Annotated in this window: 36 protein-coding genes, 3 tRNA genes and 1 riboswitch (1 of these 40 cut by a window edge); of the genes, 17 read left to right on the top strand and 22 right to left on the bottom strand. The window is 62.1% G+C overall.

The features are described 5' to 3' along the window. Positions 1-661: 661 nt before the first annotated feature. From lpdA to FHS64_RS04495, 5 genes are all read right to left on the bottom strand, one after another. The gene (gene lpdA, locus FHS64_RS04515) at positions 662-2062 is read right to left on the bottom strand and encodes a dihydrolipoyl dehydrogenase (protein ID WP_167176138.1); all 1401 of its coding nucleotides are present in this window, start codon (positions 2060-2062) and stop codon (positions 662-664) included. A gap of 198 nt (positions 2063-2260) precedes the next feature. Further along, positions 2261-5089: a TonB-dependent receptor gene (locus tag FHS64_RS04510; protein ID WP_167176136.1), complete on the bottom strand. Its 2829-nt coding sequence runs from the start codon at positions 5087-5089 to the stop codon at positions 2261-2263. Between the two features lie 255 nt (positions 5090-5344). After that, positions 5345-5419, bottom strand: a tRNA-Gly gene (locus tag FHS64_RS04505). A gap of 183 nt (positions 5420-5602) precedes the next feature. Further along, positions 5603-5677, bottom strand: a tRNA-Gly gene (locus tag FHS64_RS04500). 121 nt (positions 5678-5798) lie between these two features. After that, positions 5799-6581 carry an SDR family oxidoreductase gene (locus FHS64_RS04495; RefSeq protein WP_167176134.1) on the bottom strand — a complete coding sequence of 261 codons (783 nt, stop codon included), beginning with the start codon at positions 6579-6581 and terminating at the stop codon, positions 5799-5801. Positions 6582-6637: 56 nt separating this feature from the next. Between FHS64_RS04495 and FHS64_RS04490 the strand changes: the two genes are divergently transcribed. Then, a complete protein-coding gene (locus FHS64_RS04490; RefSeq protein WP_167176132.1) occupies positions 6638-7078 on the top strand; it encodes a YkvA family protein in 441 nt (146 codons plus the stop codon). On the opposite strand, the gene FHS64_RS04485 is transcribed toward FHS64_RS04490, so the two are convergent. Then, positions 7079-8080, bottom strand: coding sequence for an NADPH:quinone oxidoreductase family protein (locus tag FHS64_RS04485; RefSeq protein ID WP_167176130.1), 1002 nt, complete (start codon positions 8078-8080; stop codon positions 7079-7081). 109 nt (positions 8081-8189) lie between these two features. Between FHS64_RS04485 and FHS64_RS04480 the strand changes: the two genes are divergently transcribed. Both FHS64_RS04480 and FHS64_RS04475 read left to right on the top strand, forming a co-directional pair. After that, on the top strand, positions 8190-9065 hold the full coding sequence (locus FHS64_RS04480; RefSeq protein WP_167176128.1) for an isoaspartyl peptidase/L-asparaginase family protein: 876 nt from the start codon (positions 8190-8192) through the stop codon (positions 9063-9065). Between the two features lie 100 nt (positions 9066-9165). Then, a complete protein-coding gene (locus FHS64_RS04475) occupies positions 9166-12018 on the top strand; it encodes a M16 family metallopeptidase (RefSeq protein ID WP_167176126.1) in 2853 nt (950 codons plus the stop codon). 3 nt (positions 12019-12021) lie between these two features. Here the strand turns inward: FHS64_RS04475 and FHS64_RS04470 are convergent, their stop codons facing one another. The 3 genes from FHS64_RS04470 to rlmN all read right to left on the bottom strand — a co-directional run bounded on the left by FHS64_RS04470 (position 12022) and on the right by rlmN (position 14621). Next, a complete protein-coding gene (locus FHS64_RS04470) occupies positions 12022-12849 on the bottom strand; it encodes a S1 family peptidase (RefSeq protein ID WP_167176124.1) in 828 nt (275 codons plus the stop codon). Between the two features lie 4 nt (positions 12850-12853). Beyond that, entirely contained in the window at positions 12854-13297 is a 444-nt protein-coding gene (locus FHS64_RS04465; RefSeq protein ID WP_167176122.1) for a DUF350 domain-containing protein, read from the bottom strand. A gap of 154 nt (positions 13298-13451) precedes the next feature. Further along, positions 13452-14621 (bottom strand): dual-specificity RNA methyltransferase RlmN, encoded by a 1170-nt coding sequence (rlmN, locus tag FHS64_RS04460; protein ID WP_167176120.1) that lies wholly within the window; start codon positions 14619-14621, stop codon positions 13452-13454. Positions 14622-14749: 128 nt separating this feature from the next. After that, a riboswitch (yybP-ykoY riboswitch) is annotated at positions 14750-14916 on the top strand. A gap of 11 nt (positions 14917-14927) precedes the next feature. Here rlmN and FHS64_RS04455 point away from each other — a divergent pair. Both FHS64_RS04455 and FHS64_RS04450 read left to right on the top strand, forming a co-directional pair. Then, positions 14928-15515, top strand: a complete 588-nt coding sequence (locus tag FHS64_RS04455; RefSeq protein WP_167176118.1) for a manganese efflux pump MntP — start codon at positions 14928-14930, stop codon at positions 15513-15515. Positions 15516-15550: 35 nt separating this feature from the next. Further along, positions 15551-15772 (top strand): hypothetical protein, encoded by a 222-nt coding sequence (locus FHS64_RS04450; RefSeq protein ID WP_167176116.1) that lies wholly within the window; start codon positions 15551-15553, stop codon positions 15770-15772. 42 nt (positions 15773-15814) lie between these two features. On the opposite strand, the gene FHS64_RS04445 is transcribed toward FHS64_RS04450, so the two are convergent. Beyond that, a tRNA-Met gene (locus FHS64_RS04445) sits at positions 15815-15891 on the bottom strand. Positions 15892-16111: 220 nt separating this feature from the next. On the opposite strand from FHS64_RS04445, the gene FHS64_RS04440 reads away from it, so the two are divergent. The 3 genes from FHS64_RS04440 to FHS64_RS04430 all read left to right on the top strand — a co-directional run bounded on the left by FHS64_RS04440 (position 16112) and on the right by FHS64_RS04430 (position 21025). After that, complete coding sequence (locus tag FHS64_RS04440; RefSeq protein ID WP_167176114.1) at positions 16112-17356, top strand: PQQ-dependent sugar dehydrogenase; 1245 nt, start codon at positions 16112-16114, stop codon at positions 17354-17356. Between the two features lie 263 nt (positions 17357-17619). Next, positions 17620-18825, top strand: a complete 1206-nt coding sequence (locus FHS64_RS04435) for an acetyl-CoA C-acetyltransferase (RefSeq protein ID WP_167176112.1) — start codon at positions 17620-17622, stop codon at positions 18823-18825. 16 nt (positions 18826-18841) lie between these two features. Continuing rightward, complete coding sequence (locus tag FHS64_RS04430; RefSeq protein ID WP_167176300.1) at positions 18842-21025, top strand: 3-hydroxyacyl-CoA dehydrogenase NAD-binding domain-containing protein; 2184 nt, start codon at positions 18842-18844, stop codon at positions 21023-21025. A 190-nt stretch (positions 21026-21215) separates the two neighbouring features. Here FHS64_RS04430 and FHS64_RS04425 read toward each other — a convergent pair whose 3' ends face one another. The 3 genes from FHS64_RS04425 to FHS64_RS14350 all read right to left on the bottom strand — a co-directional run bounded on the left by FHS64_RS04425 (position 21216) and on the right by FHS64_RS14350 (position 25789). Then, positions 21216-22025 carry a TIGR02186 family protein gene (locus tag FHS64_RS04425; protein WP_167176110.1) on the bottom strand — a complete coding sequence of 270 codons (810 nt, stop codon included), beginning with the start codon at positions 22023-22025 and terminating at the stop codon, positions 21216-21218. After that, the gene (locus FHS64_RS04420) at positions 22025-22948 is read right to left on the bottom strand and encodes a TSUP family transporter (RefSeq protein ID WP_167176108.1); all 924 of its coding nucleotides are present in this window, start codon (positions 22946-22948) and stop codon (positions 22025-22027) included. The genes FHS64_RS04425 and FHS64_RS04420 overlap by 1 nt, the downstream gene beginning before the upstream one ends. Before the next feature lie 114 nt (positions 22949-23062). Then, positions 23063-25789: an SEL1-like repeat protein gene (locus FHS64_RS14350; RefSeq protein ID WP_167176106.1), complete on the bottom strand. Its 2727-nt coding sequence runs from the start codon at positions 25787-25789 to the stop codon at positions 23063-23065. Between the two features lie 202 nt (positions 25790-25991). On the opposite strand from FHS64_RS14350, the gene FHS64_RS04410 reads away from it, so the two are divergent. After that, the gene (locus tag FHS64_RS04410) at positions 25992-26207 is read left to right on the top strand and encodes a hypothetical protein (RefSeq protein ID WP_167176104.1); all 216 of its coding nucleotides are present in this window, start codon (positions 25992-25994) and stop codon (positions 26205-26207) included. 64 nt (positions 26208-26271) lie between these two features. Here FHS64_RS04410 and argF read toward each other — a convergent pair whose 3' ends face one another. The 4 genes from argF to FHS64_RS04390 form a co-directional block, all read right to left on the bottom strand. Next, positions 26272-27186 (bottom strand): ornithine carbamoyltransferase, encoded by a 915-nt coding sequence (gene argF / locus FHS64_RS04405; protein ID WP_167176102.1) that lies wholly within the window; start codon positions 27184-27186, stop codon positions 26272-26274. Between the two features lie 33 nt (positions 27187-27219). Next, complete coding sequence (locus tag FHS64_RS04400; RefSeq protein ID WP_167176298.1) at positions 27220-28395, bottom strand: aspartate aminotransferase family protein; 1176 nt, start codon at positions 28393-28395, stop codon at positions 27220-27222. 131 nt (positions 28396-28526) lie between these two features. After that, positions 28527-29459 carry a M28 family metallopeptidase gene (locus FHS64_RS04395; protein WP_167176100.1) on the bottom strand — a complete coding sequence of 311 codons (933 nt, stop codon included), beginning with the start codon at positions 29457-29459 and terminating at the stop codon, positions 28527-28529. 92 nt (positions 29460-29551) lie between these two features. Continuing rightward, on the bottom strand, positions 29552-30379 hold the full coding sequence (locus FHS64_RS04390) for an ABC transporter permease (protein ID WP_167176098.1): 828 nt from the start codon (positions 30377-30379) through the stop codon (positions 29552-29554). A 232-nt stretch (positions 30380-30611) separates the two neighbouring features. On the opposite strand from FHS64_RS04390, the gene FHS64_RS04385 reads away from it, so the two are divergent. Then, the gene (locus FHS64_RS04385) at positions 30612-31205 is read left to right on the top strand and encodes a GcrA family cell cycle regulator (RefSeq protein ID WP_167176097.1); all 594 of its coding nucleotides are present in this window, start codon (positions 30612-30614) and stop codon (positions 31203-31205) included. A gap of 67 nt (positions 31206-31272) precedes the next feature. On the opposite strand, the gene apaG is transcribed toward FHS64_RS04385, so the two are convergent. Next, positions 31273-31680 (bottom strand): Co2+/Mg2+ efflux protein ApaG, encoded by a 408-nt coding sequence (gene apaG, locus FHS64_RS04380; protein ID WP_167176095.1) that lies wholly within the window; start codon positions 31678-31680, stop codon positions 31273-31275. 104 nt (positions 31681-31784) lie between these two features. Between apaG and FHS64_RS04375 the strand changes: the two genes are divergently transcribed. Next, positions 31785-32819: a 2'-deoxycytidine 5'-triphosphate deaminase gene (locus FHS64_RS04375; RefSeq protein WP_167176093.1), complete on the top strand. Its 1035-nt coding sequence runs from the start codon at positions 31785-31787 to the stop codon at positions 32817-32819. 170 nt (positions 32820-32989) lie between these two features. Here the strand turns inward: FHS64_RS04375 and FHS64_RS04370 are convergent, their stop codons facing one another. Continuing rightward, complete coding sequence (locus tag FHS64_RS04370; protein WP_167176091.1) at positions 32990-34270, bottom strand: MFS transporter; 1281 nt, start codon at positions 34268-34270, stop codon at positions 32990-32992. A gap of 87 nt (positions 34271-34357) precedes the next feature. Between FHS64_RS04370 and dapE the strand changes: the two genes are divergently transcribed. After that, the gene (gene dapE / locus FHS64_RS04365) at positions 34358-35596 is read left to right on the top strand and encodes a succinyl-diaminopimelate desuccinylase (protein ID WP_167176089.1); all 1239 of its coding nucleotides are present in this window, start codon (positions 34358-34360) and stop codon (positions 35594-35596) included. Here the strand turns inward: dapE and FHS64_RS04360 are convergent. The 3 genes from FHS64_RS04360 to FHS64_RS04350 form a co-directional block, all read right to left on the bottom strand. After that, positions 35588-36253 carry an alpha/beta hydrolase family protein gene (locus FHS64_RS04360; protein WP_167176087.1) on the bottom strand — a complete coding sequence of 222 codons (666 nt, stop codon included), beginning with the start codon at positions 36251-36253 and terminating at the stop codon, positions 35588-35590. The two genes, dapE and FHS64_RS04360, sit on opposite strands and share 9 nt — an antisense overlap. Positions 36254-36290: 37 nt before the next feature. Beyond that, positions 36291-38390, bottom strand: coding sequence for a S9 family peptidase (locus tag FHS64_RS04355; RefSeq protein WP_167176085.1), 2100 nt, complete (start codon positions 38388-38390; stop codon positions 36291-36293). Between the two features lie 71 nt (positions 38391-38461). Next, entirely contained in the window at positions 38462-40543 is a 2082-nt protein-coding gene (locus tag FHS64_RS04350; RefSeq protein ID WP_243862720.1) for a S9 family peptidase, read from the bottom strand. Positions 40544-40645: 102 nt separating this feature from the next. Between FHS64_RS04350 and FHS64_RS04345 the strand changes: the two genes are divergently transcribed. The 5 genes in view from FHS64_RS04345 to addB are tightly spaced (at most 20 nt apart) and all read left to right on the top strand, a layout consistent with a single transcriptional unit that may run on beyond the window. After that, a complete protein-coding gene (locus tag FHS64_RS04345; protein WP_167176083.1) occupies positions 40646-41485 on the top strand; it encodes a GNAT family N-acetyltransferase in 840 nt (279 codons plus the stop codon). Further along, positions 41482-41940 carry a tRNA (adenosine(37)-N6)-threonylcarbamoyltransferase complex ATPase subunit type 1 TsaE gene (tsaE, locus tag FHS64_RS04340; protein ID WP_167176081.1) on the top strand — a complete coding sequence of 153 codons (459 nt, stop codon included), beginning with the start codon at positions 41482-41484 and terminating at the stop codon, positions 41938-41940. Before FHS64_RS04345 ends, tsaE begins: the two co-directional genes overlap by 4 nt. Beyond that, positions 41924-43024, top strand: a complete 1101-nt coding sequence (gene amgK, locus FHS64_RS04335; RefSeq protein WP_167176073.1) for an N-acetylmuramate/N-acetylglucosamine kinase AmgK — start codon at positions 41924-41926, stop codon at positions 43022-43024. The genes tsaE and amgK overlap by 17 nt, the downstream gene beginning before the upstream one ends. 20 nt (positions 43025-43044) lie before the next feature. Further along, the gene (gene murU, locus FHS64_RS04330; RefSeq protein WP_167176294.1) at positions 43045-43749 is read left to right on the top strand and encodes an N-acetylmuramate alpha-1-phosphate uridylyltransferase MurU; all 705 of its coding nucleotides are present in this window, start codon (positions 43045-43047) and stop codon (positions 43747-43749) included. Between the two features lie 20 nt (positions 43750-43769). Further along, positions 43770-45007, top strand: partial view of a double-strand break repair protein AddB gene (addB, locus tag FHS64_RS04325; RefSeq protein WP_167176071.1) — the beginning only. 1846 nt of this gene lie beyond the right edge of the window; the window shows 1238 of its 3084 coding nt (coding positions 1-1238); its start codon is at positions 43770-43772; the stop codon falls past the right edge of the window.

Raw genomic sequence — 45007 nt, 5'->3', positions numbered from 1 at the left:
GGAAGCGATCAGGGCATGAGATGATGACACTCTGCGTCTCGATGCCCGATGCGGGTAAAACCAGCTGAGCACGTTTTTACACGGCCTCGACCCATTGCTGACGTCATGGAAAGCTTCTTACTGAGGCCAATCCGAAGTTCCCTCATGATCGGCTAGTCGCGATTTCGCTCGGCGTCGGTAATATTGGGCCACAGCTTCTGGGACGAGTAGCAGTAGGACAACAACCGCTATCCCGCGCCACCACTCGGCGCTCAGCCATGGCCCCACTATCGGCAGCCGATCTTTTACGTGGAACGCATAGGCAAGTATCACACCAATGGCCAGCAAGCGCATTGCCAGCAGCAGATAGGTGATTGATCGTGGCGGTCGTGCCGCTTGGTTTAGCGCAAGCTCACGGCCCGATAACTTGTCTCCAAACAACCAGCTCAACATGTTCCCTCGCTGCATATCGGCCCCTCGCTAAGAACCATATACTATCCGGCCCGAACGTCCGCTTCCCCCCATAGCAGTCACTCATGCCAAAAATAGAAAACGGCGCGCCCCTGATGGAGCGCGCCGTTCTCGTTTTTAGCTCGTTGAACGCCCCTCAACTCGCCCGTAGGGCGGTAGGGGCATTCGAAGTGGGGCTCAAATAGCGCTCAGCGCGATAGCCCCACTTCAATTAGGCCTGCATCGTCCAGCCTTCGACGCCCATGGCGGCTTGGCGGACGGCTTCCGAGCGGGTCGGGTGCGGGTGGCAGGTGCGGGCGATGTCTTCGGAGGCACCACCGAAGGCCATGGTCATGCAGGCTTCACCGATCAGCTCGCCAGCTTGCGGGCCGAAGATGTGAACGCCCAGAACCTTGTCGGTGGCGGCGTCGGCCAGAACCTTCACGAAGCCTTCGGTCTCGTGGTTGATCTTGGCGCGGCTGTTGGCGGCGAACGGGAACTTGCCCTTCTTGTAGTTCACGCCTTCGGCTTTCAGGGCTTCTTCGGTCTTGCCGACCCATGCCACTTCCGGCGAGGTGTAGATGACCGACGGGACCAGTGTGTAATCGACGTGACCGGCCTTGCCGACCATCAGTTCGATCGCGGCAACCGCATCTTCTTCGGCCTTGTGGGCCAGCATCGGGCCGTGGGTCACGTCACCGATAACCCAGACGCCGTCGGCAACCTTGAAGTGGTCATTGGCGATGAAGCCACGCGCGTCCGGCGTAACGCCAACGGTTTCGAGGCCGAGGCCTGCGGTGAACGGACGACGGCCGATAGCCACCAGAACCACGTCACCCTTGATGGTTTCAGCCGCACCGCCAGCCGCCGGTTCCACGGTCAGCTCGACGCCGTCCTTGGAGGTCTTGGCACCGGTCACCTTGGTCGACATCTTGAACTTCAGGCCCTGCTTGGTCAGGCCGCGCTGGAAGGCGGTGGCAACCTCGGCATCCATGCCGGCACCAACCTTGTCGAGATACTCGACGACGGTGACTTCGGCACCCAGACGACGCCAGACCGAGCCCAGCTCCAGACCGATCACGCCCGCACCGATGACGACCATGTGCTTGGGAACCTTCGGCAGGAACAGAGCGCCCGACGAGTCGATGATCTTGCCGTCTTCGAAGGCGACGCCCGGCAGCGGGGTCGGCTCGGAGCCGGTAGCGATCATGATGTTCTTGGTTTCCAGAACGGTCTTGGTACCGTCGGCAGCTTCGACTTCAACCTTGCCGGTGCCGGCGATCTTGCCATAGCCGGTAACGACCGTGACCTTGTTCTTCTTCATCAGGAACTCGATGCCCTTGGTCAGGGCCTCGACGCTGTCATCCTTGGACTTGTGCATTTGGCCAAGGTTCAGCTTCGGCTTCACTTCGATGCCGATGTGGGCGAACTCGTTATTGGCCTGCTCGAACAGTTCCGACGAGTGCAGCAGTGCCTTGGTCGGCATGCAGCCCACGTTCAGGCAGGTACCGCCCAAGGTCGGGCCCTTTTCGACGATCGCGGCCTTGAGGCCCAGTTGGCCCGCACGGATGGCAGCGTTATAGCCACCGGGACCTGCACCGATGATGACGACGTCGTAGGCTGCTTCGGCCATGGGATCCTCTGAGCATTAGATGCGCCCACACACATACGGGCGCGTTGATTGGGGGCTTAGGCAGACCCAGTCACGGGGTCAACCGCTGGCACCTATATGGGCGCAGGTTTCGACCAATGCAAAGCGATGGTGTGGCGCCCACGCGGCAAAAAAGGCCGGACCTTGCAGTCCGGCCTTTGGTTTTGCCTGATCGGGCGATCAGTATTTGAAGCGCACGCCCATAAAGACGTTGAAGCCGAACTTCTCGTACTCGTAGGTCCGCTCGCGGGTGCCGTAATATTTGACGCCCGCCGAGTCCGTCAGGTTCTTGGCCTCGCCGAACACTTCGATACCGTTGCCGAAGTCATAGCTGGCGGTGAAGTCCAGCTGCTCGCGACCCTCGACCAGTAGGTCGAAGTCCGCATCATCGGCATTGATCTCTTCCAGATAGTCGCTGCGCTTGGTGTAGCTGAGACGCGCCGACAGACCTGCATTTTCATAGAAGAGGGCGAGGTTGTAGTTGTTTTCCGACTGGCCCGGCAGTTGGAAGGTGTCACGACCGCCATAGGCCTCGGCGGTTTTGATCTCGGCATCCGTATAGGTGTAGTTGGCAAACACACCGAAGTTCGACGCCCAGCCCGGCAGGAAGCTGAACTTCTGCTGCCAGTTCAGTTCGATCCCCATCAGGTGGCCTTCCGGCGCATTGATCGGGGTGGCGAACTCGGCGTCGTAAACCACGCCGTCAATCGTCACCTCTTCGCCATAGACGAGGGTGTAACGATAGTCGGACAGGTCCTTGTAGAAGGCATTGGCCGACAGGACGCCCAGACCGTCGAAATAATATTCCAGACCGAAATCCAGATTGTTCGACAGGGTCGGCTTCAGGTCCGGATTGCCGATTTCATAGCTGATGTCCGAGCCATCGGTTTCCTCGACGCGGCGCGGTACGATCTGGTTGAACTCGGGACGGTTGATCGAGCGGGTCAGGGCGAAACGACCGATCAGGTTTTCCGAGAAGCTGTGGCGCACGGTCAGGTTCGGGAAGAACTCGGTGTCGTCACGGTCCACGCGGCTGATCGAATAGACTTCGTCGCCATTGGCATCCACGACGAAGCTGGGGGCCGAGCCTTCAAACTTGGTGTTCTCGACGCGCAGACCCACGGTGACGCTGGTGGCACCGCGATCAAAGCGGGCCTGACCATAGGCCGCCAGAATGTCTTCCTGCGCCTCATAGTCGGAGACAACCGAGTCCGGCATGCGCCGGTCGGCCAGATCGCGAGCGCTGGCGAAATACTCGTCAACGAGGCCGTTATTGAACTTGTGGCCCAGCAGGTAGTCATAGTTGCGCGATTCTGAATCGCCCAGCAGATCGGCATAGGATTGCGACGGGCCGTCACCGGCGCGACGGGTACGGAAACGCTCTTCGTCGGCGGTCACATCGCGGCTGCGGAACTTGCCGCCCAGTTTCCACGTCACTTCCTGATCGCCAAAGCGCGACGGCAGTTCGAGGTTCATCTGGGCCGAGACTTCTTCCTGCTCGGTCGTGTTGGAGCGGAACGCCGTCTCGCGATAGCCGTACTGGCTGGCGTCCATGTGCTCTTGCGTCGAGAAGATCGAATAGGTCGGCTCGTAATGGTCGCCCGTGAAGTCATAGGTTACCGACGGCTTCAGCTTGGAGCGGAACAGCAGTTCGTTGCGGTTCGGATAGGACTGCTCGGTCGAGGCCCATGACAGGCTACCGTCCAGCACAGCGCCATTGCCAAAGATATGCTCGCCGCCGGCGGTCAGGGTAGTGATCTCGTTGACCTGCGTGCGGTGGCGCAACTGACGCTCGACCGTGACATTGTCGAAGGTGGCTTTGCGGCTGTTGGAACCGGCAACCATGTCGCCTTCGTCATAGGTCAGCAAAAGCTGGTTGCGGTATTCGTCGTCCTCGAACTTGGCGAACGAACCGCGCGCCCACAGACGGGTCGCATCATTGGGGCGGAACTCCAGACCGCCGGTCAGCGCCTGACGGGTGCGTTCGGTCTCATAGTCCTTGAACAGGCTTTCCTCGAGGGCGAAGATTTCCTCTCCGTCCGGCGTTTCCATCTTGGTCCAGCCGCTTTCGACATTGTCGGGGCGACGGTTGGTGCGCGAATAGGAATAGGACAGAAGCCCGCCGAACTGCTCGTTCGCACCGAACACGTTCGAGGCGGTCAGGCCGCCACGGATGTCCTCGCCGCCATAGTCATTATAGCTGGCACCACCATAGCCGCTGAGGCTGAGGCGGCGGCTGTCGAACGGCGAGCGGGTCTTGATGTTGACCGCACCGGCGATCGAGTCGGCGTCCTGCGACGGCAGCAGTGTCTTGGAGACTTCGACGTTCGAGACGATGTCCGACGGCAGGGTGTCCAGATCAACCGCGCGGGTGCCCGGATCGACCGAAGGCACCGCTACGCCATCCACCGACACCGCCGTAAAGGCCGAGGGCGCACCGCGAATATTGATATAGCGACCTTCGCCCTGATCGCGCTGGATGGCGATACCGGCGACACGCTGCAGGGATTCCGCCACGTTCGGATCGGGATAGCGACCGATAGAGTCGGCCGACAGGACGTTGATCGTTCCGTCGGCATTGCGCTGCTGGTTCAGCGAGCGGGCGACGCCTTCGGTAATCACACCGTTAACGACCACATCGGCCACCGAGGTCGCCTCGGCTGCGCCCAGCGCCAGCACCACCGAGGTCATCTGGCCCGACTGCACCCGCACGGACTGGGTGGCGGTCGGCAGGCCGATATAGCGGGCCTGCAGTACCACCTCGCCCGACACGCCGGTCATGTGGAACTCGCCTTGGGTATTGGTGACGGCGCGGCGACCCTGTGCGGTCACTTCCACGCCCGGCAGCGGTGCGCCATTGGCATCCGTCACACGGCCATAGACGCCTTCCCCAGCCGGAACAGAGGCGGCAGCCGCCACCAGACTGTCGGCATTGGCCACCTGCGGCAGCACAGCCAGACCCAAGACCAGCGGCGTCACAGCCACGCCCACGAGCAGTTGCAGTTTCATTATGCAGCATCCCCTAACGGAGCCCGTGTGGCGCTCCGGTGTTCAGGGGGCTGACTAATTGCCCGCTGCAACGGGCATATGAGAGTTTCGCGAAACAGAATCGTCGTTCTGGAAACACCTTCACGACATTTGCTCCGCATGGGGAGCAAGCGTGACAAAGCTGTCAAACAGCCGGATTTCAAAGGAAAATCTGCGTCAGATACACGAACGGGGCCTGATCTTTCGATCAGGCCCCGTTTCGGGGGTAATCCCGACTGGAGCGGGCGAGGCGATTCGAACGCCCGACCCTAACCTTGGCAAGGTTATGCTCTACCCCTGAGCTACGCCCGCATCCGATGGGCAACAGTGCTGCCCGACGTCGAGGAGGGGGTAGATACCCAAACACACGGCTCAATGCAACAGGCAAAAAGCTGAAATCATACGGTTTTTGAAAATTCGCCGATTGGCTCGAAAGTCGGGCTGAAAAACGAAAAGGCCCGCCGGTTTGGCGAGCCTTTTGATCGTTTTCCCGACTGGAGCGGGCGAGGCGATTCGAACGCCCGACCCTAACCTTGGCAAGGTTATGCTCTACCCCTGAGCTACGCCCGCATCCGTCAGGACGACTATTGCCGTCCGCGTCGAGGAGGTGGCGTTTAGCCGCCCCCTCCTCTCTCCGCAACCATTTTTTTGAAATCGCGGAATTTTCTTATGCCCGATTAGCGCGGGGCCATTAACGCGGGGCCAGACGGATTGCGCCGTCCAGACGGATGCACTCGCCATTGATGTAGGTGTTCTCGGCCAGATGCAGGGCGAGGTTGGCATAATCCTTGGGCGTGCCGAGGCGTTTCGGGAACGGGATCATCGATGCCAGCGCGTCCTGAACCTTTTGGTCCATACCCGCCATCATCGGGGTCCACATGATACCCGGCAGGATGGTGTTAACGCGCACACCGTCATTCATCAGGTCGCGGGCCACCGGCAGGGTCATGGCATAGACGCCGCCCTTGGAGGCCGAATAGGCGGCCTGACCGATCTGGCCGTCCTGAGCAGCAACCGATGCCGTATTGATGATGGCACCGCGCTCGCCGTCTTCCATCGGGTCCAGCGTGACCATGCCCGCAGCCGATTGCGACAGAACGCGGAAGGTGCCGAACAGGTTGATCGTCACGGTGCGCTCGAACTGGGCCATGTCGTGGGCGCGGATCTCGCCGGTGTCTTTCTTGCGCGACACGGTCTTCTGGCCGGTGGCGATACCGGCGCAGTTCACAGTCAGGCGCTCCTGACCGTGCGCCGAGCGGGCCTTGGCAAAACCGGCTGCGACGCTGTCGTCCGAGGTCACGTCGACCTTGCAGAACACGCCGCCGATCTCATTGGCAACGGCCTCGCCTTTTTCTTCGTTCAGATCGAAGATGGCGACCTTGACGCCCTTGGCAGCCAGAGCGCGGGCCGTGCCTTCGCCCAGCCCCGAAGCGCCACCCGTAACGACTGCTGCAATCGAACCATCGAGTTTCATCGAAACTGTTCCTATATAAAAAATGAACCCAGTGCTGAGACAGGGATTAAACGGCCATGACCGTCAAAACCAAACCGGCGTCACCGCAAGATGCCATCGACCCGCACAAGGCCCTCGTACCTGTGGTTCATAAAACGAATGAGATGCGGGTCAAACGCGATTTCTGGCCCAAGATGCGAAAGGTCGCCGCGAAAATACCTTTCGCCGATCAGGCACTGGCCGCGTGGTATGCGACACAGGACCCTGAAACCCCGTTTAGAGCCAAGGCCCTGTTGCTGGGGGCGCTGGCCTATTTCGTCATGCCGGTCGATGCCATCCCCGATGTTTTCACGGTCGTGGGCTTTAGCGACGATGCAGCGGTTCTGGCGGCGGTTCTGGCCACGCTGGGCGCGCACATCAAAGATCGCCACCGCCTCAGCGCCAAGACCATGCTGGCCCGTATGCGGGACGAGGCCTCCCCCGAGTCTCCCAACGAGGCCCCGCCGCCACAGAAGTAATCAGTCCTCGGTCACGACCACGATCTTGCCCATGGCCTGACGCTGGCTCAGCGCCTTGATGGCATCGGGCGCTTTTTCCAGCGGGAAGGTCTGGCTGATACGCGGCTTGATCTTGCCCGCCTTATACAGGTCCATCAGCTCGGCCATATTGGCCGCATGTCCTGCCGGATCGCGGGCAACCGCCGCGCCCCAGAACACCCCGACCACCGACACCGATTTCAGCAAGGTCAGGTTCAGCGGCAGGGACGGAATACCGGCGGGGAAGCCCACCACCAGATAGCGCCCGTTCCAGTCCATCGCCCGCAGCGCAGGCTCGGCATAGTCACCGCCCACCGCATCATAGACCACATCGGCACCGTCACGGCCCGTCGCCAGCTTGAACTCGCCGGCCAGCTCTTTCTGCGCCGCCTTGTCCATCGGGCCGGTCGGATAGATCAGGCCGTTATCGGCACCCAATTCCAGCGCAAACTCGACCTTGTCATTGGTCGAGGCCGCCGCCACCACGCGCGCGCCCATGGCCTTGCCCAGTTCGACCGCAGCCGCACCCACGCCGCCCGCAGCGCCCAGCACCAGCAGCGTCTCGTCCGGTTGCAGCTTCGCGCGGTCCTTGAGCGCGTAATAGGAGGTGCCATAGGTCATCACAAAGGCCGCCGCCGTTTCGAAATCCATGCCCTCGGGGATGGGAATCAGGCTGTCAGCCGGTACCGCCACGCGATCGGCCAGACCGCCCCAGCCGGGCACCGCAATCACACGGTCGCCGCGACGCACACTCTTTACGCCCTCGCCCACAGCATCGACGATGCCAGCAATCTCGGCCCCCGGAGAGAAGGGGCGCTCGGGTTTGAACTGGTATTTGTCCTCGATAATCAGAGCGTCGGGGTAGTTGATCCCGATGGCCTTGACCTCGATCACTACCTGCCCCTTGGCGGGTGTGGGGTCCATCACCTCTTCAACAACGAGGCTTTCAGGCCCACCGGCCACCTTGGACAAAACAGCGCGCATTGATACTTCTCTCCGACATCCCCTGTCGGTAAACCACCGACACAATTGCGACGCTAAAACACCTCATAGGCCGCTGCCTAGAGGGATACCGTTGTTTCAGGAGCATTCCATGGGTCGTCCGGCACTTATTCTCCACGGCGGAGCTGGCGCACGCCGCGAGCGCAACTACGATCTTGAGGTCGTGCATATGCGCGAGGTCGTCGAGGCTATGAAGGCCCGCCTCGAAGCCGGTGCCAGCGCCCTTGATGTCGCCGTCGAGACGGTTGTGATGCTGGAAGACAGCGGACTTTATGTCGCCGGTCGCGGGGCCTCGCCCAATCTGGACGGCGAGTACGAACTGGATGCCAGCATCATGGACGGCGAAACCGGCAAGGCCGGTGCGGTAGCCGCCCTGCAAGGTTTCAAGAACCCTGTCGTCGCCGCCCGTGCGGTGATGGACAAGACCCCGCACGTTATGCTGGCCGGAAACGGCGCGGCTCGCTTTGCTGCCGCTCAGGCTCTGGAGCCTGTGATCGAACCCGACCAGTGGTTCACCCGCGCAGGCAAGGGCGAGGACAACCATCCCCCCGGCACGCTGTCGCACGGTACGGTCGGTGTCTGCGTTCTGGATATCCATGGCCGTCTGGCCGCCGCTACCTCGACAGCGGGCGTGTTCGGCAAGATGCCGGGCCGTGTGGGCGACACCCCCATTCCGGCGGCGGGCACATGGGCCGATGAGAATGCGGCGGTGTCTTGCACCGGTCAGGGCGAGTATTTCATCCGCGCCGCTGCTGCCGCCCGCACCGCCATCGGTGTGGGCGCAGGTCAATCCTTGAGCGATGCTGCTGCGGCCACCATTGCCCGTATCGGCGGCATGGGCGGCGATGGCGGCCTGATCGCGCTGGACCGCAATGGCGTGATTGCCGATCCCTATAATAGTCAGGGCATGAAGCGTGCCTGGCTGGATACGGAAGGCAATATCGTGGTGCGCGTGTTCAACGACTGAACCGCACTGCGCGGGCGCGGAAACATTACAACACAGTAAGGTGCGGCTTTCGGCTTCCGGACGTTAGAAGAGATGATCTGATTTCGTTCGGGAGTGGTCCATGAAGACCCGCCATCTGTTCTGCACTGCCGTTTCGGCGCTGGCCCTTTGTGTGGCTGCCCCCGCCTTGGCCGCCCCTGTAGCGACCACGGTTGCTGTCACCCAAGCCCCGTCAACGGTCACCGTACCGCCGCTCGGCTATCAGCAGCGCACGCTGGCCAACGGCATGCAGGTCTATACCCGCAATGATCCGACCTCGGCCAATGTGGCTGTTCAGGTCTGGTATCGCGTCGGCGGCAAGGACGACCCCTCGGGCCGTTCGGGCTTTGCGCACCTGTTTGAACACCTGATGTTCAAGGCGACCGAGAACGTCCCCAACGAGACCTTCGACCGCCTGACCGAGGATGTGGGCGGCTATAACAACGCCTTCACCGCCGAGGACGTGACCGCCTATCACGAGATGGTGCCCGCCAACCATCTGGAGCGCATCCTGTTCGCCGAAGCCGACCGTATGGGGACGCTGGTGGTCGATGAAGCCAACTTCGTCTCCGAGCGCGACGTGGTGAAGGAAGAATACCGCCAGAGCGTGCTGTCCAACCCCTATGGCCGCCTGTTCGCGCTGTTTGCTCCGGCAACCTTCTTCAAGGAACACCCCTATCGTCGCGGCGTGATCGGTTCGATCGAGGAACTGGAATCGGCATCGCTGGAAGATGTGCTGCGCTTCCACCGCACCTATTACCGTCCGGACAATGCCTTCCTGATCGTGGACGGCAATTTCGATGACGCGCAACTGAACCGCTGGGTGGACCAGTATTTTGGCCCGCTAAAAAACCCGACCACCGCCATTCCGGTCCGCACCGTGACCGAGGCCAAGGTCACTACGCCGGAAGATCACACCTTCTATGCGCCGAACGTGCCACTGGAGACGGTGCTGATCGGCTGGCACACGGTTCCGGCAAACCATCCCGACGTCGCCGCCCTGTCGGTTCTGGACGGCATCCTGTCGACCGGCGAAAGCAGCCGCCTGCACCGCGCGCTGGTCTATGAAGCACAGGCCGCCAACAGCGCCTCGTCCAGCCCCGACTTCATGAAGGAAGCCGGTACACTCAGCGCCTATGCCATGATGTCGCCGGGTCACACTCTGGACGAGGGCAAGGCCCTGCTGGAACGTGAAATCGCCCGCCTGCGTGACCAGCCGGTGACCGATGCCGAACTGATCGAAGCCAAGAACGAACTGATCGCCAGCGCCCTGTCCGAGCGCGAAGGCGCACAGGGCCGTGCCGATGTTCTGGGCTGGGCCTTGATCAAGACCGGTAATGCCGCCACCGCTGACAATGCCGTGGCCAACATCCAGAAGGTCACCGCCGCCGACATCCAGCGTGTGGCGCGCCAGTACCTAACCCCACAAAGCCAGATCACCATGCGTTATCTGGCCTCGACCGACGAGCATCCAACCACGCCCCAAAGCGTGAATATGGAATCGCCGGTCAAGGTGGCCGACCTTGCCCCCATGGGCACACCGTCGGTGACCAAGCCGGAAGGCCAGCGCACCCCGATCCCGCAAGCCGGTGCCGAGGTCAGCCCCGCCACCCCCGCCATTGCCGATTTCCGTCTCGACAACGGCGTGCGCGTTCTGGTGGCCCAGAACAACCAGTTGCCGCTGGTTTCGGCCCGCCTGACCTTCAAGGCCGGTTCGGCCTATGATCCGCAGGGCAAGGCCGGTGTGGCCTCCATGACCGCCAATATGCTGACCCAGGGCACCAAACGTCTGGGTGCCCCCGAGATTGCCACCCAGATCGAACAATTGGGGGCCAATATCGGTGCCGGTGCCGGCCGCGATCAGTTCAACGTCTTTGCCAGCAGCCCCGCCAATGTGTTCGGCCAGACCATGGACCTGCTGAGCGAGATCGTGCGCCAGCCTGCCTTCTCGGCCGAGGAACTGGAACGCCAGCGCACCCAGACACTGGATGGATTGAAGGTGGCGCTCAGCCAGCCGGGTTCGCTGGCCTCTATGGCGACCACCCGCCTGAACTTCGGGGACAGTGCCTATGGCAACCTGACCACCGAACGCACGGTCACCGCCATGACCACGGACGATCTGGCCGCCTATCATGCCAACTATATCCGTCCGGATCAGGCCATTCTGACCTTCTCGGGTGACATCACCCCTGCACAGGCCCGCGAACTGGCCCAGAAGGCCTTTGGCGACTGGCGCTCGACCACCGTACCGCCTGCTGCCGCGCCAAACATTCCGGCCAGCCAGCAAGCGCCGCGTGTGGTGGTGGTAAACCTGCCGGGGGCCGGTCAGGCCGCCGTGTCGATCTCGTCGCGCAGTATTACCCGCACCGATGATGACTACTTCCCGCTGGCATTGGGTAACACCCTGCTGGGCGGCAGCTATTCGTCGCGTCTGAACAACGAAATCCGCGTCAAGCGCGGTCTGTCCTACGGGGCGCGTTCGGGCGTCGGTGCCATGGCCTATTCAGGCCTGTTCACCGCCTCGACCCAGACCAAGAACGAGTCTGCGGACGAGGTTGTCGACCTGCTGCTGGAAGAGATTGGCAAGATGAGCCAGTCCGTGGCCCCCGAGGCCGAACTGGCCCCGCGCCGCGCCATCATGATCGGCGGTTTTGGCCGTTCCATCGAAAGCGTCTCGGGTCTGGGCTCGCTGGTGGCCGAACTGGCCGCCTATGACCTGCCGCTGAGCGAACTGGCCGTCTATGCCGATCGCGTAAAGGCGGTCACGCCTGAAGAGATTCAGGCCGCCTTTGCCGACAAGCTGCCGACCGACCGCGCCAATGTCGTGGTGGTGGGTGATGCGTCGATGTTCATCGACGACCTCAAGGCCAAATATCCGAATGTCGAGATTATCGACGCTTCGGATCTGAACCTCGACAGCGCCAACCTGCGCTAGGCTTTAAGTATCCAGACAGACGACCTGCGCCACGCGCAGGTCGCGTCTGAGCTGGTCGGCGACGGCCCCGTAATTGCGGGTCGTCACCGTCTGGCCCAGCACATCCTCGTCACGTCCGCGCTCGGGCCCGACAGCGGCCACAAAGGCCCCCGGAGCCGTCGTAAAGATACGGCCACGACGCGGAGACTCGGCAATCGTTACGCCCAGCACCCGCCCGCGACGATCCAGCACCGGTGCGCCCGACAAGCCCGACAATGTACCCGTCAGACCGCGCGTGCGCCCCGCCTCGGCCCATGCCAGCACCGGCTCGTCATAGCTGTTATTGCGACCGCGCACGCGAAGGGTCTCGCGCCCGATCAGGCGGGTCGCAACCTCGCCCGGCTTGCCCTGCGGATAGCCCGGATGAAAGGCACGCTGGCCCTTATGAAGGGTTTCGTCTCCGGCCAAGGGCAAGGCAGGCGGCCCGCCATCGGTCAGCAAAAGCGCTACATCGGTCTTGGCCGCCAGACGCACATCGGCCGCCAGCGCCCTGTTCTTGTCGATGATCAGGGCCGGCTTGCGGCACCCCTCGACCACGTGGCGGGCGGTGATCCAGCGTCCGTCCTCGGCAATCGAGAAGGCCGTGCCCATTTGCGGGCGCACATCTTCATCGGATGAATCCACCACCACCGACGGATCAAACGGCGTGATCGGCCCCAGCAGGTCGCCTGAATCCATTTCCACCGCTTCAACAGGCGGCGCATCGGCCCGCTCGCCACGGTTCAGCGAAGCCACCAGAATAACCCCGATGACCGCGCTATAGATCAGCCAATCGGCTAGGGGCCAGCGCATGGGCTCAGCCCGTCAGCGAGGCGGCAATAATCAGCGAGGTGGCAATCTTGGCCCCCGCCAGCACCACAGCCGCCGACACCTCGCCGCGCTCGATGCGCTGCGGCAGGCCATTGAGCAGCAGGTCCACGACACGGAATACCAGCAGTTGCAGCACCACCGTCGCCACACCCCAGATCACGATATCACGCAACGAAGACGACACGGCCAGCGACACCGCCAGCGGAATGGCCAAACTCAACAGAACGGCGGCAAAACCGGTCGCTGCCGCCGTATTGCCCTGACGGATCAGGCGCACCTCGCGCCACGGCGTCAGGAAGGCATAGACGGTCGCGGCCACAGCCAGCAGACCGAATGTGACCACCAGATGCAGCATCATCACCGGAAAACCATTGGCAAAGGCCTGGACTTCCGGACTCGACAACACACCGTTCAGGTTCGAGGTTTCCATAGAAACGCCAACAGCCTTTCAGACACCCACGACGGGACCAACCCATGCCTTGCCCGAAAGCCCCCCGCTTCCGCAAGGACCACGCAGCCACACTCGGATCAAATCGTGAAACCCAAGGTTGCCGAGGCGGTAAAACCGCCATTGGAATACAGCCTTAGGCGGCGTCGGCCTCGGTTGTTTCCTGCTGTTCCTTGCGCAGTTCCGAGGCGCGTTTCTTTTCGCTTTCGGACTTGAGCTGGCCGCAGGCGGCGAGGATGTCGCGGCCACGCGGGGTGCGGATCGGCGAGGCATAACCGGCGCGATTCAGGATGGCGGCAAAGGTCTCGATCGCCTTCCAGTCCGAGCAGGCATAGTCGGTGCCCGGCCACGGGTTGAACGGGATCAGATTGACCTTGGCCGGAATGCCCGAGATCAGCTTGCACAGGGCGCGGGCCTCTTCGGCGCTGTCGTTGACGCCCTTCAGCATGACGTATTCGAACGTCACGCGCTTGGAATTGCCCAGACCCGGATAGGCACGGATGGCGTCCATCAGCTGTTCCAGCGGGTATTTCTTGTTCAGCGGTACAAGCTGGTCGCGCAGCGGGTCGTTGGTGGCGTGCAGGCTGATGGCCAGCATGGTGCCGGTACGCTCGCCCAGTTCCGGGATTTTCGGCACCACACCCGAGGTCGAAACCGTGATGCGGCGACGCGAAATGGCAATGCCCTCGCCATCCGAGATGATGTCGATCGCATCCGAAACATTGTCGAGATTATAGAGCGGCTCGCCCATGCCCATGAAGACGATATTGGACAGGCGGCGGTCTTCCTTGGGCGACGGCCATTCATCCAGATCGTCACGGGCCACCTGAACCTGTGCGACGATTTCCGCCGAGGTCAGGTTACGCACCAGCTTTTGCGTGCCGGTGTGGCAGAAGGTGCAGTTCAGCGTGCAGCCGACCTGTGAGGAAACACACAGTGCACCAGCGCGGCCAACGTCGGGAATATAGACCGTCTCGACCTCGATGCCCGGCCCCATGCGGATCAGCCATTTGCGCGTGCCGTCCTTGGACACCAGACGCTCGATGATCTCGGGACGGTTCAGCACAAAGGTCTCGGCCAGACGGGCGCGGGTCTCTTTGGCGATGTCGCTCATCAGCGAGAAATCGGTCACGCCATAGTGGTGAATCCAGCGCCACACCTGGGTTGCGCGCATCTTGGCCTTTTCGGGCGGACAGATTTCACCGTCGATCAGAGCCTGTCGCAGACCCTCGCGCGTCAGACCGGAAAGGTTGACGGGAGCCTTGGGGGAAGGCGTGGAACGCGTAAGGTCCAGCGTGATACTCACGGCGGGCAAATCCTGTAACCGAAAGGGGGATAAGTGCGGAAGTGTAGCACAGATAGGATCCCTTGTCGCCTTTGCGAGTCGGCATGGCCTTTGGGGGCCGCTTGATCCCCTCCGCAAAGGCCGCTAGACGCTGGGCCGTTGGGGAGTAGCTGCCGACGTCTCTCAGTCGGGTTCGTGTCAACATACTTGCCGCAAGGCATGGCACGATCAGCGGATTTATCCGCCTAGCGAGACCAGTACATCCGTGGGGGCCGCGCCGGCCTGCGCCCATGGTGTGCTGTCACGCGTCCGGCTCAGAGTGCTTGAATGTCGCCTATTGCTATCTTGATCCTGTCCCTCAGCATGTCTGCCGATGCCTTTGCCGCCGCCATTGGTCGGGGCGCGCAACAGCGGCCCGACTTTGCCCAGGCCGTGCGTTCGGGTCTGGTGTTCGGCATTATCGAAGCCCTGACCCCGCTGATCGGTTTTGGCCTCGGCATCATTGCCGCAGGACTGGTCGAGGCCATCGACCACTGGATCGCCTTTGGCCTTCTGGGTGCCGTCGGTGCCAAGATGATCTGGGAAGCCTTGAAACGCGACGAAGACGACGCAGAAATAGAAGCCCCCTCCAAAGTCGCAGGCAAGGCCGGTATGGTTGCGCTGGTGGCCACCGCTGTCGGCACCTCTATTGATGCCGGTGCGATTGGCGTCAGTCTGGCCCTGCTGGGCGAGAACATCTGGATCATCGCTGCGGCCATCGGTGCCACCACCTTTGTGCTGGCCACACTGGGCCTGCTGATCGGCAAGGTCGCGGGCACCCGACTGGGGCGTATTGTCGAACTGGTGGGCGGTGTCGCCCTCATCGTGCTGGGCAGCAAAATCCTTATGGAACATCTTGGCTATTTGCCGCACTAATACGGTAGCTGAGCCACAGCAAAAGGATACGCGCCATGACCTTCAAAGCCCTGAGCCTGTTGGGTGCCATCGCCCTGACCACTGCCGCCTGTGCCAGCACGGGCGGACAGAGCACCTATCGTCAGGATATGGCGAAGCTGGAGCAGGACTGCACCAGCCGTGGCGGCATCCTGCAACCCACAGGTGCCCTGACCGGTCGCCCCGAAACGGAATATGCGTGCCGCATCACGACGCCGACGCGCATCAACCGCGACTGAGGCGTCGCACCACTCTAAATTTTGGGCTGTTGAAATGCGAGGTGGTGGTTGGAGGCGGGATCGAACCGCCGACCTGTGGGTTATGAATCCACCGCTCTAACCATCTGAGCTACCCAACCGACCTACCGCGATCTGGCGAACCAGAACCACCGTGAGGTGATCTGCGCGGACAAACGAGTCTGCCAGCGCGAGAGCGGTGCCTATATCGCTGCATCTGTTTCTGTTCAAGGGTTTAAGTTCGTATTTTTCAAACTTCTGGCCCGCGACACAAAAAGCAGTCGAATTATCGTGTGCGTAGCCTAGTCTGGATCACAACGATCTTTGCAGCGAGGCTACGCCATGAACACTGTCACCCGCTCACTCCTGATGGTCTGCGCGACCTCGGCACTGGCCCTGACCACCGCCTGCGGTGCCACGGGACAGGCCCCTGCGGCACCTGTTGCGGGCGAACCGGTAGAAACCCGCCCGCCCAACAATCCCGATCAGCGCGCAACCCTTGAAGGCCAAACCCGCGCGCCGGGCATGACCACCCAAGGCCAGATGACCCATGCGGTTATCGCTTCAGGGCTTGAGCATCCGTGGGGTCTGGCCGCCTTGCCGGATGGTCGCTGGCTGGTAACCGAAAAACCGGGCCGCCTGCGGATCGTCAGCGACAAGGGCGAGATCGGTGCGCCGATCTCCGGCCTACCGGAAGTGGACGCCAAGGGTCAGGGCGGCTTGCTGGATGTGATCCTCAGCCCGTCCTTCGCTCAGGATCGCCTGATCTATTTCTCGTACGCCCAGCCGCGCGAAGGCGGTAACGGCACCGCCGTCAGCCGCGCCCGCCTGTCGGACGACGGCACCAAGCTGGAAAACCTGCAAACCGTGTTTCAGGTGGCCCAGACCTATGATGGCGACAAACACTATGGCTCGTCTTTGGCCTTTGGTCCTGACGGCAAGCTCTACATCACCATTGGCGAGCGCTCGGACAAACCCAAGCGCCCCGACGCACAGGACCTTGGCACCCACCACGGCAAGGTCATCCGCATCAATGCCGATGGCTCGGTGCCGCAGGACAACCCGTTTGTCGGGCGTGACGGTGCCCTGCCGCAGAACTTCACCTATGGCCACCGCAACCCGCAGGGCATTGCCATCCAGCCCGGCACCGGTGCGGTCTGGACCATCGAGCACGGCACGCGCGGCGGTGATGAACTGAACCTCATTAAGGCGGGCAATAATTATGGCTGGCCGATTGCCGCCTATGGCATCGAGTATAATGGCGAGGCCATTCCGAATGCGGTTCCCGCCGTCGAAGGCACCGTCCAGCCCGTCTATTACTGGGATCCGGTCATCGCACCGGGCGGCATGACCTTCTATACCGGCACCATGTTCCCCGAATGGAACGGCAATGCCCTGATCGGCGGTCTAGGCGGCCAGCATCTGGTGCGTCTGGTCATCGAAAATGACAAGGTCGTCGGTGAAGAGCGCCTGTTGGTCGGCCTTGGCGAGCGTATCCGCGATGTGGCCGTGGCGGCGGATGGTGCCGTCTGGGTTATCACCGACGAGGAGGACGGCAAATTGGTGCGGCTCTCGCGCAAGCCCTGAGTCTTTTCCTCATGAAAACCGAATAGCCCGCACACGCCGTAATGACATCATTGTTATTACGGCGTAGTTGGTTTATGACCTCACGCGCCTTGTTACTTGACGTTGACGTAAACGTCCGCTTTCTAGGCGACGAGTTTCAATTCCGGCGCGATGATCGGCCAAGCCGCCCACCGCGACGAACACGAGATGCCAATCCGTCCCTCATGCAGCGAGGCACCACGCGCCAAGCGATGGGGGACACTAAAAAAGAGAGACGCACCAAGATGGCCGAGGCCTATATCTACGACGCCGTGCGGACCCCCCGCGGCAAGGGCAAGAAAGACGGCAGCCTTCACGAGATCACGGCGCTGAGCCTGGCCTCGCAGGTTCTGGAAGCCCTGCGCGATCGCAACAATATCGACACCGCACTGATCGACGATGTGGTTCTGGGCGTCGTCTCGCCGATTGGCGAGCAAGGCTCGGACATCGCCCGCACGGCGGTTCTGGCCGCTGGTTACGACCAGCGCACGGCCGGTTTCCAACTGAACCGCTTCTGCGCCTCGGGCCTCGAAGCCGTCAACGTGGCAGCGGCCAAGGTCAAGTCGGGTGAAGCCGAAATGGCCATCGGCGGTGGCGTCGAAGCCATGAGCCGCGTGCCCATGGGCTCGGACGGCGGTGCATGGCCGACCGATCCGTCCTCGGCCTTCCCGTCCTATTTCGTACCGCAAGGCGTATCGGCCGATATGATCGCCTCCAAATACGGCCTGTCGCGCGATGACGTGGACGCCTATTCGGTGGAATCGCACAAGCGCGCCGCCCGTTCGTGGGAAGAGAACCGCTTTGCCAAGTCGGTCATCGCCGTAAAGGACCAGCTGGGCCTGACCCGTCTGGACCGCGACGAAACCATCCGTCCGAACACCTCGATGCAGACCCTTGCCGGTCTGAACCCGTCCTTCACCATGATGGGCGGCATGGGCTTTGATGCCGTTATCAACCAGCGCTACCCGCAGGTTGCCACGGTGAACCACGTCCACACGCCGGGTAACTCGTCGGGCATCGTGGACGGTGCGGCCGGTATTCTGGTTGGCTCCAAGGAAATGGGCGAACGTCTCGGCCTCAAGCCGCGCGCCAAGATCCTCGGCGGTGCCTCGATCGGTTCGGAACCGTCGATCATGCTGACCGGACCGGAGCCTGTGACCCGCAAGCTGCTGGGCAAGCTGGGCATGTCGGTCGCCGATATCGACCTTTATGAACTGAACGAAGCCTTTGCCGCTGTGGTGCTGCGTTACATGCAGGCGCTGGATATCCCGCACGACAAGATCAATGTCTGCGGCGGTGCCATCGCCATGGGCCACCCTCTGGGTGCCACCGGTGCCATGATCCTCGGCACCGTGCTGGACGAGCTGGAACGCTCGGACAAATCGACGGCCTTGGCCACCCTGTGCATCGGCGGCGGTATGGGTACCGCTACCGTGATCGAACGCATCTGATCTGGAGATAATGACTATGGAAAACTTCAAGATCGAGATTGATGCCGACGGCATCGCGGTTGTCGCTTTCGACGTTCCGAACCGTTCGATGAACACCCTGACGGGCGCGGTCATCAAAGAAATCCCGCTGCTGGTCGAAAAAATCCAGTCGGACGACGCCATCAAGGGCGTGGTCCTGACCTCGGGCAAGGCCACAGGCTTCTGCGCCGGTGCCGACCTTGCCGACATGGCGTCGGGCATGCTGTCGGGCGCAGGTGATCTGCAAGCCGCCTATGATGCAGGCTGGGCCCTGAACGGTGCCTTCCGCCAGCTCGAAACCTGCGGCAAGCCGGTGGCGGCGGCCATCAATGGTCTGGCACTGGGCGGTGGCCTCGAATTCACCCTCGCCTGCCACTATCGCGTTGTCGAAAACAATCCGAAGATCCAGTTGGGTCTGCCGGAAATCAAGGTCGGCCTGTTCCCCGGCGGTGGCGGCACCCAGCGCCTGACCCGTCTGATCGGTGTGCAAACCGCCCTGATGCAGATGGCCGAAGCCAAGTCGTGGCGTCCGAACGACGCCAAGAGCGCGGGCGTCGTCCACGAAGTCGTCGAAATCGGCCAGTCGGTCGAAGCGGCCAAGGCGTGGATCAAGAACGGCGGCAAGGCTGTGCAGCCATGGGACGAACCCAAGTTCAAAATCCCCGGCGGCGGCCCCTATCACCCGATGGGCGCGCAAGTCTTCATCATGGGCAATGCCATCCTGCGCAAGCAGTCCTATGGCAACTACCCTGCCGTTCTGAACATGATGAAGGCCGTCTATGAAGGCATTCAGGTGCCGATCGAGGCCGGTCTGCGCATCGAGACGCGGTACTTCATCAAGACCCTGATGACGCCGCAGGCCCAGGCCATGATCCGCTCGCTGTTCCTGTCCAAGCAGGAACTGGACAAGGGTGCCGTGCGTCCCGCCGGTATTCCGAAGTCGGACCCGAAAAAGGTCACCGTCATCGGCGCAGGCATGATGGGTGCGGGCATTGCCTATGTCCAAGCCATGGCCGGTATCGAGACCATCCTGATCGACCAGACGCAGGAAGCCGCCGACAAGGGCAAGCAATACGCCGTTGATCTGGTGCAAAAGCGTGTCTCGCGCGGTCACATGACACAGGACAAGGCTGACGGCATCCTTAGCCTGATCACGCCCACTACCGACTATGACCAGATCAAGGGCTCCGACCTTGTGATCGAGGCCGTGTTCGAAAACCGCGAGATCAAGGCCACCGTCACCAAGAATGCCGAGGCTCAACTGGCCAAGGGTGCGATCTTCGGCTCCAACACCTCGACCCTGCCGATCACCGGCCTTGCCGAAGCCTCGGTGCGCCCTGAAGACTTCATCGGCATCCACTTCTTCTCGCCTGTCGACAAGATGATGCTGGTCGAGATCATCATGGCCGAGAAGACCAGCGACGAGGCTCTGGCCAAGGCGCTGGACTATGTCCTGAAGATCAAGAAGACCCCGATCGTCGTCAATGACAGCCGTGGCTTCTACACCTCGCGTTGCTTCTCCACCTATCTGATGGAAGGCATGGCGCTGCTGGAAGAAGGCTTCTCGCCGGTCGCCATCGACAATATCGGTCGCTCGACCGGTATGCCGCGCGGTCCGCTGGAAATGCACGATGATGTCGCGCTGGACCTGTCCTACAAGATTGCCAAGCAAACCCGCGAAGATCTTGGCGATGCCTATGTCCCGTCGGCAGGCGAAGGCATTGTGGCGACCATGGTCGAAGGGGGCCGTTACGGCCGCAAGAACGGCAAGGGCTTCTACGACTACGACCAGAAGCCCAAGGTCATCTGGCCGGGTCTGGCCGAGCTGGCCCCGACCACCAAGGGCGATATCTTTGGTGAATCGCCGGAAGCCTTCGCAGCTATGGACGAGATGAAGACCCGTCTTCTGTATCGTCAGGCCGTCGAAGTGGCCCGTTGCTGGGCCGAAGGCGTCATCGACGATCCGCGTGAAGGCGATCTGGGTGCCATCCTCGGCTGGGGCTTCGCGCCGTGGACGGGTGGTCCGATCACCTTCATCGACCAGATTGGTGTGGCCAAGTTCGTCGAGACCGCCGACCGTCTGGTCGCCGCCTACGGCCCGCGCTTTGAAGTGCCGCAACTGCTGCGCGACATGGCCGCCAAGGGCGAGACCTTCTACGGCAAGTTCTCCAAGGCTGCCTAAGGTTTAACCGCCTGATGCAAACGAAAAGGACGGCTCCATGAGCCGTCCTTTTTTGTTAGGCGAATACTGAACCACACACTCAACCTGAGTAAGGTCGCGCTAATGCGCTCAAGCAGCAAGCGCCCGCGGCGCGAGCGATAGCGCAAACCGTGAGCGACCCCGTCGCGAACAAAAGAAAAAGAGCGATCGCTCAGCGATCGCGGAATATCCGCGAAGCGGCATAGCCGATACCGGCGGCCAGAAAGACGCACAAAATCCCGTACATCCACGGATTGCGGTGCGCGAACTGATAGATGCTACGCTCCAGCCCCACCTTCTCGACGGTCAGGGTCAGGTTGGAGACCGAAACCGGCGCGCCCTCCTGAAACAGCCAGACCTCGGCAAAATAGGTCCCCGTCGGGGCTGTGGCGGGCAGGTCCACCTCGGCGCGGAATAGGCCGCGATCGACAAAGCTGACCCCGTCAGGATTGTTCTTGTACAGGCCCGCCGTTTCCTTGAGGCGGATCACTGCGCGGCGCCAGTCCAGATAGTCTTCGCCCAGACGGCTGATGACCACATCGCGCACGCCATAACGGGTCACCGTGGTCGCCTCTTCTGGCGCATTGATCCGCAGGTGATCGACCCCGACCCCCAGACGGCGCATCTGGCCAAAATCGGCCACGTCCGGCAGGGGACGCGTCGAGGCCGTCATATAAAAACCGGGCGCACCCTCGAACACCACAGGGCGGCTGTTCAGCCAGACCCCGTTGTGGCGGGTCTTCTTGACCAGACGCACAGTCGCATCGGGTCCGCGCACCACCAGCACCACATCGGCAGGCACATCGGTCGGATTGAACACCGCGCCATACAGCACGATGGAGGCCCCGCTGAAGCCTGTATCCACCTTGATCTGGGCATCGGTCAGGGCAGCGGCCACGCGCACTTCGCTGGCCGTCGCAACCGTCTGCTCGGGGGCCGGTGCCTCATAGGCAGGTGGCGGGGGTGGAAGGTCCTGAAACATCAGTTGCCCACACCCGGTGCCATCAGGAACAGTTCACTGGGGCGCACAAACAGTTCCAGCCCCATCTGGATACCCACCAGCAGCACGATAAAGCCCAAGGCCGCACGCATTTCTTCGGCACGGAAACGGCCCGACAGACGCGCGCCATACTGGGCCCCGATCACGCCGCCCAGCAGCAGGATCATCGACAGAACAATATCGACCGTCTGGTTACGGCCTGCCTGAAGGATGGTGGTGACCGCCGTGGTGACGATGATCTGGAACAGGCTGGTGCCCACCACGACATTGGCCTTCATGCGCAGCACATAGAGCATGGCCGGAACGAGAATAAAGCCGCCGCCGACGCCCATAATGGCCGACAGGATACCGGCAAAAATCCCCAGCCCGATGGGCGGAATGGCACTGATATAAAGACCCGAACGCGGGAAGCGCATACGGAAGGGCAGGCCATACAGCCACATGGGACGGCGGCGCTCTTTGCGTGGCGGGGTTTCGCCACGCACCCTTTGCAAAATCTTGGTCAGGCTCTCGAACACCATCATCGAGCCGATAGAGCCAAGGAAAATAAGATACGAGACGGCCACCACCAGATCGGCCTGTCCCAACAGGCGCAGATAGCGGAACAGCTCGACCCCGACGAGCGCCCCGAAGACCCCGCCTGCCGCCATGATGCCGCCGATCTTGTAATCGACGCCCTTCATCACCGAATAGCGGATCACGCCCGATGTCGAGGAGGCCACAACATGGCTGGCCTGACTGGCCACAGCCACCGTGGGCGGAATACCCATGAACACCAGAATGGGGGCCATCAGGAAGCCGCCGCCGATACCGAAAAGGCCCGAGACAAAGCCCACCGTCGCCCCCAACAGCATCAGGAGCGGCCAGTTCACCGAGACTTCGGCGATAGGCAGATAGATATCCACGGAACGCGCCTTCGGTTGGACAAGGTACAGCTTGGCTTCGCCCGCAGGCGATCACCTGACAGGCTTTAGCCAAGGGTGACCGATCAGACCACCCCTAGCCCTAACAAGGTGTAATCAAGCCAGCGGCTGGACGCTGAAATTATTCGCCGCCTCGCGGGCCTTGGTGCGTTGTGCCGCTTCCAGCGTCGGCGTCAGGCGTTGAACCGCCTCCAGCGCCTGCTGGTCGCCGCGTCGGGCCGCAATCATGTACCAGGTGAAGGCCTCGACCTTGTTGGCCGCGACGCCCTTCACGCCCTTTTCGTACAGGTGGGCGACATTGTACTGGCTGTCCACGCTGCCGGCTTCGGCGGATTTGCGCATCCACTCGACCGCCTTGGCCTCGTCACGTTCACCGCCAACACCGTCATAAAGCTGGGTGGCATAGTGCTGCATGGCGCGTGGCTCACCGGCCTCGGCGGCGCGACGCACCCACTGGCGGGCCTCGAACGGGTCAGCCTCTATACCGACACCACCGTCCGTATAGAGGGCCGCCAGACGCATTTGCGCCGGTACATAGCCCAGCTCCGCCGAGCGTTTCAGCGGCTCCAGCCCCGAGGCATCGCCATTGTCGATCATGGCGATGGCGCGGTTAAAGATCGCCGCCCCTTCGGTTTGCGCCACGTCCTGCGACGGCACAGCGTCCACAGGCGTCGCATCCAGAGCCAGTGCGGCCATCGGCGCGGCGACCGGCGTCGTTGGCTGTGCAGGGCTCGGGCCTTGACCGAAATTCAGGTCCAGATTCTGGTCCTTGACCAGTTTCAGCGTGCCATAGCCACCGCCACCGACCACCAGCATGGCCAGAGCCGACACCTTGAGCGCCTGCCCGAAGGTGGAGCCATCGCGTGATGCCTTGCGATCCAGCTTTTGCTGGAGCGCGGAGGTGCCGCCTTTTTTACGCAGCTTGCCGAGACCAAAGCCTTTGCGCGGGGTCTCGGAATCGTCGTCCGAAATCGCTGCACGGGCATTGTCGATCACGTCTCGCGTGGACATGAAGGGCGTCAGGGACAGGTCATCATCCTGCGCTACATCGGCTTCTTCCGATGTGGCAAAGAACGGGTTGGCCCCGGTCGGTTCGTCCGCATCCGGTGCGTCCGGTGCAGGATCGGCCTCAACGCCCTCATCCAGCACGATCTCGAAGTCGAGATCGGAACCGGCCAAAGCCTCGGTACGGGCCGCCAGTGCATCATGCTCGGACGAGGCAAAGATCGAGGGGAAGTTTTCATCTTCCTCGATGTCGCGTGCCTGCTCCGCCTCGTTCATCAGGAAGTCGTCGGCGAGATCGCCATCAAGACTACCGAACGGACGCAGTTCGTCCTGTGTCGGGAAAGGCTCGACGGCCATTTCTGCGGCCACCGTATCGGCCCAACCCGCACTGGCCTGAGCCTCGGCTAATGGCGCATCGATTTGGGTTGCCGCCGCCGGATGGGCATTTTGCGATGCCGTGTTCGTGCGCCAGTCCGCGCCGGTGGCCGGTTGCGAATCCCATGCGTCGGGAGCCGATCCAAACAGCGATACCGCCGAGGTTTCGGGGATGAACTCCGGCACATCGTCAAACTGAACCGCCTCGGCCGCCGCCGACAGGCGCGGGGCCGCGTGCAGCGCCGCCGATTCCCGACGGGCGCGGACGGCCTTGGCCTCTTCGACGAGACGCAAGGTGCGCTCTTCGCTCTGGCGCATGCGCTCGGCCAGTTCGCCCGATACGTCCTCGGAACGACGCTCCAGCTTGTCGGTATTTTCAGCCAGACGACGGCTGATGTCCTCGATAGCCTGTGTCGAACGGCGCTCGGTCTGGGAAATACGTTCCGACAGGCGATCCGAAATACGGGTGATCTCGCCGCCCAGTCGTTCCAGCGCCAGTGCGTGCTGGTCTTCCTGACGGGTCAGGCGGCTGTCGACCGATTGCGAATGGCGGGCGATTTCGCGGTCGAGTTTTTCATCGAGAACGCGACCCAGTTCGGACAGACGCTGATCAAGGTGCTGGTCGACAAGCTCTTGGGCATTGGCCAGACCGTTGTCTTCGAGGCCCTGCATGCGCGTATTCATATTACGCGCAATCCGCATGACCTCCTGCCCCATCGCCTCGACGGCGTGGGCGGAGCGCATTTCGGACGCCTTGGTCTGGGCCTGCAACCGCTCCAGCGCCTGCTCGACGCCACCGGATGCGCCCAAGCGGGCCAGCATATCCTGACGGTTGGCGTCGATCTGTTGACGCAGGCCGTCGGCCAGTTGCGTCAGGGCACCATCGCCCAGAGCCGGACGGGCTTCAAGTCCACCGAGGCGCTGTTCCAGAGCCGCAAACGAAGCCTGCAACCCCTCGAGGGCCGAGCGGGTGTCGTTCTGCGCCTGATCCAGACGGCTGCGAATATCCAGCCCCTGATCGCCGCCTTCCAGCGACTTGAGACGTTCGTGACCCTCGCGAAGCTCGCGCGCCATGCCCTCCAAGCGGCGCTCGCGCTGGCTGTCCAGTTCGCGCTCGGCATCCATGCGGCGCATCAGGCTGGACACGGCCAGATCAATACCCTGAATGGCCGAGGTCGAGCGGCGCTCCGCCGCTTCAAGACGCTCGCCCATGGCAGAGATCAGGGCCTCGCCCCGCACAGAGTCTTCGCGGCTCGGACGATCGGTGCTGTCAGGCGCAAGGGCGCGGCGAGGCAGGGCCGAACCCTCGTCCTCGGGCTCGTCCATAATCATGGAGTTGAGCCATTCCCCAAGGGTCATACCCGAGCGGCGCGCCAGATCTTTTGCGATCTCGCGAGCCTTCGGATCGATTCCCTTAACGCTCCAAGGCGCCGTTGCGCTCACTGATTCGTCTCCCGTGCCACGTCGGGCACCGCATTAATCCCACATTATGTGGACGGATACTCACGCAGCCACAACATCTAGGCGGTTCAGCTGACACAACCCAAGCTGGACCGCCGTGACCTTGGTTAACAGAAGGTTGCTGATTTGCCATCCCCACAACTTCGGGCTTGCCGAAAGTTTTTTGTTCCCCCACCTGCAAAGCATGAGCCTGACCCTCACCCTGATCCTCACCGCCCTGTCTGTGGGCCTGACCATTCTCTGCGGTTGGCGCGGTGCAAAACCCACCGACATCATGCGGGCCAAGCCGCGTATGATGCCGTGGCGGTTCCTGATGCTGCTGTTTGCGGCCCTGACCATGTTGCTGCTGATCCATGTGGTCAGTCACATCACCGGCAACCCGAAAACCATCGTCTATTGAGACATGAAAAAGGGCCGAAGAGTTTCCCCTTCGGCCCCTGATTTTGGTCTGGCTGCGTCCTGGCTTAACCCGCAAAGCACCAGGCTAAGACTGCCTTTTGGGCATGGATGCGGTTTTCGGCTTCGTCGATGACCAGCGATTGCGGGCCGTCGATGACGTCGTCGGTCACTTCCTCGCCACGGTGGGCAGGCAGGCAGTGCAGGAAGACCGCACCGTCATTGGCCTGATCCATCAGGGCCTGATCGACCGTATAGGGCTCGAAGGCCGCAAGGCGGGCCTCATAGTCCTGATCGCCCATCGACACCCATGTATCGGTGACCACCACATCGGCACCTGTGACCGCGTCCTGCGGGTCGGAGGTCAGGTAGACCCACGTACCGCCCTTTTCGAGATCGCGCAGGTCGGGGTGATATTCCGCAGGGCACGCCACACGCAGTTTGAAGCCGAACTTGGCCGCCGCATGCATGAAGCTGTGGCAGACATTATTGCCGTCACCGATCCACGCCACTGTCTTGCCCGCGATCGGGCCGAGATGCTCTTCGATGGTCAGCAGGTCGGCCAGAATCTGGCACGGGTGCGAACGGTCGGTCAGGGCATTGACCACCGGCACCGACGAGACGCGGGCGAAACGCTCGACATCCTCGTGATCATTGGCGCGGATCATCACCGCATCGACCATGCGCGACAGTACACGGGCCGTGTCCTCGATCGGCTCACCGCGGCCCAACTGCATGTCCGCCGCATTGGCGATAATACCCTGACCGCCCAATTGGCGGATAGCAGCATCAAAACTGAAGCGCGTGCGGGTCGAGTTCTTTTCAAAGATCATCGCCAGAACGCGATCCTTGGCCGGAGCATCGGCATCCGCACGGCCTTGCGGCCAGCCCTTGCGGGCCTGTTTGCGGGCGTGGGCATCATCCAGAATGGCGCGCAGATCGGCGGCTTCAAGACGAGAGATATCGAGGAAGTGACGGACCATATTGGTCTCCGTAAGTACAGGTAGAAGGCCGGATTAACCGGCCATCTTGGTGCGAGCGAACGCGCAGGTCTTTTCCAGTTTCTCGACGGCCTCGCGGGCCTCTTCGAGGGTGATGTTCAGCGGGGCCAGAATACGCACCAGATTGTCGCCGCCGCCGGCGATCAGAAGCTTGGCCTCGTCACGGGCCCAGCCCATGAAGTCGCGGTTGTTCGGCACCAGTTTCAGACCCAGCAACAGACCCTTGCCGCGCACCTCGACGACCACGTCGGGGAAGCGTTCTTGCAGGCCGCTCAGCTGCTGTCTCAGATAGGCCGAAACCTCGTTGACGTTATTCAGGATCGCATCCGACGACACTTCGCTGAAAGCCGCCTTACCGACAGCCATGGCCAGCGGGTTGCCACCAAAGGTCGAACCGTGCGCGCCTGCGGTCATGCCCGAAGCCGCTTCGGCTGTGGCCAGACAGGCCCCGATCGGGAAGCCGCCGCCCAAAGCCTTGGCGATGGCCATGATGTCCGGCGTCATACCGGCCCATTCGTGCGCCCACAGCTTGCCTGTGCGGCCCATGCCGCATTGCACTTCGTCAAAGATGATCAGCACGCCGTGCTTGTCGGCCATGTCGCGCATCCAGCGCAGGTCTTCGTCCGGCGTGGCGCGGCAGCCGCCCTCGCCCTGAACCGGCTCGAGGATGATGGCCGCCGTGGTCGGGCTTTCAAACGCCGCCGTCAGGGCATCCTTGTCGCCCCACTTCAGCTGGTAGAAGCCCTGCATGGGCGGGCCGAAGCCTTCGGTATAGTTCGGGTTGGCCGCCGCATTGATGCCGCCATAGGTGCGGCCGTGGAACGAGCCATCAAAGCCATAGATGTCGATGCGTTCAACATTACCCTTGGCGTGGTGGTATTTGCGCGCGGTCTTGATCGCGCATTCCACCGCCTCGGTACCGGAATTGGCAAAGAAGACCACATCGGCGAACGATTTGTCGCACAGCATGTCGGCCAGTTCGTCCTGACCGGGGATGCGGTAGATGTTGGAGACGTGCCACAGCTTGTCCGCTTGCGCCTTCAGGGCCTCGACCAGTTTCGGATGGGCGTGGCCCAGCGCATTGGTCGAGATACCGGACACGCAGTCCAGATATTCGGTCCCGTCAGTGGACCACAGTCGGACGCCCTGACCACGCTCCACTTCCAGCGGCGCACGATTGTAAACACCCATCAGATGACCGGACACGGCAGTCTCCAAAAAGAGAGACGGTCCCGTTGGCTGGCAACGGGACCGCTGAACAAAATGATCACAGACTTGTCGGGCCACATTGCCCTTTAGTCAACACCGCGAGGCCCGCAGAGTTACGGGTTTTTGCCTGTGCTTTCCACGTCGATGGTCTGGACCAGTCCGGTCAGGAAATCGGCGAACTGCGCCACATCGCCGGACACCAGTTTGTCCATCTTGTCCTCGTGGGTGTGGATGTTCTGGAACACGTCCGGCACGAAGCCTTCGCGCAGGCCGTTATCCTGACCGCCATTAAAGGCCAGCCACATCTGGCGGGCACCGATGGCGTTCTGGATGCCCAGCGACAGCACCGGAATACCGGCCGCCGAGAACACGCGGTCCTCACTGGGCGGATAGACAGGGAAGGCCTCGCAATCGGTGGCCGTATCGGCGCAATAGGTCCGCAAGGTACGCACCATCCCGCGTGACGCCTCGCCATTATTCAGACCGAACATGACCGTGCGGCCATAGGCGGCCACGTCCACATTGACCACGCCGGCAATACGGGCCTTGTCGGCCTGTTCCAGCCAGTTGCGCGCCCCGATCAGACCCAGTTCTTCCTGATCGGTCAGCACCACCACGATGCGGTGTTTGAGGTGATGGCCATGCCCCTGAAGCTTCTTGGCCGCCTCGATAACGGCCAGCGTGCCGCCCGCATTATCGACCACGCCGTGCGAGAAGGCCCCGTCGCGCAAAACAGCCGCGTCATAGTGGGCCATCAGGATAATATCGCGCTCGCCCGAACCCAGCGTGATGACCAGATTGGTGCCCGCCATCGCGCCCGTCTGGCGGTTGCCACCCTCGAACGCTTGCAGCTGATATGGCAGGCCCAGCGTATCCAGATGCGCCTTGAGCACCTCGAGGCGCGCCGGATTATTATCCTGCACCAGACGTTCGGCGGTGGCATGGATGCGGCTGGCCTCAGGGCTGGCGGCATCCTCGGCGGCCGATGGCTGCGCCATCAAAGCAAGAGCCAATGGTGCCAAGGCAAAAAGCGACTTCATAGACATGGAAAACCCCCTCCAATTTTCCTCATGCCTAAACGAAGAGGGGCCGCGTCACCAGTGCGACGCGGCCCCTCTTACGAAAGCTTAATTCGACCTTAGCTCTTCAGACGCCAGCCCGATTTGAACACCAGCCAGCAGACGACACCCAGAACCAGCGTCAGCACCGCGCTCATCACCAGACCAATCACCAGATTGCTTTCGGCCTGCCCGACGAAACCGGCGCGGAAACCGTCGATCAGATAGAAGAACGGATTGAAACGACTGATGGTGTCAAACGGCGCGGGCAGGCTTTCGACCAGATAGAAGGTGCCCGACAGGAAGGTCATCGGCATGACGACAAAGTTCTGCACCGCCGACAGGTGATCGAACTTTTCCGACCACAGACCCGCCAGCACGCCGACCATACCCATCAGCAGCGACGCGATCAGGCCGAACCAGACGATCAGCAGAATGTTCGAAATGCCCAGCTTGGCAAACGGCAGCACACACAGCGCCGTCACCAGACCGACGACCACACCGCGCGTCGCGGCCCCGAGGCTAAAGCCGATGGTCAGTTCCAGCGGGCTGAGCGGCGGGGTCAGGAAGTCGGTCGCCGTACCCATGATCTTGGCCTGGATCAGGCTGGACGAGGCATTGGCAAAGGCGTTCTGCAAGATCGCCATCATAATCAGGCCCGGTGCCACAAACTCGGCAAACGGGGTGCCATGCAGCGGCGGGCGCGCGCCCTGAAGCGCCACCACAAACACCATCATGTACAACAGGGTGGTGACCACAGGGGCCGCCACCGTCTGCGCCCCTACCTTCCAGAAGCGTCGCACCTCGCGCAGGTACAGGGTGCGAAGCCCCACCCAGTTGATGCCGTTATAGCGACGCGGCTGCGGCAAGGCGGATGGGGACGGTTCTGAAGGTGTTTGCAGGGTCATAATGCGTCAATTGTGCGTTGATCGGCGATTTCGCAAGGCATCCAGCATTTTACGAAGCAGATAAAACTGATTCAAAACGGGACATTAACCATACTAGATATAGTTTCTGTGGACAGCCGAATCTCCACATATTGCGTGTTTTGACCAGTGAATTACGATTGGCGCCAATGAGGAGCGCTAATTACGGCCCTCCGACACAAGATATTGAATCCGACTTCCCTTGGAGGGTGGCATGAACGCAGGCTGGACAGAAGATCGCGTAGGCGCTCTGAAGAAGCTGTGGCTTGAAGGTCAATCGGCCTCCCAGATCGCCAAGGCACTGGGTGGCGGCGTGACCCGCAACGCCGTAATCGGCAAGGTACACCGTCTTGGCCTTTCGGGCCGCGCGGCACCTTCGCAACCGGCACGCACGACGTTCCGCACGGCACGTCCGAGCGCCAAGGCTGCTGCAACCGCAGCCGCACCGGCAACCAATGCAGCGCCCGCTGCACCCGCACCGCAACCGACACAGGCTCCGTCGGCTCCGCGCCGCATCGAAGCCGTCGCTCCGCGTCCGGCCGCTGTGCCGACGCAACTGGCTCAACCTTCGGCACCGGCTCCGATGCCGGAACTGCCGGGCACGGCCACTGTGCTGACGCTGGGCGCACACATGTGCAAATGGCCGATCGGTGATCCGTCCTCGCGCGAATTCTCTTTCTGCGGCCGTCGTGCCTCGGAAGGCGTTTACTGCATCGAGCACGCGCGCGTCGCTTACCAGCCGCAGGTCCGTAAGGGTGCCAAGGATGGCGCGACCGAACTGGCCCGCAGCCTGCGTCGCTACATGTAATCCGGAAACGGAAATCTCGAGAAGAAAGGGCGCTGTGGTTTTCCGCAGCGCCCTTTTTCTTGTGGCCTCAGTTCAATGTGCGGCGGGTATCGGGCACGTCCAGACTGAAATGGGGAATGGCGATTTCGAAAATATGGCCCGCCTGATCCTGCACAAAATAGGCCCCGACCATAGAGCCTGACGGCGTCGAAAGGGGACAGCCCGAAGCATAGGCAAAACTGTCACCCGGCTGGATCACCGGCTGTTCACCCACCACGCCCGATCCGCGCACTTCCTCGACGCGCCCAAACGCATCGGTAATGGTCCAGCGACGCGCCACGACCTGTAGCGGCGCGGTCGTCAGATTGACGATCTCGATCTGGTAGGCCCAGACCCAATGGTTCGCATCGGGGTCGGACTGAGCGGCCAGATAGGAGGGCTGGACGCGAACGACCATTCCTTCGGTTTCGGCGCTATAGGCAAAAGCACTGGGCATGCGCTATATGCGTCCCGCCGAGGCTCCGGTTCAAGCGAACAATGCATGACCTCCATGCTTTGAACGCGCGACAGAGCCGAGAATCCGTGTGAGAACAGGACGGCATGACCAGTTTCCAGATCCCCGCCCAAGCCGGCATCATCCCGTTTCAGGGTATCGAAACCCTGATCGCGACGGGTGCCATCACCAGCCAGACCGCTTTTGATTCCGATCAGGTGCAACCGGCCAGCCTCGACTTGCGTCTGTCGGACGTGGCGTGGCGCGTGCGGGCCTCCTTCCTGCCGGGCAAGCGCAAGGTCGAGGACCGCATTCAGGACGTGGCCATGCACGCCATCGACCTGTCGGGCGGCTATGTGCTGGAAAAAGGCTGCGTCTATATTGCGCGCCTGCAAGAACACCTGTCCCTGCCCAAGGGCCTGAATGCCCGCGCCAACCCGAAATCCTCGACCGGCCGCGTCGATGTGTTCGTCCGTTTGCTGACCGATAAGGGCCAAAGCTTCGACGATGTCGATGAAGGCTATGAAGGCCCGCTCTATCTGGAAATCGCGCCCCAGACCTTCTCCATCCTCGTGCGCCCGGGCACCCGCCTGAACCAGTTACGCCTGAAGGCCGGCGATCCGCCGCGTCTGGAAACCCGCAGCGTCGGTGTGGACCTGCAACACGGCGATAACGGTATTGTCGGCTTCCGTGGCCGTCGCCATGCGGGCGTTATCAATCTCGACAATATCGACGGCCATGACCCGCGCGACTTCTGGGAACCGGTGACCCTGCGCGACGGCGACCTGCTGCTCGATCCGGGCGAGTTCTATATTCTGGCCTCCTCCGACGACGTGGAAATCCCCGTCGACCAAGCTGCCGAAATGACCCCGATCGATCCGTCGGTCGGCGAGTTCCGCGTCCACTATGCCGGTTTCTTCGACCCCGGTTTCGGCACCGACGAAGCCCATGGCGCTGGCTCCAAGGGCGTGCTGGAGGTTCGCACCCACGACACGCCGTTCCTGCTGGAACATGGCCAGACCGTCGCCCGCCTTGTCTATGAACCCCTGACGATGCGCCCCACCCGCCTCTATGGCGAGGGTGGCAGCCACTATCAGAAGCAAGGCCTGAAACTGTCCAAACACTTCAAAGAGTGGAAATAGGCGGCAAGCGCCGCCACGCTGTACCGCGAGCGGCTTTGGCCCTAGCGCCTCGCCTTTGAACAAAGGTACGAGACGGGCGCTAGGGCCAAAAGCGTCCTCAAGCAGCGAGCCTCCGCGAGGCGAGCGGTAGGACAAAATAAAGGCCCGCCAAATGGCGGGCCTTTTTCTTATCAGGAAAGCCGATCGGCTTTGCGTAGGGACGGGAAAACCTTGGCCCAGATGCCGGTGGCGGCCAGCGCCCCGGCCCCACCAAAGACAGCCGCGCCAATCGGGCCGAGCAAGCGCACGGCCACACCCGAATAGGCCTCTCCCAGTTCGTTGGATGCGCCGATAAACAGCATCGACACCGACGAGACCCGTCCGCGCATATGGTCGGGCGTGGCCAGTTGGATCAGGGTCTGGCGCACATTGACGCTGACCATGTCCGCCGCCCCACCGATGAACAGTACCAAGGCCGACAGCCAGACGATTTTCGACAGGCCAAAAGCGATAGTGCAGATGCCGAACACGGCCACCGCCGCAAACATCCATCGACCCCCATGACGCTGGATCGGATAGCGGCTGAGCCAGAAAGCCATCAGCAGAGCGCCCACGCCAAACGCCGCCCGCAGCAGGCCGAACCCTTGGGGGCCAACATGCAGGATGTCCCTCGCAAAGATCGGCGTCAGCAGCGCCACACCTGCAAACAGCACCACGATCAGGTCCAGCGAAATCGCCCCCAACACGATCTTGGTCTTCCAGACATAGGACAGACCTTCACGCACCAGTTCAACCGGCGAAACCTTGGGTCCGACCTCCGGCTTGCCGTTGGTCTTGATCAGGATGAAACAGGCAATAGCCAGCAGGAACAGCCCCAGCGATGATGCATAGGCCAGTGGCACCGTCACCCCGACAATCACGCCACCAAGGGCCGGTCCTGCAATCGCGCCGGTCTGAAAGGCAATCGACTGGGCCGCAATAGCCGCAGGCAGGGCCTTGCGTCCCACCACCATCGGCAGAAAGGCCTGTGACGCTGGAGCCAGAAACGCCCTTGCCGCGCCAAACAGGGCCGCAACCGCCAGCAATCCCCACAAGGGCGGATTGCCGTGCATGGCCATGGCCAGAAAACTACCGGCGCAGACCATCTCGACAACAAGCGACAGTGTCACCGTGTGCTTGCGGTCGCGCCGGTCAGCCATGGCTCCGGCAGGCAGGGTAAAGGCCAGAAGCGGCAGGAACTGGCACAGACCAACCAGACCCAGATAAAGGCTGGCCTCTTGGATAGGATGGTCGCGGCGGGCGATCTCGTAGACCTGCCACAACAGGGCCGAGGACTGGATCTGGATCGCCAGAACCGCCACCACACGCCCCAGCCACAAGAGCCGGAAGTCGCGATTACCCCACGGGCTGGAGGGCTCTTCGTGGTCGATTACAGGGTCGATTTCTGGCGCAGACGGCGTCGAAACAGTCATATCAAACGAAAAATCTCTGTCAGAACGGGAAAGGCCAGCACAAACGCCCTTCTCCTTTATGTGTTTCCCTGCCTAAAGCATGGAGCCATGAACACCGCATCACATTCCGTCATCGATCCTGTCGAACTGACCCGCGATCTGATCCGCCGCCCAAGCGTTACCCCCGCCAACGAGGGCGCGATGGAGGTGCTGGAAAAAGCGCTCGTGGAACTGGGGTTCAGCTGCCGCCGTATGGTGTTCGAGGGGCCGTCCGGTGAGGGTGTCGATGCGCCCATCATCAATCTTTATGCGCGCCTTGGCACTGCATCCCCCAATATCTGTTTTGCCGGTCACACCGACGTTGTGCCAACCGGTGCCGCCGAGCAATGGACCGCCGCCCCGTTCGAGGGAGAGACACGCGACGGCATCCTTTATGGCCGTGGTGCCGTGGATATGAAGGGCGGGATTGCCGCATGGGTCGCGGCCCTGTCGCGCCTGCTGGCCAAGGACAAGATTACCGGATCGCTGTCGCTGCTGATTACCGGCGACGAGGAAGGCCCGGCCCTTCACGGCACCAAGCGCGTGGTCGAAACCCTGATGGCCGAGGGCGAGGTCATCGACGCCTGTATCGTCGGCGAGCCATCCTCGTCGGCGCAACTGGGCGACATGATCAAGGTCGGCCGTCGCGGCTCGATCAACTCCTGGTTCACCGTTCACGGCAAACAGGGCCACGTCGCCTATCCCGAACGGGCAGCCAACCCTGCGCCGGTGATTGCCAAGCTGATGGCGACGCTGACCGACCGTGTGCTGGACGATGGCTATCCGTCTTTGAGTGCCACCGCCGCCCATGCGGAAGGCAGTTCACCGCGTACAGGCTTCCCGCCTTCAAATCTCGAAATCACCACCATCGATATCGGCAACACGGCCACCAACATCATTCCGGCCAAGGCGTTTGGCCGCACCAATATCCGCTTCAATCCCTGCCACACAGGCGAGGCACTGGCGGCATGGATCAATAGTGAAGTCGGTCGCCTGCAAGCCGATACAGGCCTTAATATCGAGGTCGAACACATGATCTCCGGCGAGGCCTTCCTGACCGAGAACACGACCTTTATTGGCGCGGTGCAGGATGCGGTGGAAAAGGTTTGCGGTCGCCGCCCTGTCTCCTCGACCACCGGCGGCACGTCCGATGCCCGCTTTATCCGCTATATGTGTCCGGTGCTGGAACTGGGTCTGGTGGGCCAGACCATGCACCAGATCGACGAGCGGGTGCCCGAACAGGAACTGCGTGATCTGGCCGACATCTATGTCGAGGTCATCCGCGCCTTGTTTGCCCGCCTAAAGTAGACCTGACAGGAAGGCGATGGCCGATGCGCTGTCGCCTCGCCCGCCACGATAGACCGACGTCACCGCATCCCCACCATAGGCGCGGGGATGGGTAAAGGTGCCATCCGGCCCGCCGCCATGGCCTAACAGCGCAAGCCCGCTGATGTCGCGCGGCTGCATCCCGACCACGGCCAGATAGCGCCTGTCGGCCACGGTCAAAAGCGCCGCATCGGCACCTGCGCCAATGCCCCACAAAGCGATCTGGCCATCCAGTTCCAGCGCCTCGGCATGGGTGCTCAGATAACCAATGGCGCGGGCTACATCGGAGGTATGCGCAGGAAAACCGTGGCGACCTTCGCGGCGGTCAGTGATGGCCACACTAATGCCACGCCGTGCCAGTTCGCGGGCGCTACGCATCAGGGAAGCCGTGTCCTGCCCATTGTCACCCAACAGGGCCACAACGGGTTTCGAACCTGCCCCCCGGCCATTGACCAGCCGCAGGGTCTGGCGGGCATGGGGGCCATAGGCATGGCGGTCTTGCGCCCTCGCCATTGCGGGTGCCGCCAGCACAACAGCCCCTGTTGCCAGACACAATCCCCGACGCGTTACACCCGAACCCTGCATCCCGCCTTTAGGGACGACGGCAACAATACACGCAAGAAAAAAGGCGCGGGCCATCTCTGGTCCGCGCCTTCATTCACTCAGGCCTTACGGCTTATTTGTTCAGATGACCGTCCAGCCAGCCGAACACTTCGTTGTGCCACTGCATCGAGTTGGCCGGTTTCAGAACCCAGTGGTTCTCGTCCGGGAACATCACGAAGCGGCTTTCGATGCCCTGACGCTGCAGAGCGGTGAAGGCCGACAGAGGCTGGGCAGTCGGAATGCGGAAGTCCAGATCGCCTTGAATGACCATCATCGGGGTCTTCCACTTCGCGACATGGTTGGCCGGATTGAAGCGCTGATAGCCTTCCGGATTTTCCCACGGCGTGCCGCCGTTTTCCCACTCGGTGAACCACAGCTCTTCGGTGGCAAAGCCCATGCCGAAGGTGTCGAACACGCCGTCATGGTTGACGAGGCATTTGAACTCGTCGGACCAGTTACCGGCGATCCAGTTGATCATATAGCCGCCATACGATGCCCCCAGCGCACAGGCATTATTGCCATCGAGGAAGTCGTATTTTTGCTGTGCGAAGGCCCAGCCCTTTTGCAGGTCTTCCAGCGGGCGGTCGCCCCAGTGCTGGCTGATCGAGTCCGTAAAGGCCTGACCGTAACCGGTCGAGCCGTGGAAATCGATCATCACCACCGCGTAGCCCGCACCGGCATAGGTCTGGGCATTCCAGCGGAACGACCACGAATTGCCCATCGAGCTCTGCGGGCCACCGTGGATGATGAAGGCGACCGGATATTTCTGGCCTTCGACATAGTTGGCCGGCTTGATGACATAGCCGTGGACGGTTTCGTTATTCCAGCCGGGGAAGTTGAACTGCTCGAACTCGCCGAACTGTTTGGCATCCAGTTGCGGGTTCACATTGGTGATCTGGATCGGCATTTCGCGACCACGGAAGGTCTTGGTGTACAGCTCCGACGGGCGGCTCAGGCTGTCGATCGACAGCACGAAACCGCTATCGGTCTGTTGCACGGCACCGACATGGCCTTCGCCGGTCAGCGGCACAACCGAGCCATTGCGGGTATCGATCTGGAACAGCTTGGTATTGCCGACATCACCGGCCACCACGAACAGGCTGTTACCGTCCTTGGACCATTGCAGGCTGTCTGCCGAACGATCCCAGTTGGCCGCGATCTGGCGAACCGTGCCGGACTGCATGTCGCGCAGGAAGATGTTGAACTTGTCGGCTTCAAAGCCCGGACGCGCCATGGCGCGATAGGCCAGGGTCTGGCCATCCGGCGAGAAGACGGGGCCGGTATCCCATGCCGGATTGCTCTGCGTCAGGTTGGCCAGTTGGCCCGGTGCATTGGTGGCCACCGAATAGAGGTCGAAATCGGTGCTCCACGGCTCGGAGCGGCCCGCTTCACGCGCCGAGAAGATCAGGCTTTGGCCATCGGGGGCAAAGGTAAACTCGCTCTCGTCGCCGAACGGCTTGGACGGGGTATCGCCGTCAAAACCCTTGGTGACCCAGACCGGATCGCCCGCATTGGCACCCAGACCGACCACAAACAGGTGGTTCTGGGTGTGGTCGTTCCACGTATCCCAGTGGCGCACGAACATGCGGTCATAGACCTTGCCGGTCGATTTGCGCTCGGCTTCCGAAGCCGCGCGTGCCACTGAGGCCGCAAGGTTCTCGGCATCGGGATAAACCGCCAGCGACACGGCCACGGCATTGCCCTGTGTGTTGACGCGATAGGCGTTCACATCGGTGGGCAGGTTGGTGACAGCGGTTGCCGTCTCGCCCTTGTCCTTGGAAACCCAGACCTGAGACGAGCCGCCGCGCGAGGACAGGAAGTACAGGCTGCCATCGGCACCCCAGCGCGCGGTGTTGGCACCGCCGTCCGAGATCGGCAGGCGCTTGGCCTCGCCATCACCCTTCAGCGACTGGATTAACAGCGACGACGAGCGACGGTTGGCGTCTACATCCGTGCGGGTGACCGAATAGACCACCCACGCGCCATCGGGGGAGACCTGCGGGTCGCCCAGACGGTTGGCCGGGATCATGTCCTGATAGGTAAAGGCATTACCCGCAGTTGCCGTCGTGGTGGCGGCTGTAGGAGCAGCAGCCATCTCGGCCATGGCGGGAGCCGCTGCGGTCAGCAGGGCGACGGCGCTAAGGCCGCAGAGGAGGTGGGACAGGCGGCGCATGGGCGCTCCCTCTAGTTGGGACAGTCAGGCTGGAAGGCCTAACACCCGATGCGCCGCCCGCAAACCTCAGATTAACGTGAAGAGCCGGTGTATTTGGCTGTCCAGTCGAGGATTTCCTGCTGCCAGTTCACCCATGCCTTAGGTTCCAGCACCCAGTGGTTGGCATTGGGAACGTGGACAAAGCGGCTGTCGATATCCAGACGTTGCAGCGCCGAGAAGGTCGCCAGCCCCTGCTCCATCGGCACACGGAAATCGCGCGAACCGTGCAGGACCAGCATCGGTTTCTTCCAGTTACCGGCATAGGTTTCGGGATTCTGGGCGTCATAGACTTCCTTGCGATCCCATGTCGCGCCCTCGAACTCGTGGATAAAGGTGCCGATATCCATGGCGTTCATCAGTTGCGGCACGTCGAACACGCCCGCATGATTCACGAGGCACTGCCACGGCTCGTTCCACTTGCCGGCGATCATATTGACCATATAGCCGCCATAGGATGCACCCAGCGCACAGGCACGGCTGGAATCGATAAAGCTGTTTTGGGCGACAGCCGCTTCCCAGCCCTTTTGCAGATCTTCCAGTGGGCGGGTGCCCCAGTTGCTGTTGATCGCATCGGTAAAGGCCTGCCCATAGCCGGGCGAGCCGTGGAAGTTCACCATCACCACCGCATAGCCCGCGCCGGTATAGACCTGCGGGTTCCAGCGATAGGACCAGCTTTCGGTCCACGGCGATTTCGGTCCGCCGTGGATCAGATAGACGGTCGGATATTTCTGGCCCTCGACATAGTTGGCCGGTTTGAACACCCAGCCATGGGTCTGCTCGCCATTCCATCCGGCAAAGCGGATTTCGTCAGGGCGTGACGGGTTGATGGCAGCCAGAGCCTCGGCATTGTGGCGGGTGATCTGGCGCGTCTCGCCACCCTTTTGCACGAACAGCTGGGTCGGCGAGGTAAAGCTTTCCAGCGCATAGACCACGGTGCCTGCGCGCTCGTCATATTCGTTGACCTGACCGATGTCGGTCAGGGTCTTCACCGTTCCCGTGCGGGCGTCGATCTCGAACAGGCGGTTCTGGCCTTGGTCGGCGGCGGTGGCATAAAGCGCACGACCGTCCGAGCGCCATGTCAGGTCCGACGGCCCACGATCCCAGCTTGTCAGGGCGCGGGCATTCTTGCCATCGGCATCGCCCACCATGACCACCGGCTGGTCGCCACCGACGTTTTCACGCGGGCTTGCCAGCCATGCCAGACGGCGACCATCGGGCGACAGCACCGGATTATAGTCAGGGCCGGTATGCCCCTCGGTCAGATTGACCGGCGCACCACCGGAAAGCGACAGGCGGTAAAGGTCGTTATTATTGGTGAAGGCATTGCGATCACCCAGCAGCTTGGTCGAGACCAGCAGCGAACCGTCACGGGCGAATTCGATACCGCTGACACCGAAATCGGCATCCAAGCCCTGCGTCAGACTGCGAGCGGCACCCTCGGCCAGACCGGACGTGTTCAGCGGCTGGACATAGAGGTGCGATTTCTTGCCGTCATACCAGCGGTCAAACACACGCAAGGGCATCTGGTCATAGACGGTCTGGGTGTCTTTGGCGGCGGTGTCCGAGCGCGTCTTGGTACATTCCAGCGTGTCGCAATCGGCAAAGACCGAAATGCCGAGGATCAGGGAGCGGTTATCCGGCGACAGGCGGAAGCCCGAAACGCCGACCGGCAGGCTGGTCACCTGAGCGGCGGCATTGCCGTCCGCATCGGTGCGCCACACCTGATTGGAGCCACCGCGCGAAGAGGTGAAATAGATGGAGCGGCCATCGGCAGCCCATTCGGGGTTCGAGGCTCCACCTTCCGACACCACCAGTTTGCGCGGCTCGAAGCTGCCGTCAACACTGGCGATCCACAGAGACGAGGCCGATTTGTTGGCGTCGTAATCAACGCTGGACACGCCATAGACCACACGCTTGCCATCGGGTGACAGGACAGGCGAGGACACGCGGTCCATCGTCGCCAGCGTCTTGAGGTCCAGTCCGCCCGCCACGGTGTGACTGGTGGCGACCGGTGCGCTCGCAACCTGTGGTGCCGCCCCGGTTTGCGCCCAAACCGGCGCAGCCATACCCAGTAAGGCCACCGCTGCGGTCGCCATCATCCATTGTGCACGCATCTGCCTGCCCCCTCCGATAAAACATTGCGACCTGTGTAGGACGATGAAGTCCGTTTCGCCAAGGCGCTTGCCCATGGCTGCGACTAAAGCGACAACCATCCTATGAGCCAAAGCGAGCCCCACATTGTCGATGTGCTGATTGCCGAACGCGCCCCGCGTCTGACGGGGTCATGGCTATGGCCGATCGTGCGTCCCATACTTTATGCCATGCTGGGCTATCCCAAGGCGGTGGCCATGGCCGGAGCTATAGAGCCTTTATCGGGCGTGGATGCGCTGGCCTATATGTCGGACCTGTTGAAGCTACAGGTCAAAACAGAAGACCTTAAAAACCTGCCCGCCAGCGGACGCTGCGTGATCGTCTGTAACCACCCGACCGGTATTGCCGACGGTGTGGCCATGTATGACGCCATAAAACGGGTGCGCGATGATGCCATCTTCTTTGCCAATGCCGATGCCCTGCGGGTTGCGCCGCGTCTGGCCGAGACGATTATTCCGGTGGAATGGGTCCATGCCAAACGCACCCGCGAAAAGACCCGCAACACCCTGAACGCCGCCAAACAGGCCTTTGCCGACGAGCGCTGCGTGGTGATGTTCCCCGCCGGTCGTTTGGCCCGTGTCGAACAAGGGCTGCTGGTCGACGAACCGTGGGAAAGCTCGGCGGTGTCACTGGCCCGCAAACACAATGCGCCCATTGTACCTGTCTATATGACCGGCCCGTCCAGCCGCCTGTTCCACCTGTTTGACAGGTTCTCGCGCGAGCTTCGCGATGTGACCCTGTTCCACGAGCTTTTGAACAAGCAGGGGCAGGGTTTTATCCTGACATTTGGAAAACCTGTCCTGCCCGAACAACTGTCCATTGACGCGGACCAAGCCAGCCTTCAGCTAAAGACCTATATCGAGCGCCAACTGGCCGCCCAGCCGAACGTCCCCTTTTCCCCATGATACTGCATCTCGCCGATGCCGAGGCGACCACCCGCCTTGGCCAGACCCTTGCCCCGCTGCTTCAGGCAGGCGATTCCGTCCTGCTTTACGGCCCGCTGGGCATGGGCAAGTCCACACTGGCGCGCGGCCTGATCCGCGCCCTGACCTCGCCGGACGAGGACGTGCCCAGCCCGACCTTTACCCTCGTGCAGTTTTACGAGAGCGAGCCGCCCGTCGCGCATTTCGACCTTTATCGCCTGAACGATCCCGAAGAGGCGTGGGAGATCGGTCTGGACGAGGCCTTGGATGACGGCTGCGTTCTGATCGAATGGCCCGAGCGACTTGGGGATGACCCTGCCCGTTTTCTCGGCCCCGATATTTTGACCATTACCCTCAAGGAAGAGGGCCAGTCCCGCCTTGCGACCGTATCTGGCGCAGGCCGGTGGAAAGAGTTGAGTGATGACCTTGGCCTGTGAGCGCGAAACCCTGAAACTGGCCCTGCTGGCACAAGCAGGCCTGTCGGATGCCGAGCGCTATCCGCTGCCGGGTGACGCCTCGACCCGCCGCTATGAGCGCATCATCGCCCGTGATGGCCGCCGCTTCATGCTGATGGATCAGCCGCCCGCCTTTGAAAGCCAGCCCTGCGATCCGGCATGGAGCGCCGAGGAGCGCCACGCCCAAGGCTGGAACGCTATTGCCCGTCTGTCGGCAGGACGTATCGAAGCCTTTGTCGCGGTAGCCGAACACCTGAACACCCTTGGCCTGTCGGCCCCTGCCATTCCGGTTCTGGACGTGGCCAATGGTCTGGCCCTGATCGAGGACTTTGGCGACGATCTGTTCGCCCGCGTCATCGAACAGGGGGCGGACGAAGAGCCGCTTTATCTGGCCGCGATCGAAGCGATGGTCACCCTGCATGAAGCCGGTCTGCCGCCTTCCATCCTCAAGGGCTCTGCCGGTGACTGGCCGATGCTGGTCTATGACGCGGTGGCGCTTCAGGGCGGGGCCGACCTGTTTGTCGAATGGCTGCCGAAATACGACAACCGCGTGGCCTTTGACGATGCCGCCATTGCCGAATGGCGCACCGCATGGGCTCCGGTCGTTAAGGCAGGAGCCGAAGGTGCATCGGTGATGGCGCACCGCGACTATCACGCGGAAAACCTGATCTGGCTATCGGGCCGTACAGGCGGTGCCCGCGTCGGCATGATCGACTTTCAGGACGCGGTGATTGCCCACCCGAGCTGGGACCTTCACTCGCTATTGCAAGACGCCCGCCGCGATGTATCGTCCGCACTCGAGGCCAAGGCGCTGGACCATTATTTTGCCCTACGTCCCTCGGTGGACCGCGCCGCCTTCATGGCCAGCTATGCGGGTCTTGCCGCCCTTAATGAAGCGCGCATCATCGGCATCTTTGCCCGCCTGATCGCCCGCGATGACAAGCCGCGCTATGCCCAGTTCCTGCCGCGCATGTGGGCTCATCTGAACCGCAATCTGCAACAGCCTGCGCTGGCGAGCGTCGCCGCATGGTTCGATAAATACGTCCCCGTAGAGGTGCGCCAATGACTATGGCTCCCAAGACCGCAATGGTGCTGGCCGCAGGGCTTGGCACCCGTATGCGCCCGCTGACCGATGATCGCCCCAAGGCGCTGGTCGAGGTCGGTGGCCGCGCCCTGATCGACCATGTGCTGGATCGTCTTGTGGCAGTCGGCGTCGAGACGGCCGTGGTCAATGTCCACTGGTTCGCCGAGCGGCTGGAACAGCATCTGTCAGCCCGCAAAGACATCCGCATTGTCATTTCCGATGAGCGCGAAGCCCTGCTGGAAACCGGCGGCGGCCTGAAAAAGGCCAAGCCGCTGTTGGGTGATGATCCGGTGTTTGTCGCCAATATCGACAGCGTCTGGATCGACCGTGGTGATGCGCTCTATGATCTGATCGCCCTTTGGAACGAACAGGGGAACGAACAGAAAATGGACGCCGCCCTGCTGCTGGCCCGCCGCGAAGGCGCTATCGGCTTTGAAGGTGCGGGCGATTTTTCGGTCGCAGACGATGGCCAACTGGCCTTCCGTGGAGATCGGGCCGAGGTGCCGTTTGCCTATATGGGCGTGCATATTACCCGCCCCAACTATGCAGATAACGGACCGGACGGGGCCTTTTCGCTCAGCCCCCTGTGGCGGGCTTCGGCGCAAAAGGGGCGTCTGTTCGGCACCGTCATGGATGGCGACTGGATGCATGTCGGCGATCCGCAGGCGCGTGACGCCGCCGAGGCCAAGCTGGCCAAACAAGACTGATAAGATTTTAGGGGCCAGGCATGACATTTGATCCGTTTTCGGGGGCCGCCCCGCGCTGGTATGCCATTGCTGCCCACCGTCCGTTTCTTGAGGATCTGGCCGCCGGTGTTCTGAACTGGCTGGGGGAACGCCCGCCCGAAGAGCTGTCGGACGCCACCATCCTGTTACCCAACCGCCGGGCCGCGCGGGCCTTTACCGCCGCCCTGTCCAAGCTGTCGGCCGATACGCCCGTCCTGTTGCCGCAGGTACGCCCGCTGGGTGATCTTGAGGAAGACGAGCCGCCGTTTACGCCGGGAGCGCTGGGGCTGGACCTGCCGCCCGCCATTCCCGCCCTGACGCGCCGGTTCGAACTGGCCAAGCTTGTGACCCGTCATTACGACAGCGATCTGCGCCCTGTTCAGGCACTGGACCTTGCCGATGCGCTGGGCCGTTTTCTGGATTCCTGCCAACTGGAAGAAGTGCCCGATCCGGGTCTTGTCGCCGGTCTGGTCGAAGGCGAGATGGCCGCTCACTGGCAAAGGTCCGCCGAGTTTCTGGCCATCGGCGTCGAGAAATGGCCCGAACGCCTGAAGGAGATGGGGCTGGTTGACCCGTCATGGCGCAAGGCCACCCTGCTGCGCCGCCTTGCCGAACTGTGGGACAAAGAACCCCCGACTCAGCCGGTGATCGTCGCCGGTTCCACCGGCACAGTCCCCGCCGCCGCCGATGTACTGGGGGCCGTCGCGCGCGCACCACAGGGCTGTGTCGTCCTGCCCGGCCTTGATCTCGATCTTGAGGAAAAGGTCTGGGATCAAATCACGCAGGAAAACGAACAGCACCCCCAGCGGGCGCTGAAACGCCTGCTGGAACGTCACGCCGTTGAACGCCATCAGGTGCGTGAATGGTACCGCCCTGAACTGGCGGTCGATGTCCTTCAAAAGGGCATGGCCCGTCAACGCCTGTTGAACGAAGCCCTGCGCCCTGCCGATGCCACGGGTGACTGGCGTATCGCCATTTCCGAGCTGCGTGCCCGCGCCGCCGATACCGGTCTTGATCCGATCAAGGACGGGTTGGAGGGGCTAAGCATTCTGCCTCTGCGCCACGAGGAAGAGGCCGCCGCCGCCATCGCCCTGATGATGCGCGAGACGCTGAACACCCATGGCAAGACCTGCGCCCTTGTCACGCCCGATCAGGAACTGGGTCGCCGCGTACAGGCCCGTTTACAGCGTTGGGGCATTACCGCCGATGCCTCGGCGGGTCTGGCCCTCAACCGTATGCC

Origin of the sequence: Brevundimonas terrae, assembly GCF_011761985.1 — a bacterium.
GTDB lineage: Bacteria > Pseudomonadota > Alphaproteobacteria > Caulobacterales > Caulobacteraceae > Brevundimonas > Brevundimonas terrae.
This window is presented reverse-complemented; position numbering and strand designations above follow the sequence as displayed.

Bases quoted from the DNA above. Each gene is read 5' to 3' on its own strand.
- lpdA (WP_167176138.1), bottom strand. From the start codon at position 2,062: ATGGCCGAAGCAGCCTACGACGTCGTCATCATCGGTGCAGGTCCCGGT.
- FHS64_RS04510 (WP_167176136.1), bottom strand. From the start codon at position 5,089: ATGAAACTGCAACTGCTCGTGGGCGTGGCTGTGACGCCGCTGGTCTTG.
- FHS64_RS04495 (WP_167176134.1), bottom strand. From the start codon at position 6,581: ATGAAACTCGATGGTTCGATTGCAGCAGTCGTTACGGGTGGCGCTTCG.
- FHS64_RS04490 (WP_167176132.1), top strand. From the start codon at position 6,638: ATGACCGTCAAAACCAAACCGGCGTCACCGCAAGATGCCATCGACCCG.
- FHS64_RS04485 (WP_167176130.1), bottom strand. From the start codon at position 8,080: ATGCGCGCTGTTTTGTCCAAGGTGGCCGGTGGGCCTGAAAGCCTCGTT.
- FHS64_RS04480 (WP_167176128.1), top strand. From the start codon at position 8,190: ATGGGTCGTCCGGCACTTATTCTCCACGGCGGAGCTGGCGCACGCCGC.
- FHS64_RS04475 (WP_167176126.1), top strand. From the start codon at position 9,166: ATGAAGACCCGCCATCTGTTCTGCACTGCCGTTTCGGCGCTGGCCCTT.
- FHS64_RS04470 (WP_167176124.1), bottom strand. From the start codon at position 12,849: ATGCGCTGGCCCCTAGCCGATTGGCTGATCTATAGCGCGGTCATCGGG.
- FHS64_RS04465 (WP_167176122.1), bottom strand. From the start codon at position 13,297: ATGGAAACCTCGAACCTGAACGGTGTGTTGTCGAGTCCGGAAGTCCAG.
- FHS64_RS04455 (WP_167176118.1), top strand. From the start codon at position 14,928: ATGTCGCCTATTGCTATCTTGATCCTGTCCCTCAGCATGTCTGCCGAT.
- FHS64_RS04450 (WP_167176116.1), top strand. From the start codon at position 15,551: ATGACCTTCAAAGCCCTGAGCCTGTTGGGTGCCATCGCCCTGACCACT.
- FHS64_RS04440 (WP_167176114.1), top strand. From the start codon at position 16,112: ATGAACACTGTCACCCGCTCACTCCTGATGGTCTGCGCGACCTCGGCA.
- FHS64_RS04435 (WP_167176112.1), top strand. From the start codon at position 17,620: ATGGCCGAGGCCTATATCTACGACGCCGTGCGGACCCCCCGCGGCAAG.
- FHS64_RS04430 (WP_167176300.1), top strand. From the start codon at position 18,842: ATGGAAAACTTCAAGATCGAGATTGATGCCGACGGCATCGCGGTTGTC.
- FHS64_RS04425 (WP_167176110.1), bottom strand. From the start codon at position 22,025: ATGTTTCAGGACCTTCCACCCCCGCCACCTGCCTATGAGGCACCGGCC.
- FHS64_RS04410 (WP_167176104.1), top strand. From the start codon at position 25,992: ATGAGCCTGACCCTCACCCTGATCCTCACCGCCCTGTCTGTGGGCCTG.
- argF (WP_167176102.1), bottom strand. From the start codon at position 27,186: ATGGTCCGTCACTTCCTCGATATCTCTCGTCTTGAAGCCGCCGATCTG.
- FHS64_RS04400 (WP_167176298.1), bottom strand. From the start codon at position 28,395: ATGGGTGTTTACAATCGTGCGCCGCTGGAAGTGGAGCGTGGTCAGGGC.
- FHS64_RS04395 (WP_167176100.1), bottom strand. From the start codon at position 29,459: ATGTCTATGAAGTCGCTTTTTGCCTTGGCACCATTGGCTCTTGCTTTG.
- FHS64_RS04390 (WP_167176098.1), bottom strand. From the start codon at position 30,379: ATGACCCTGCAAACACCTTCAGAACCGTCCCCATCCGCCTTGCCGCAG.
- FHS64_RS04385 (WP_167176097.1), top strand. From the start codon at position 30,612: ATGAACGCAGGCTGGACAGAAGATCGCGTAGGCGCTCTGAAGAAGCTG.
- apaG (WP_167176095.1), bottom strand. From the start codon at position 31,680: ATGCCCAGTGCTTTTGCCTATAGCGCCGAAACCGAAGGAATGGTCGTT.
- FHS64_RS04375 (WP_167176093.1), top strand. From the start codon at position 31,785: ATGACCAGTTTCCAGATCCCCGCCCAAGCCGGCATCATCCCGTTTCAG.
- FHS64_RS04370 (WP_167176091.1), bottom strand. From the start codon at position 34,270: ATGACTGTTTCGACGCCGTCTGCGCCAGAAATCGACCCTGTAATCGAC.
- dapE (WP_167176089.1), top strand. From the start codon at position 34,358: ATGAACACCGCATCACATTCCGTCATCGATCCTGTCGAACTGACCCGC.
- FHS64_RS04360 (WP_167176087.1), bottom strand. From the start codon at position 36,253: ATGGCCCGCGCCTTTTTTCTTGCGTGTATTGTTGCCGTCGTCCCTAAA.
- FHS64_RS04355 (WP_167176085.1), bottom strand. From the start codon at position 38,390: ATGCGCCGCCTGTCCCACCTCCTCTGCGGCCTTAGCGCCGTCGCCCTG.
- FHS64_RS04350 (WP_243862720.1), bottom strand. From the start codon at position 40,543: ATGCGTGCACAATGGATGATGGCGACCGCAGCGGTGGCCTTACTGGGT.
- FHS64_RS04345 (WP_167176083.1), top strand. From the start codon at position 40,646: ATGAGCCAAAGCGAGCCCCACATTGTCGATGTGCTGATTGCCGAACGC.
- tsaE (WP_167176081.1), top strand. From the start codon at position 41,482: ATGATACTGCATCTCGCCGATGCCGAGGCGACCACCCGCCTTGGCCAG.
- amgK (WP_167176073.1), top strand. From the start codon at position 41,924: ATGACCTTGGCCTGTGAGCGCGAAACCCTGAAACTGGCCCTGCTGGCA.
- murU (WP_167176294.1), top strand. From the start codon at position 43,045: ATGGTGCTGGCCGCAGGGCTTGGCACCCGTATGCGCCCGCTGACCGAT.